This window comes from Nonomuraea zeae, from assembly GCF_005889725.1.
In the GTDB taxonomy this organism is placed as follows: domain Bacteria; phylum Actinomycetota; class Actinomycetes; order Streptosporangiales; family Streptosporangiaceae; genus Nonomuraea; species Nonomuraea zeae.
Window position 1 is genome coordinate 56713 of sequence record NZ_VCKX01000007.1, and the last position, 54873, is coordinate 111585.

48 protein-coding genes (1 of these 48 only partly in view) are annotated in these 54873 nt (G+C 70.3%); 16 read left to right on the plus strand and 32 right to left on the minus strand.

The window, feature by feature from the left end; genetic code table 11:
- From atpD to rpmE, 17 genes are all read right to left on the minus strand, one after another.
- Nucleotides 1–599 carry the start of a F0F1 ATP synthase subunit beta gene (atpD, locus tag ETD85_RS03880; RefSeq protein ID WP_138688189.1) on the minus strand. It extends 850 nt beyond the left edge of the window, so 599 of the gene's 1449 nt are visible here — the first part of the coding sequence; it begins with the start codon at nt 597–599; the stop codon falls past the left edge of the window.
- A gap of 1 nt (nt 600) precedes the next feature.
- Nucleotides 601–1503 (minus strand): F0F1 ATP synthase subunit gamma, encoded by a 903-nt coding sequence (locus tag ETD85_RS03885; protein WP_138688190.1) that lies wholly within the window; start codon nt 1501–1503, stop codon nt 601–603.
- 3 nt (nt 1504–1506) lie between these two features.
- Nucleotides 1507–3156 (minus strand): F0F1 ATP synthase subunit alpha, encoded by a 1650-nt coding sequence (gene atpA / locus ETD85_RS03890; RefSeq protein WP_138688191.1) that lies wholly within the window; start codon nt 3154–3156, stop codon nt 1507–1509.
- 23 nt (nt 3157–3179) lie between these two features.
- Nucleotides 3180–3989 carry a F0F1 ATP synthase subunit delta gene (locus ETD85_RS03895; protein ID WP_138688192.1) on the minus strand — a complete coding sequence of 270 codons (810 nt, stop codon included), beginning with the start codon at nt 3987–3989 and terminating at the stop codon, nt 3180–3182.
- Nucleotides 3989–4540, minus strand: coding sequence for a F0F1 ATP synthase subunit B (locus ETD85_RS03900; protein WP_138688193.1), 552 nt, complete (start codon nt 4538–4540; stop codon nt 3989–3991). The genes ETD85_RS03895 and ETD85_RS03900 overlap by 1 nt, the downstream gene beginning before the upstream one ends.
- Nucleotides 4541–4574: 34 nt before the next feature.
- Nucleotides 4575–4805: an ATP synthase F0 subunit C gene (gene atpE, locus ETD85_RS03905; RefSeq protein ID WP_138688194.1), complete on the minus strand. Its 231-nt coding sequence runs from the start codon at nt 4803–4805 to the stop codon at nt 4575–4577.
- 71 nt (nt 4806–4876) lie between these two features.
- Complete coding sequence (gene atpB / locus ETD85_RS03910) at nt 4877–5674, minus strand: F0F1 ATP synthase subunit A (protein WP_138688195.1); 798 nt, start codon at nt 5672–5674, stop codon at nt 4877–4879.
- 69 nt (nt 5675–5743) lie between these two features.
- The gene (locus ETD85_RS03915; protein WP_240778930.1) at nt 5744–5959 is read right to left on the minus strand and encodes an AtpZ/AtpI family protein; all 216 of its coding nucleotides are present in this window, start codon (nt 5957–5959) and stop codon (nt 5744–5746) included.
- A gap of 65 nt (nt 5960–6024) precedes the next feature.
- Nucleotides 6025–6447 (minus strand): Cg1360 family ATP-synthase-associated protein, encoded by a 423-nt coding sequence (locus ETD85_RS03920; protein ID WP_138688196.1) that lies wholly within the window; start codon nt 6445–6447, stop codon nt 6025–6027.
- A 130-nt stretch (nt 6448–6577) separates the two neighbouring features.
- Entirely contained in the window at nt 6578–7864 is a 1287-nt protein-coding gene (locus ETD85_RS03925; RefSeq protein WP_138688197.1) for a glycosyltransferase family 4 protein, read from the minus strand.
- A 57-nt stretch (nt 7865–7921) separates the two neighbouring features.
- Nucleotides 7922–9187: a serine hydroxymethyltransferase gene (locus ETD85_RS03930; protein ID WP_138688198.1), complete on the minus strand. Its 1266-nt coding sequence runs from the start codon at nt 9185–9187 to the stop codon at nt 7922–7924.
- 211 nt (nt 9188–9398) lie between these two features.
- Nucleotides 9399–9770 carry a hypothetical protein gene (locus tag ETD85_RS03935; protein WP_138688199.1) on the minus strand — a complete coding sequence of 124 codons (372 nt, stop codon included), beginning with the start codon at nt 9768–9770 and terminating at the stop codon, nt 9399–9401.
- Nucleotides 9770–11989, minus strand: coding sequence for a hypothetical protein (locus tag ETD85_RS03940; RefSeq protein ID WP_138688200.1), 2220 nt, complete (start codon nt 11987–11989; stop codon nt 9770–9772). The genes ETD85_RS03935 and ETD85_RS03940 overlap by 1 nt, the downstream gene beginning before the upstream one ends.
- A gap of 88 nt (nt 11990–12077) precedes the next feature.
- Nucleotides 12078–12725, minus strand: coding sequence for an L-threonylcarbamoyladenylate synthase (locus ETD85_RS03945; RefSeq protein ID WP_138688201.1), 648 nt, complete (start codon nt 12723–12725; stop codon nt 12078–12080).
- A gap of 121 nt (nt 12726–12846) precedes the next feature.
- Complete coding sequence (gene prmC, locus ETD85_RS03950; RefSeq protein WP_138688202.1) at nt 12847–13701, minus strand: peptide chain release factor N(5)-glutamine methyltransferase; 855 nt, start codon at nt 13699–13701, stop codon at nt 12847–12849.
- Nucleotides 13698–14750 carry a peptide chain release factor 1 gene (gene prfA / locus ETD85_RS03955; protein WP_138688203.1) on the minus strand — a complete coding sequence of 351 codons (1053 nt, stop codon included), beginning with the start codon at nt 14748–14750 and terminating at the stop codon, nt 13698–13700. Before prfA ends, prmC begins: the two co-directional genes overlap by 4 nt.
- An 85-nt stretch (nt 14751–14835) precedes the next feature.
- Complete coding sequence (gene rpmE / locus ETD85_RS03960; protein WP_043616312.1) at nt 14836–15054, minus strand: 50S ribosomal protein L31; 219 nt, start codon at nt 15052–15054, stop codon at nt 14836–14838.
- A 204-nt stretch (nt 15055–15258) separates the two neighbouring features.
- On the opposite strand from rpmE, the gene ETD85_RS03965 reads away from it, so the two are divergent.
- On the plus strand, nt 15259–16305 hold the full coding sequence (locus ETD85_RS03965) for a hypothetical protein (protein WP_138688204.1): 1047 nt from the start codon (nt 15259–15261) through the stop codon (nt 16303–16305).
- A gap of 36 nt (nt 16306–16341) precedes the next feature.
- Here the strand turns inward: ETD85_RS03965 and ETD85_RS03970 are convergent, their stop codons facing one another.
- From ETD85_RS03970 to thrC, 5 genes are all read right to left on the minus strand, one after another.
- A complete protein-coding gene (locus tag ETD85_RS03970) occupies nt 16342–16977 on the minus strand; it encodes a response regulator (protein ID WP_138688205.1) in 636 nt (211 codons plus the stop codon).
- A 10-nt stretch (nt 16978–16987) separates the two neighbouring features.
- On the minus strand, nt 16988–18253 hold the full coding sequence (locus ETD85_RS03975; RefSeq protein WP_138688206.1) for a sensor histidine kinase: 1266 nt from the start codon (nt 18251–18253) through the stop codon (nt 16988–16990).
- A gap of 172 nt (nt 18254–18425) precedes the next feature.
- Nucleotides 18426–20537: a transcription termination factor Rho gene (rho, locus tag ETD85_RS03980; RefSeq protein ID WP_138688207.1), complete on the minus strand. Its 2112-nt coding sequence runs from the start codon at nt 20535–20537 to the stop codon at nt 18426–18428.
- 457 nt (nt 20538–20994) lie between these two features.
- Nucleotides 20995–21900, minus strand: coding sequence for a homoserine kinase (gene thrB, locus ETD85_RS03985; protein ID WP_138688208.1), 906 nt, complete (start codon nt 21898–21900; stop codon nt 20995–20997).
- Nucleotides 21901–21979: 79 nt separating this feature from the next.
- Nucleotides 21980–23038, minus strand: a complete 1059-nt coding sequence (gene thrC / locus ETD85_RS03990) for a threonine synthase (protein WP_138688209.1) — start codon at nt 23036–23038, stop codon at nt 21980–21982.
- Between the two features lie 262 nt (nt 23039–23300).
- On the opposite strand from thrC, the gene ETD85_RS66670 reads away from it, so the two are divergent.
- A complete protein-coding gene (locus ETD85_RS66670) occupies nt 23301–24689 on the plus strand; it encodes a glycosyltransferase family 2 protein (protein ID WP_276617162.1) in 1389 nt (462 codons plus the stop codon).
- A gap of 117 nt (nt 24690–24806) precedes the next feature.
- Here ETD85_RS66670 and ETD85_RS04000 read toward each other — a convergent pair whose 3' ends face one another.
- Nucleotides 24807–26471, minus strand: a complete 1665-nt coding sequence (locus tag ETD85_RS04000) for a glycosyltransferase family 2 protein (protein ID WP_138688211.1) — start codon at nt 26469–26471, stop codon at nt 24807–24809.
- Nucleotides 26468–27541, minus strand: a complete 1074-nt coding sequence (locus tag ETD85_RS04005; RefSeq protein WP_138688212.1) for a glycosyltransferase family 2 protein — start codon at nt 27539–27541, stop codon at nt 26468–26470. The genes ETD85_RS04000 and ETD85_RS04005 overlap by 4 nt, the downstream gene beginning before the upstream one ends.
- A gap of 303 nt (nt 27542–27844) precedes the next feature.
- Between ETD85_RS04005 and ETD85_RS62860 the strand changes: the two genes are divergently transcribed.
- Genes ETD85_RS62860 through ETD85_RS04020 form a run of 4 tightly spaced genes read left to right on the plus strand, consistent with a single transcriptional unit; the run spans nt 27845 to nt 33463 of the window.
- Nucleotides 27845–28222, plus strand: a complete 378-nt coding sequence (locus tag ETD85_RS62860; protein ID WP_170246487.1) for a hypothetical protein — start codon at nt 27845–27847, stop codon at nt 28220–28222.
- The gene (locus ETD85_RS04010) at nt 28219–29736 is read left to right on the plus strand and encodes a glycosyltransferase family 2 protein (protein ID WP_170246488.1); all 1518 of its coding nucleotides are present in this window, start codon (nt 28219–28221) and stop codon (nt 29734–29736) included. Before ETD85_RS62860 ends, ETD85_RS04010 begins: the two co-directional genes overlap by 4 nt.
- Nucleotides 29733–31763 carry a glycosyltransferase gene (locus ETD85_RS04015; protein ID WP_138688214.1) on the plus strand — a complete coding sequence of 677 codons (2031 nt, stop codon included), beginning with the start codon at nt 29733–29735 and terminating at the stop codon, nt 31761–31763. Before ETD85_RS04010 ends, ETD85_RS04015 begins: the two co-directional genes overlap by 4 nt.
- The gene (locus tag ETD85_RS04020) at nt 31760–33463 is read left to right on the plus strand and encodes a glycosyltransferase family 2 protein (RefSeq protein ID WP_138688215.1); all 1704 of its coding nucleotides are present in this window, start codon (nt 31760–31762) and stop codon (nt 33461–33463) included. The genes ETD85_RS04015 and ETD85_RS04020 overlap by 4 nt, the downstream gene beginning before the upstream one ends.
- Before the next feature lie 152 nt (nt 33464–33615).
- Here ETD85_RS04020 and ETD85_RS04025 read toward each other — a convergent pair whose 3' ends face one another.
- The 4 genes from ETD85_RS04025 to ETD85_RS04040 all read right to left on the minus strand — a co-directional run bounded on the left by ETD85_RS04025 (nt 33616) and on the right by ETD85_RS04040 (nt 38902).
- A complete protein-coding gene (locus ETD85_RS04025; RefSeq protein ID WP_138688216.1) occupies nt 33616–34905 on the minus strand; it encodes a homoserine dehydrogenase in 1290 nt (429 codons plus the stop codon).
- Nucleotides 34902–36284, minus strand: a complete 1383-nt coding sequence (gene lysA, locus ETD85_RS04030; RefSeq protein WP_138688217.1) for a diaminopimelate decarboxylase — start codon at nt 36282–36284, stop codon at nt 34902–34904. Before lysA ends, ETD85_RS04025 begins: the two co-directional genes overlap by 4 nt.
- Before the next feature lie 124 nt (nt 36285–36408).
- Nucleotides 36409–37032, minus strand: coding sequence for a DALR anticodon-binding domain-containing protein (locus ETD85_RS04035; protein ID WP_138688218.1), 624 nt, complete (start codon nt 37030–37032; stop codon nt 36409–36411).
- 25 nt (nt 37033–37057) lie between these two features.
- A complete protein-coding gene (locus ETD85_RS04040) occupies nt 37058–38902 on the minus strand; it encodes a hypothetical protein (protein ID WP_240778941.1) in 1845 nt (614 codons plus the stop codon).
- Nucleotides 38903–38974: 72 nt separating this feature from the next.
- Here ETD85_RS04040 and ETD85_RS04045 point away from each other — a divergent pair, with 72 nt between their 5' ends.
- Both ETD85_RS04045 and treS read left to right on the plus strand, forming a co-directional pair.
- Nucleotides 38975–40609 (plus strand): asparagine synthetase B family protein, encoded by a 1635-nt coding sequence (locus ETD85_RS04045; RefSeq protein WP_138688219.1) that lies wholly within the window; start codon nt 38975–38977, stop codon nt 40607–40609.
- A gap of 263 nt (nt 40610–40872) precedes the next feature.
- The gene (gene treS / locus ETD85_RS04050; protein WP_138688220.1) at nt 40873–42621 is read left to right on the plus strand and encodes a maltose alpha-D-glucosyltransferase; all 1749 of its coding nucleotides are present in this window, start codon (nt 40873–40875) and stop codon (nt 42619–42621) included.
- On the opposite strand, the gene ETD85_RS04055 is transcribed toward treS, so the two are convergent.
- Genes ETD85_RS04055 through ETD85_RS04065 form a run of 3 tightly spaced genes read right to left on the minus strand, consistent with a single transcriptional unit; the run spans nt 42608 to nt 46103 of the window.
- Complete coding sequence (locus tag ETD85_RS04055) at nt 42608–44875, minus strand: ABC transporter permease (RefSeq protein WP_138688221.1); 2268 nt, start codon at nt 44873–44875, stop codon at nt 42608–42610. The two genes, treS and ETD85_RS04055, sit on opposite strands and share 14 nt — an antisense overlap.
- Nucleotides 44872–45600 carry an ABC transporter ATP-binding protein gene (locus ETD85_RS04060; protein ID WP_138688222.1) on the minus strand — a complete coding sequence of 243 codons (729 nt, stop codon included), beginning with the start codon at nt 45598–45600 and terminating at the stop codon, nt 44872–44874. The genes ETD85_RS04055 and ETD85_RS04060 overlap by 4 nt, the downstream gene beginning before the upstream one ends.
- Nucleotides 45597–46103, minus strand: a complete 507-nt coding sequence (locus ETD85_RS04065; protein ID WP_138688223.1) for a PadR family transcriptional regulator — start codon at nt 46101–46103, stop codon at nt 45597–45599. The genes ETD85_RS04060 and ETD85_RS04065 overlap by 4 nt, the downstream gene beginning before the upstream one ends.
- Before the next feature lie 129 nt (nt 46104–46232).
- On the opposite strand from ETD85_RS04065, the gene ETD85_RS04070 reads away from it, so the two are divergent.
- The 8 genes from ETD85_RS04070 (at nt 46233) to ETD85_RS04105 (ending at nt 54052) form a co-directional block, all read left to right on the plus strand.
- Nucleotides 46233–47483, plus strand: coding sequence for an ABC transporter substrate-binding protein (locus ETD85_RS04070; protein WP_138688224.1), 1251 nt, complete (start codon nt 46233–46235; stop codon nt 47481–47483).
- 7 nt (nt 47484–47490) lie between these two features.
- Nucleotides 47491–48816: an ABC transporter substrate-binding protein gene (locus tag ETD85_RS04075; protein ID WP_138688225.1), complete on the plus strand. Its 1326-nt coding sequence runs from the start codon at nt 47491–47493 to the stop codon at nt 48814–48816.
- Nucleotides 48817–48827: 11 nt separating this feature from the next.
- Nucleotides 48828–50204 carry an ABC transporter permease gene (locus ETD85_RS04080; protein WP_138688226.1) on the plus strand — a complete coding sequence of 459 codons (1377 nt, stop codon included), beginning with the start codon at nt 48828–48830 and terminating at the stop codon, nt 50202–50204.
- Nucleotides 50201–51100: a carbohydrate ABC transporter permease gene (locus ETD85_RS04085; protein ID WP_138688227.1), complete on the plus strand. Its 900-nt coding sequence runs from the start codon at nt 50201–50203 to the stop codon at nt 51098–51100. Before ETD85_RS04080 ends, ETD85_RS04085 begins: the two co-directional genes overlap by 4 nt.
- Before the next feature lie 96 nt (nt 51101–51196).
- On the plus strand, nt 51197–52570 hold the full coding sequence (locus tag ETD85_RS04090) for a M1 family metallopeptidase (RefSeq protein ID WP_138688228.1): 1374 nt from the start codon (nt 51197–51199) through the stop codon (nt 52568–52570).
- A gap of 69 nt (nt 52571–52639) precedes the next feature.
- Nucleotides 52640–53317: a uracil-DNA glycosylase gene (locus tag ETD85_RS04095; protein ID WP_138688229.1), complete on the plus strand. Its 678-nt coding sequence runs from the start codon at nt 52640–52642 to the stop codon at nt 53315–53317.
- 10 nt (nt 53318–53327) lie between these two features.
- Nucleotides 53328–53651, plus strand: coding sequence for a hypothetical protein (locus ETD85_RS04100; protein ID WP_138688230.1), 324 nt, complete (start codon nt 53328–53330; stop codon nt 53649–53651).
- Nucleotides 53652–53761: 110 nt separating this feature from the next.
- Nucleotides 53762–54052 carry an MTH1187 family thiamine-binding protein gene (locus ETD85_RS04105; RefSeq protein WP_138688231.1) on the plus strand — a complete coding sequence of 97 codons (291 nt, stop codon included), beginning with the start codon at nt 53762–53764 and terminating at the stop codon, nt 54050–54052.
- Nucleotides 54053–54056: 4 nt separating this feature from the next.
- Here the strand turns inward: ETD85_RS04105 and ETD85_RS04110 are convergent, their stop codons facing one another.
- A complete protein-coding gene (locus ETD85_RS04110) occupies nt 54057–54494 on the minus strand; it encodes a GNAT family N-acetyltransferase (RefSeq protein WP_138688232.1) in 438 nt (145 codons plus the stop codon).
- Nucleotides 54495–54873: the final 379 nt, after the last annotated feature.

Here is a 54873-nt window from a genome sequence, read left to right on the forward strand (position 1 = left end):
TCGCCGACGCCGGCGAACACCGAGGTGCCACCGAAGTTGCGGGCGACCCGGCGGATCATCTCCTGGATGAGGACCGTCTTGCCCACGCCGGCGCCGCCGAACAGGCCGATCTTCCCACCCTGCACGTACGGGGTGAGCAGGTCGATGACCTTGATGCCCGTGACGAGCATCTCGGTACGGGACTCGAGCTGGTCGAACGGCGGGGACGGCCGGTGGATGCCCCACTTCTCAGTGATCTTGAGAGAAGCGGTCGGCACGTCCAGCGCCTGGCCCAGCGTGTTCCACACGTGGCCCTTGACGACGTCGCCGACCGGCACCGAGATCGGCGCCCCCGTGTCGGTGACCGCCGCACCGCGGACCAGGCCGTCGGTGGGCTGCATGGAGATGGCCCTGACCAGGTTGTCACCCAGGTGCTGGGCGACCTCGGCGGTCAGGATCTTGGTCTCGTCGCCGAGGGTGACCTCGACGGTGAGCGCGTTGTAGATGTCGGGCATCGCCTCGACGGGGAACTCCACGTCGACGACGGGCCCTGTGACGCGAGCCACGCGGCCGGTGCCGGCCGACGGGGTCTCAACAGTCTCAACAGCCTCTGCAGTCATTTCACTCTTTCCCCGCTGCGGCGTCAGCGAGCGCGTTGGCGCCACCGACGATCTCGCTGATTTCCTGGGTGATCTCGGCCTGGCGAGCCTGGTTCATCTGCATGGTGAACACGCGGATCAGCTCGTTGGCGTTGTCCGTAGCGGACTTCATGGCGCGGCGCCTGGCCGCCTCCTCCGAGGCGGCCGACTGCAGCAGCGCCGTGAAGATGCGGGACTCCACGTAGCGCGGCAGCAGCGACTCGAGCACATCGCCCGCGGTCGGCTCGAACTCGAAGTAGGGAGGAATCGCGGTGGACTCCGTCGCCTCGGTCTCCTCGACCTCCAGCGGCAGGACGCGCTTGACCACGACGTTCTGGGTCAGCATCGAGACGAACTCGGTCGAGACGATGTGGATCTCGTCGATCCCGTCCTCTTCCTTGAACGAGTCGATCAGCGTCTGCGCGATCTCCTTGGCGTCGGCGTAGGCCGGCTTCCTGGAGAACCCGACCCACTGGCCGCCCATCGACCGCTGGCGGAAGGTGTGCCAGGTGACACCCTTGCGCCCGGTGACGAACGGCAGCACGGTCAGGCCACGGCTCTCCAGCAGCCCGCGCAGGGCCTCGGCCTCACGCAGCACGTTGGCGTTGAAGCCGCCGCAGAACCCGCTGTCGCTGGTGACGATGAGGACGCCCGCCTTGGTGGGGTTCTCCTTCTCCACCGTCAGCGGGTGGTCGACGCTGGCCGCGTTGCTGACGACGCCCGTGACGGCCCGAGTGATCTCGCGCTCGTACGGCAACGCCGCCTGCATCCGCTGCTGCGCCCGCACGATGCGCGAGGAAGCGATGAGCTCCTGGGCGCGCGTGATCTTGGCGGTCGACTTGACCGACCTGATCCGCCGCCGCAGCAGCCTTAGCTGGGCACCCATCGGCTACTTCTTCTCCGCCGGCCGGACGACCTTCTTGATCTTCTCCTGGCCGACCTCGTCGGCCTCCAGCGGAGCGACCGGCTCGTCCTTCACCAGGAGCTCGCCCGAGGACGTGGTGAAGCCCTTCTTGAACTCCGTGATGGCGTCCTTGAGCGTGGTGACCGTGTCGTCGGACATGTCATTCGTCTCACGGATGCTGTCGAGGACGCCCTTGTGCCCGCTCTGCAGGAAGTCGAGGAACTCCTGCTCGAAGCGGCGGATGTCCTCCACCGGGACCTCGTCGAGCTCGCCCGTGGTGCCGGCCCAGACCGACACGACCTGCCGCTCCACCGAGAACGGCGCGTACTGCGGCTGGATGAGCAGCTCGGTCAGGCGCTGACCGCGGTCGAGCTGGGCGCGGGAGGCCGCGTCCAGGTCGGAGGCGAAGGCCGCGAAGGCCTCCAGGTCGCGGTACTGCGACAGCGACAGACGCAGCGTGCCGGCGACCTTGCGCATGGCCTTGACCTGCGCGGAGCCACCGACTCGGGAGACCGAGATACCGACGTTGATCGCCGGGCGGATGCCGGCGTTGAAGTAGTCGGTCTCCAGGAAGCACTGGCCGTCGGTGATGGAGATGACGTTGGTCGGGATGAACGCCGACACGTCGTTGCCCTTGGTCTCGATGATCGGCAGGCCGGTCATCGAGCCGCCGCCCATGTCGTTGGAGAGCTTGGCGCAGCGCTCCAGGAGGCGGGAGTGCAAGTAGAAGACGTCACCGGGGAACGCCTCGCGGCCCGGCGGGCGGCGAAGCAGCAGCGAGACGGCGCGGTAGGCGTCGGCCTGCTTGGTGAGGTCGTCGAAGATGATCAGGACGTGCTTGCCCTGGTACATCCAGTGCTGGCCGATGGCCGAACCGGTGTAGGGGGCGATGTACTTGTAACCGGCGGGGTCGGACGCCGGAGCGGCGACGATCGTGGTGTACTCCAGGGCGCCGGCCTCCTCGAGGCGGGAACGCACCTGCGCGATCGTCGAGCCCTTCTGGCCGACCGCGACGTAGACGCAGCGCACCTGCTTCTCGGGGTCACCCGAGGCCCAGTTCTCGCGCTGGTTGAGGATGGTGTCCACGGCGATCGCGGTCTTGCCGGTGCCACGGTCACCGATGATCAGCTGGCGCTGGCCACGGCCGATCGGCGTCATGGCGTCGATCGCCTTGATGCCGGTCTGCAGCGGCTGCTTCACCGGCTGCCTCTGGACGACCGAGGGGGCCTGGAGCTCAAGGGCGCGCAGGCCCTCGGACTCGATGGCGCCCTTGCCGTCGAGCGGGTTACCCAGGGGGTCGACCACGCGGCCGAGGAAGTTGTCGCCGACGGGCACGGACAGGACCTCGCCCGTCCTGCGGACCGTCTGGCCCTCCTCGATACCGCTGAAGTCGCCCAGGACCACGACACCGATCTCGCGGGTGTCGAGGTTAAGTGCCAGGCCGCGCGTGCCGTTCTCGAACTCGAGCAGCTCGTTCGCCATCGCCGAGGGAAGGCCGGAGACATGGGCAATGCCGTCGCCGGCGTCGACGACGGTCCCGATCTCCTCGCGCGCGGCGCCTTCCGGTTCGTACGCCTGGACGAAGCGCTCAAGCGCGTCCCGGATCTCGTCCGGCCGGATCGTAAGCTCCGCCATCTCTACTCTGTCTCCCTATTCGCCTAGCCGGCCAACCGGCGGCGGACTTCTTCGATTCGTCCCACAATGGTGGTGTCGATGATCTCGTCGCCGATGCGGACCGAGAACCCACCGAGCACTCGCTTGTCCACCTCGACGTTCAGGTGCACGTCACGGCCGTAGGAGGAGCGCAGCCACGCCGTCAGGCGCTGCCGCTGCGCTTCGGTCAGCTCGACCGCACTGCGCACCACCGCCACGAGGCGCTGGCGCTGCTGGGCCACGAGCTGGCCGACCTCTTCCAGGCCCTTCTCCAGGCTACGCCCGCGCGGGTGAACCACCAGCTGCGTGATCAGGCGCAGGCTCGTCGGAGCCACCTTGCCGCCGAGCAGGTCGCTCAGCAGCTGCCGCTTACCCGCCTCGGGAGCGCCCGGGTCGACCAGGGCGCGACGCAGCTCGGCGTTGCCGGCCACGATGCGGCCGAAGCGGAAGAGCTCGTCCTCCACCTCGTCGAGCCTGGACTGGCTCTCCGCCTCCGCGGAAGCGGAGACGACGCCGAGCCGTTCGAGCACGTCGGCCAGGTCACCGGCGCGCGACCACTTGGCCGCCACCGCTGCCTCGGAGGTGGCGATCGCCGCCTCGCTGACCTTGCCGTCGAGCAGGGAGCGCGCGGTGCGCGCCTTCTGCTCACCGGACCTGGCCGGGTCGGACAGGGCACGGCGCAGGCCGTGCTCGCGGTCGAGCAGATCCGCGACCGCGAACAACTCGTCGGAGAGCGTGCCGAGGTCGGCAGTGGCGGCGACCGCGTTGAACCGCTCTTCGACCCCGGCCAGCGACGTCCTGCTCAGACCGCGCATCAGCGCACCGCCTGCGCGTTCGAGCCCTCAAGCTCGTCGAGGAAGCGGTCCACGATGCGGCTCTGCCTGGCCTCGTCCTCAAGGGACTCGCCGACGATGCGGCCGGCCAGGTCGGTCGACAGGCGACCGATCTCCGTGCGGAGCTGGGCGAAGGCCGCCTGGCGGTCGGCCTCGATCTGGGCGTGCGCCGCCTCGACGAGACGGCGGGCCTCGGCCTGCGCCTCCTCGCGGAGCTCGGCCTTGATCTGCGCGGCCTGCTCGCGAGCCTCCTCGCGCAGCCTGGCGGCGTCGCGACGGGCCTCTTCGAGCTGCTCGGAGTAGCGCCGCTGCAGAGCCTGCGCCTCGGCCTGGGCCTCCTCGGCCCTCTTGATGCCGCCTTCGATCGCGTCGGTCCGCTCAGCCAGAGTCTTCTGGATGCGCGGTACGAGAATCCTGCCGACGACGACGAGGACGACGAGGAACGAGAAGATACCGACGACGAGCTCGAAAGTGTGCGGAAGGAGCGGGTTCGCACCCTCCTCCGCCGCGAGGAGCGTAGCTGCCTTGATCATGGTTGCAGCCTTTCGTCAGGGAAGTCTTCTGGTCTTAGAGGGCCTGGAAGATGAACGGCGCGACCAGACCGAGCAGGGCAAGGGCCTCGGTGAGAACGAAGCCGAGGAGCATGTTCTGGCGGATCAGGGGGTAAGCCTCCGGCTGACGCGCGATGGCCTGCACGCCCTGGCCGAAGATGATGCCGACGCCGATGCCGGGGCCGATGGCGGCGAGACCGTAACCGATGGCGGTGACGTTGCCGGAGACCTCAGCGAGAACGCTCATTGCTGTATTCCTTTACTGGACGGCCGGTGAAGCGGAGTCTCACCGGTCATGGATATTCCGGTATGTGGTTCTCAGTGTTCTGCGTGCAGGGCACCGTCGATGTACATCGCCGCCAGCATGGCGAAGAGGAAGGCCTGCAAGAACTGGATGAACATCTCAAAGGCGGTGAAGATGATCGTCATCACCACGCCGATGACGCCTACGCCCGCGCCGAGCGGCGTCAGCTTCTCGAACAGGAACCAGAAGCCGACCATGCTGAAGAAGGCGAGCAGCATGTGGCCCGCGAACATGTTGGCGAACAGTCGCACCGCGTGCGTGAACGGCGCGATGATCAGGTTCGAGAGGAACTCGATCGGCGACAGCAGCAGGTAGATCGGCTTGGGCAGCCCGGGCGGGAACATCATGTTCTTGAAGTAGCCCACGGGGCCCTGGTGCTTGATGCCCAGGTAGACCTTCAGCACGTAGATCGAGCCGGCCAGCACGATGGGGAAGGCGATGTGCGAGGCGACCGGGAACTGCAGCACCGGGATGACGCCCATGAGGTTCCAGACCAGGACCAGGAAGAACAGCGTCAGCAGCAGGCCCATCCACCGGTCGGCGTCCTTGCCCAGGAAGGGCCGGGCGACCTGGTCGCGGACGAACATGTAGCCGTACTCGACGACGTTCTGCACTCCCCTGGGGACGATCTTCGGGTTGGCGAAGGCCGCCCAGCAGACACCGATCACCAGGACCGCGCTGAGGAGGGCGAGGAGAACCGGCTTGGTGAACCAGTCGACCCCGGGAATGATCGGGGTAAAGGAGTTGAACAGCTCGTCAGGCGATGGGGCCCGGAACTGGTCTTCAGGAGCGAGGACCGTCAGCGCAGTCACGCGGCGTTCCCTTCAACGTCGTAGTGTGGATCACAAGGGTTTCCTCGGCGGAGTGTTCGCCGCGTAGGGCTAGCGGCCGTACTTCCGGTAGGCCAGATAGCCGGCGAGCACCAGCCCCAGGACGATGCCTATGGGGAAGAACGCGGACATGTCCAGCCACCGGTCCAGCAACCACCCGAGTCCGCCATAGAAGGCCATCCCGGCGAGCAAGTAGCTGGGGACGGACCACATGGCATCGGCGAAGTCGCGACCGTCTTCTTCCGGTCGGCGTTCCTGTGCGCTCATCGCGGCCCTGACGATAGCAGGCGAGTGGAGGACTAGTCATATCGGGCCCCGCCCGGAAACCGGCTTCATGAGTCGCCTCTACCGGGAACCTTGGCGTCGGGGTCGACGTAAAGCATCTTGGTCTTGATGAAGGCGCGCACCTCGAAGCCGGTCCAGACCAGCGTGCAGACCACGACGGCCCAGGCGAACGCCTGGGTGTTCCAGGCCGTGGTGTCTCGGAACGAGGCCAGCACCAACATGATGACAATGACCTTGACGAGGTAGCTGCCCATCGCCGCGATCGCCATCATCTGAGGGGATACCCGTGCGGCATAGGAGACCGCTACCACGCTGATGCTGAAGAAAACCCCTACGAGCAAAGTGCCGAGAGCCGCGCCCAGCGCGCCCTTGCCACCTGCCAGCAGCAGCGCCACGACAACGGCGACCACCCCAACCGCGAAGGTCGGAATCGCTGCGCTCTTGAGTACGCGCACGTCGTTGGCCTGCATCGGTGCTCCATCAGCGTGTTATCAAGCGAGCGTTTGCTACCTCCAGAAGCTGTGCATCTGGAGTCCCTGCTCGTGAAAGATATCACAAGCTCATGGAAGGCCGCTTTTACCTGCCGTTTCTAGTTCGCGATCAAGAACTGCGCGGAAAGACCGGAATGACCGGATTTCCCTCGGCCGTCGCGCGGCCTTGGGCAGGACCGTCCGCCGGCGGCATCCGCCGCCTGACCTCGGTCTCCGGCAGGATCGGCGGCATCGGCCCCGTGGGCGGCCCGTCGTCATCGGGCTCCTTGCCGCGCGACGCCGCGTGCGCCCCGCCCCTGCCCCGCCAGCGCGGCAGGGCCATCAGCACGAGAACGGCCAGCGCGAGCACGATGACCACGGGGAACAGCAGGACCGGCACGCCGATCGTGGACATCCCCACGAGGCCGAAGGCGAACAGGAACGCCCACGCGTACATGATCAGCACGGACCTGCGGTGCGAGTGGCCGATGTCCATCAGCCGGTGGTGCAGGTGGCCGCGGTCGGGGGCGAACGGCGACAGGCCCTGCGAGGTGCGCCGCACCACGGCGGTGATCAGGTCGACCAGCGGCAGCACCAGCACCGCGGCGGGCAGGAGCAGCGGCAGCAGCACCGGCACCTTGTTCATGCCCTCGATGATCGCCGGGTCGAGCGGCGTCACGGTGACGATGGAGGAGGCCAGCACGAGCCCGATCAGCATCGCGCCGGTGTCGCCCATGAAGATCTTCGCCGGGTGGAAGTTGTGCGGCAGGAAGCCCAGGCAGGTGCCGATGAGGATGGCGGCGATGGCGGCCGTGGTGGTGATGCGCCCGCCGCTGATGTTGTCGGCCAGGAAGATCGAGTAGGCCCAGGTGGCCATGCCCGCGATGCAGACGATCCCGGCCGCGAGCCCGTCGAGCCCGTCGACGAAGTTGACCGCGTTGATGGTCACGACCACGACGAGGATGGTGATGACCGTGCTGAGGGTGTAGTCGAGGCTGGTGGACCCGCCCCAGTCCTGGGGCAGCGGGATGTAGAGCAGCCGCAGATCGAAGAAGACCAGCACCCCCGCCGCCGCGATCTGGCCGCCCAGCTTGATGAAGGCGTCCATGCCCCACCAGTCGTCCAGGAACCCGGTCAGCGTGATGAGCCCGCCGGCGACGATCAGCGCCGTCACCGCGTTGCCCTCTGACTCGGCCAGCGCCGCGCCCGTGTGCGTGAGCTGGCTGGCGACCAGCAGCCCGACGACCAGCCCGCCGTACATCGCCAGGCCGCCCAGTCTGGGCGTCGGCGTGGTGTGCACGTCTCTCTCGCGGACCTCGGGCATGGCGCCGATGCGGATGGCGAAGCGCCGCACCAGCGGAACCAGCAGATACGTCACCGCTGCCGAGATGAGCGCCATGAAGAGGTATTCGCGCACGAACCTAGTTTCCCGGATGCTCCGGCCACCTGTGACCGGAAAACGACTCAGACCAGCTTAATATTCGCTGAGATATGGGCGATGGATGGCAAGAAGCGCCGAAACTCTTTCCCGAACCTCCGCCGCGCTGCCCGGATGCCGCACCGCCAGCGTCAGCAGGGTCCCCACCTCCTTCAGCTCCTGAGGCCCCATTCCCTGGGTGGTGACGCACGGCGTCCCGACCCGGATCCCCGAGGTCACGGCCGCCGGCTCGGGGTCGTACGGGATCACGTTGCGGTTGAGCGTGATGCCCGCCTCCGCGCACCGGCGCTCCGCCTCGGCCCCGGACACTCCCACGTCGCGCAGGTCGATCAGCGCCAGATGGGTGTCCGTGCCGCCGGAGACGGGCCGCATCCCCTCGGCGGCCAGCGCGTCGGTCAGGGTCTGCGCGTTCGCGACGACCCGCCTGGTGTAGCCGGCGAACTCCGGCCGCAGCGCCTCCGCGAACGCCACCGCCTTGGCCGCCACCACGTGCATCAGCGGCCCGCCCTGGATGAACGGGAACACCGCCCGGTCGATCTTCCTGGCCAGCTCCCCCGTGCACAGGATCGCCCCGCCGCGCGGCCCACGCAGCGCCTTGTGGGTGGTGAAGGTCACGACGTCCGCGTACGGCACCGCCGACGGGATCGCGCCGCCCGCCATCAGCCCGATCGGGTGCGCCACGTCGGCCAGCAGCCACGCCCCCACCTCGTCCGCGATGCCACGGAACGCGCCGTAGTCGATCAGCCTCGGGTACGCCGTCGCGCCGCACACGATGAGCTTCGGCTGGTGCCGCAGCGCGAGATCCCTGACCTCGTCGTAGTCGATGAGCTCGCTGTCGCGCCGCACTCCGTACGAGACGACGTCGAACCATCTTCCCGAGAAGTTCACCTTGGAGCCATGGGTGAGGTGGCCGCCGTGCGGCAGCGCCATGGCCAGCATGGTGTCGCCCGGCTGGAGCAGCGCGGCGTAGGCGGCCAAATTCGCGGTGGCGCCCGAGTGGGGCTGGACGTTGGCGTGCTCGGCGCCGAACAGCCGCCGGGCCCGCTCGATCGCCAGCTGCTCGGCCCGGTCCACGACCTCGCAGCCGCCGTAGTAGCGCCGGCCGGGGTAGCCCTCGGCGTACTTGTTGGTGAGGGTCGAACCCAGCGCGGCGAGTACGGCGGGCGAGGTGAAGTTCTCGCTCGCGATCAGCTGGAGCCCGTCCCGCTCCCGGTCCAGCTCGTCGAGCAGGACCTGTGCGATCTCGGGATCCTGGCTCTGCAGCAGGCCGAAATCCGGACCGTAGTAGGGTTGCGCACCCATTTCCCCACTGTACGGCCTAGTGTCCGTTTCTCCCAGATGCGGGGCCGGCCGGAGATCGGACGCGGCGACCGGCGGGGACTTGGACGCGGCGACGGCCGGCGATCGGACGCCGTGATTGCCGGGGACTCGGACGCCGTGATTGCCGGGGACCTGGACGCGGCGACGGCCGGGGACCTGGACGCGGTGACGGCCGGAGATCGCCCTTCGCCGCTCAGAACGCGTGCGGCACCCCGGCCGTCGTCTTCACCCAGCGCGGCGTGTCGGCGGCCTCGTCGCTGATGGCGGTCAGCACGGAGTGGCGGTAGACGCCGAGCCTGGTCCGCCATTCGCGCAGGTCCTTGACGTACCGCTCGCCGACGGCCGCGTCCCACGTCTGGGGGCTCCTGGCCAGGCTGTCGGCCTTGTCGAGGGCCGTTCTGAGCGTCTCCAGCTGCGGCATGACCGTCTGCCATGCGACGACGAGGCGTTCGTAGTCCTCGTTGAACACCCACTCCGTCGGCGGGGTCCCCAGCGCGTCCGTGGCGCTGATCGGCGGGGTCTCGCCCTTCACGAAGGGTTTGGGGGCCGGGGGGTCTGTGATCATCACGCGCTCCTTTCCGGCGAACCCGGATCTATCGCCCCTGCAGGGCCGTCCGGGCGGATGTCGCGCTCGGCCCACTCACCCTTGCCGTACTCGCCGGGCGGCACCTCGACGGAGGGCATGTCCAACGGCTGGATCTCCCGGTGGTCGGTTATGACGGTTTTGAGGGCGTCGAGGGTGGGCGGGGTGACGTCCACTGACACGACGTCACTGCCGTCACTCGCCCACGCCCCGACCCCCGAGCCCGCTGTCGTCGCCGTCGTCGCCGTGCTCGACTCCCTCGCCTCGTAACCGGGATCCGGCTCCGACCTGTAGTCGATCTGCGTCACTGGCGTCGGCTCCGGCCCGTAGGCGATCTGCACCTCCAGCGTGGGCTTCGTGCCATACCGGCCGTCCGCCTCCGGGGTGTCGCCCGCGCCTTGCGTGTTGCCTGTGTCTTTCGCCCCGTCTGCCCCATACGCACCGTCGGCACCTTGCGCGCCGCCCGTGTCGGACACCTCCGTGGCGGGGTTGGTCGGTGGGATCGTGACCGGCTTGCCCTGCTCTCCCGCCCCTCGGTCGCCGGTGCTCTGGTCACCGGTTCCCCGGCTGCTGTCGTCCGTGCCCTGGTCCGGGCGTTCTCCTGTTGACCCGTCCGGTGTGGCGTCCTTGCCGTCCGGCGTCGGGTAGGTGTCGCCCGGCGTCGGATCCTTGATATCGGGTGTCTGGTCCTTGGCGCCGGGCGTCGTGTCCGTGTCACCGGTGCCTGGCTTGGGGTCTTTGCCGTCCGGGGTCCGGTCCGAGTCGGAGGGGCAGGCGTCGTCGGTGTTCGTGGTCGAGGAGCCGTCGTCGACGGGGGTGGCGCTGGTCGTGGTGTCGGACACGTCCGTCGTGTTCGCCGGGGTGGTGGTGCCGTCCGTAGTGGTGGGACCGCCGTAGGTGGTGGTGCCGTCCGTAGTCGTGGAGCCGCCGTAGGTGGCAGTGGCGGCGTCCGTCGTGGTGGGGCCGCCGTATGAGGTGGTGGCGGTGCCGTCCGAAGGGTTGGTGGGGGCGTCGCCGCTGCCGGTGCCGGGCGTGCCGGGGTCGATCGAGCCTTGGGGGCCGTCCGGGCGGATGTCACGCTCGGCCCACTCCCCCTTGCCGTACTCGCCCGCCGGGACCTCGACGGAGGGCATGTCGAGCGGCTGGATGTCCCGGTGGTCCTCCACCACGGTCTTCAGCGCGTCGAGGCTCGGTGGGGTCGTGTCTGCGGAGACCACGTCGCTGCCGTCGTTGGCCCAGGCGTTGACGTTCGCGGCGGCGGTGGGGTCGGCGGACAGCTTCGGCATCTCCGCCGGTTGGACGCTGGCGGTGTCCTTCAGCAGGGCTTCCAGTTGCTCGGCCGTCGGCGGGTCGATGGGCACCTGCAGGACCTTGACGCCATCGACCTCCACGACTTTCGGCTTGGTCGCGTCGGTCGCGGCCGGCTGGTCTTCCGCCGGGGTGCCGGTTCCGCCCGCGTCCACCTCGGCGCCGCGATCGCGCCTGCTGTCCAGGTCGCCGTCCTTGGGATCGTCGACAGGCTGACCATCGGTCGACCCGTCCGCCCCGGTGTCGGTCCCCGTGTCGGTGTCCTTACCGGTGCCGGTGTCCTTACCGGTGTCGGTCCCTGTGTCGGTCCCTGTGTCCTTGCCGGTCCCGGTGTCCTTGGCGTCGTCGCACTTCTGGTCGTCGGAGCCCGTAGCGGCCTCGTCGCCGGTCTTCGCGCCGTCGCCGGTCTTCCCGCCGTCGTCCGTCTTCGCGCCGTCACCCGTCTTCGCGCCATCCCCGGTCTTGGCGTCGTCACCGGTCTTGGCGCCGTCGCCCGTCTTGGCGTCCTCGCCGGTCTTGGGTGTCTCAGCGGCCCCGGCGTCGTCGTCCTTCGGGAGGTACGGCTGGGCTTCGTCATCGAGGCGCGGATTGTCGTACCTGTCCTGATCCCCGCGTACCCCCCGGAAATCGGGACCGCCCGTCGCCCCCGCATCGGCCCGCGGCTGGTCGACGCGCTTCTCCAGCACCCCGAGCCGGACGTCGACGTCCTTGACCATCGCGTCGGCCGCCTCCGCCACCTGGACGGGACGGTGGGTGGTCTGGGTCGCCAGCCCCGCCCGGCCCATGGCAAGCCTGACCCGAACCTCGACCGCCCGCATCTGCCCTGCCGCGTTCTTCACCTCGGCCAGCAGGTCTCGGACCAGCTTCGGATCCATGCCGTCGAACTTGCCCATCGGCCACTCCCGGACGTATCTCCGCTCCGGGCCTCACCGTAATCACGGCCGCAGCGCGCCCGCAGCCGGAATAAGCAGCCGGTATACGTCAGTCCTCGGTGGCGACGTAGCCGATGATCCCGCGCAGCTTCTCCACCGGGATCGCCCCGCGCCGCAGCAGCCGGGGCACGGCCGTGGTGATGTCGAGGATGGTGGAGGGCGTGTTGTCGGTGGTCCTGCCGCCGTCGAGATAGACCGCGATCGACTCGCCGAGCTGCTCCTCCGCCTCCGCGGCCGTGGTGGCCGCCGGGGCGCCCGAGCGGTTGGCGCTGGAGACGGCCATGGGCCCGGTCTCCTTGAGTAGGTCGAGCGCCACCGGGTGGAGCGGCATGCGCACGGCCACCGTCCCCTTGGTGTCCCCCAGGTCCCAGGAAAGGGCCCTGTTGGCCTTGCAGACGAGCGTGAGCGGCCCGGGCCAGAAGGCGTCAATCAAGTCCTGCCCGTACGGCCCCATGTCGTCTACGAGCGCTGTGGCGGCTCTGACGGTGCCCACGAGCACGGGCGGCGGCATCTCGCGCCCGCGCCCCTTGGCGTCGAGCAGCGCGGTGACCGCCGCCGGCGTGAAGGCGTCGGCGCCGATGCCGTAGACGGTGTCGGTCGGCAGCACCACGAGCTCGCCGCGGCGTACGGCGGCGGCGGCCTCGGTCAGTCCCTCGGTCCGCTGCTCGAGGTCGGAGCAGTCAAAGCGCTTTCCCACGGTCGTGTCGCCTCGCTCCCGCTCGACGGCGAGCGGCGCTCTCGAGGCCTCCTCCGTTCTCCTCGTTCGGTGGCTTCGCGGCCCGTCTCGTCAGGAGAAGGCCGCGCCGCCCGCGTGCATCCTAGTCCTGGCCCAGCCTGGCGGTGACGAAGCGGTCTCTTCTGGTGAGGTCCTGGCGAAGGCGTACGTCCCGCCAGCCGTTGTCCTCGGGGAAGGTCAGGTAGACCGCCCTGCCCTGCTCGTCGGCGTGCTCGACGGCGACCCAGCCGCCGGGGCGCAGCAGCCGCCTGGCCGTGCGCTCGACCGCGCGCACCTCGCCGAGCCCGTCGCCGCCCGAGCCGTAGAGAGCCCTGGAGGGGTCGTAGTCGCGCACCTCCGGGTCGCGCGGGATCGCGCCGGGCGGGATGTAGGGCGGGTTGGAGATGACGAGGTCCACCTTGCCGTTGAGCTCGGGCAGCGCCTCGGCGAGGTCCTCGGGATGCAGGTGGGTGCGGCCCTGGCCGTGCTCGGAGATGTTGCGCTTGGCCCAGGTGTACGCCGCGGGATCGACCTCGACGGCGTGCACCTCGGCCAGCGCCACCTCCTGGGCGATCGACAGCGCGATCGCGCCGGAGCCGGTGCCGAGATCGACCACGAGCGGGGCGTTCACGTCCATCTCGCGCAGCGTCTCGATGGCCCATCCGGCCATCACCTCGGTCTCCGGCCTGGGCACGAACACGCCGGGCCCGACCACGAGCTCCAGATAGCGGAAGTAGGCGTGGCCGGTGATGTGCTGCAGGGGCTCACGGGCCTCACGCCTGGCGATGCCCTCCCAGAACAGCGCGTCGAAGTCGGCGTCCTTGACCGTGTGGAGCTCGCTTCTGCGCACGCCGTGGACGAACGCCGCGATCTCCTCCGCGTCCGTGCGCGGCGAGGGCACACCTGCCTCGGCCAGCCGAGCGGTGGCGAGGGCGATCTCGTCCAGCAGAAATGTCATGAGTGTTGTGCGAGCTTCTCCGCCATTTCGGCGTCGATGAGGGCCTGGGTGACGGCGTTGAGCTCACCGTCGAGAACCTGGTCGAGGTTATACGCCTTGAACCCGACGCGGTGGTCGGAGATCCGGTTTTCCGGGAAGTTGTAGGTGCGGATGCGCTCGGAGCGGTCGACCGTACGCACCTGCGACTTGCGCTCGGCCTGCGCGGCGGCGTCGGCCTGTTCCTGCGCCACGGCCAGCAGCCGGGCGCGCAGGATGCGCATGGCCGACTCCTTGTTCTGGAGCTGGCTCTTCTCGTTCTGGCACGAGACCACGACGCCGGTGGGCAGGTGGGTGATGCGGACCGCGGAGTCGGTGGTGTTGACGCTCTGCCCGCCGGGGCCGCTGGAGCGGTAGACGTCGATGCGCAGGTCGTTGGCGTCGATCTGGACGTCGACCTCCTCCGCCTCCGGGTAGATGAGCACGCCGGCGGCGCTGGTGTGGATGCGGCCCTGCGACTCGGTGACGGGCACCCGCTGCACGCGGTGCACCCCGCCCTCGAACTTGAGCCTGGACCACACGCCCTCGTCGCCCTTGGCCCGGATGCCGACCGTGACGTCTTTGTAGCCGCCCAGGTCGGAGGGCTGGCTGTCGATGACCTCGGTCTTCCAGCCGAGCCGCTCGGCGTATCTCAGATACATCCGCAGCAGGTCGCCCGCGAACAGCGCGGACTCCTCGCCGCCCTCGCCCGCCTTGATCTCCATGATGATGTCCTTGTCATCGTTGGGATCGCGCGGGATGAGCAGATGTCTGAGCTTCTCCTCCAGCTGCGGGATGCGCTCCTCGATCTCGACGGCCTCGGCAGCGAACGCCTCGTCCTCGCCGGCCAGCTCCTTCGCGGCGGTCAGGTCTTCCCTGGCCGACTCGAGCTCGCGGTAGGTGCCGACGACGGGGGTGAGCTGCCGGTAGCGCTTGCCGAGCGTGCGGGCCTTGTTCTGGTCTGCGTGCACGGCGGGATCTGCGAGCTGCAGCTCCAGCTCGGAATACTCCTTGAGCAACTCGTCGAGATTCACCGTGCGTTCCTTCGTTTGGGTGTGGCCGTTCCACCAACAACGCCGACCCGGCGCACGAGGTGCGTCCGGGTCGGCGTCGGTGAAGCTACTTGCCCGTGGCCTTCTTGCCGAAGCGCTTCTCGAAGCGAGCAACCCGGCCGCCCGTGTCGAGGATCTTCTGCTTGCCCGTGTAGAACGGGTGGCAGGCGGAGCACACGTCGGCGTGGATCACGCCGTTCTTCGCGGTGCTACGGGTGGTGAACGTGTTACCGCAGGAGCAGGACACCTGCGTCACGTGGTAATCGGGGTGGATGTCGCGCTTCATCGCTGTCCTTTCGGGCTGCGGCCGCCGGGTCGCCGTCATTCGTGGCGTGAACCGGAACCGCAAAATGGTCAGCTACCAGTGTGCCAGATCGTGCAACCATCCCAGGCCATCGGGCATTCCCCCGATCTTTATGACGCGGTCACTGACGTCACACTAGGCTCCCATCGCACAAACCGTACATTTCGCCCCAGTCAAAGGAACGCGATGAAGAGAAAGGTGCGGTTGCTCTTGGCGACCGCCACGGGGGCCGCCGTTCTCCTCGGAGGCACGGGCCTCTCCGCCACCAGCGCGTACGCCGCACAGCACGCGTCGGCCCTGGCGGACGACTTCACCGGAGACGCCTCGGCCAGCGCCTCCATCCCCGTCGGGAACGACGTCAGCGGGACCGTGACGCTCAAGCTCAAGGACCCGTCGAACGTGACCGGCATCACCGGCAGCATCGAACCGCCCGGCCAGGCGGCGAAGACCGTGACGTTCGACTTCAAGACCGGCAGCACGGCCGCCGAGGAGACCGTCACCGGCTCCTGGCCGATCACCAAGGACGACCCGGCCGGCAACTGGAAGCTGAGCGTCGTCGTGACCCGCGACACCGGCACGAACACCACCCCGTTCGTGGTCCAGGTCTCCGGCAAGCAGGGCATCGGCGCCGCGAGCGTCAAGCCCGACCCCGTGCAGCTCGTCAAGGGCAAGGACGTCAAGGTCACGGTCGAGACGTCGGTGAAGGACGCGACCACCGTGTCGGCCAAGCTCGTCAGCGACACGACCAGCGAGTACTACGACCTCGGCGACCTGGCCAAGGAGTCGGACGGCTACTACCGCGGCGTCACCTACTTCAGCGACGACACCGGCGCGGGCGCCTGGACCCTGGAGGTCTACGCGCACAAGGGCGGCCAGACGCTCAAGGGCGAGGCGGCGTTCTCGGTCGTGGCGGCCTCGGGGGGCGCCTCCAAGAAGGTCAAGTCCAGGATCACGATCGCCGCGCCGAACAAGGTGCGCAAGGGCAAGTCGTTCAAGGTGTACGGCAAGGTGTACCGGGGCTCCAAGGCGTACAAGGGCAAGACCATCGAGGTGTACTTCAAGGCGAAGGGCACCAAGACCTACAAGCTCCTCGGTTTCGCCAAGTCCACCTCCACCGGCAAGTACACCAAGACGTACAAGGCCAAGAGGGACGGCTACTTCCAGATCAAGGTGCCGGGCACGAGCAAGACGCGCAGCTCGCTGTCGCCGCAGGAGTTCGTGGACGTCAGGTGACGTCAGCGGCCGAAAACGTCAGCGGCCCGAGAACTGTCAGCGGCCCAGATAAGTGAGCACGGCGAGCACCCGCCGATGGTCCTCGGGCGCCGGCCCGAGGGCCAGCTTGGCGAAGATGCTGGAGATGTGCTTCTCCACCGCGCCCTCCGAGACCACCAGCCTGGAGGCGATCGCGGTGTTGGAGCGGCCCTCGGCCATCAGGGCCAGGACCTCGCGCTCCCGGGGGGAGAGCGAGTCGAGCGGGGCGCCGCGGCGCTGGCGGCTGAGCAGCTGCACGACGACCTCGGGGTCGATGACCGTGCCGCCGGCCGCCACCTGCCGCACCGTCTCCAGGAACTCGGCCACGTCGGCCACCCGCTCCTTCAGCAGGTAGCCGACGGCCTTGCCGATGAGGTCGCCCGCGTAGCGCTCCTCCACGTATTGGGACAGCACCAGGATCGGGAAGTCGGGCCTGGCCGCGCGCACCCGCAGCGCCGCCCGCACGCCCTCGTCCGTGTGGCTCGGCGGCATCCGCACGTCGACGATCGCCAGGTCGGGATCGTGCTCCAGCACCGCCTCGACCAGCGCGGGCCCGTCGGAGACGGCGGCCACGGTGACGATGCCCCCGTCGGCCAGGAGTCGCGCCAGCCCTTCGCGCAGCAGTACGGAATCCTCTGCGATGACCACGCGCATGTGCACATGACTACCACTCGCAGGGCAGCTCCGCACGCACAAGTGTGGGGCCGCCGAGGGGGCTGTGCAGGACCAGCACGCCGTCGATGGTGGCCGCCCGGTCCGCCAGGCCCGACAGGCCCCCGCCCGGGCTGACCAGCGCGCCGCCGATCCCGTTGTCCCACACGTCCACGACCACGCCGCGGTGGTCCCTGACGACCGTGACGGCCGCCTCGGTCGCCGCCGAGTGCTTGGCCATGTTGGTCAGCGTCTCGGCCACGATGAAGTACGCGATGCTCTCGACCGCCGCGGGCGGGCGTTCGATCAGGTCCACGGAGACGTCCACCCGGATGGGCGCCCGCGCGGCCAGCCCCGACAGCGCGGCGTCGAGCCCGCGGTCGCTCAGGATGGCCGGGTGGATGCCCCTGGCCAGGTTGCGCAGCTCGGCGATGGCCGACTTCGTGCCCGCGTGCGCCTGCGCGATGAGCATCCTGGCCTCCTCGGGCTCGTTGTCGAACTTGGCCTGCGCCCGCCCCAGATCCACCGCGACCGACAGCAGCCGCTGCTGCGCGCCGTCGTGCAGATCGCGCTCGATCCGGCGCCGCTCCGCCTCCGCGGCGTCGATCCCCCTGGCCCTGCTGGCCCGCAGCCGCTCCTCCTCGCTGCCGCCCAGCAGCACCACGGCGAGCGTCCCGTGCAGCCAGGCCATCCCCCGCACCAGGTACGCGGTCAGCACGAGCGCCCCCGCGCCGAAGACCGAGGCGACGCACGCGCCCAGCACGTCGTCGATGACGATGTCGCTCTGCATCCCGCCCCATTCGTGCAGCGCGAGCCACACGGGCGCGAACAGCAGCACCGTCGTCACCCCCCACATGAAGAGCGAAACCGCGGCCTCGACCAGCCCGAGCGGGACGAGCATCAGCAGATAGCCCAGGTCCTTCCAGGTGGCGGGATCCGACAGCAGCCATCGGATGTGCGCGCCCAGCCCGCGCTCGGGACGGCCGCGGTACGGGTCGGCGATCGTGATCCCGAACGCCACCCGCTGCAGCCGCCGCTCCAGCATCGCGCCGCCGCGCCACACGAGCACGGTCGCCATCGCCAGCGGCACGCCCACCCAGATGACCGACAGCGCCAGCGAGGTCGGCACCGCGAAGGACAGCACCAGGAACCAGCCGAACCCGAACGCCACGCTGACCAGCAAGTACGGCGCCGCCCGCCAGGTCAGCGGATCGGCCAGAACCCCCAGAGGGCCGTTGGGCCCTAACGGCACGCGCTCTTTCAACGGCACTGATCGCATGCACCAAGCGTGCCCGGCGGGCGCGCGGGAGTGAATCCGGCAGCCTTCCGTCGTAAGGGTGGGGCTAGCCCCACCCCCGGCGAGCCACCGCGGAGAACCGGCGAACTGCCGCGGAGAAGAGACATGCGAAAGGGGCGGCGGGGAACACCCCACCGCCCCTCAGGCGAAGCCGCTAGTCGCGGTCGTTGCTCACCGTGGTCTTCTGGACCTGCAGGAGGAACTCCGCGTTCGACTTGGTCTCCTTCATCTTCTCAAGGAGCAGCTCGAGCGCCTGCTGCATGTCCAGCGCGTGGAGCACGCGGCGCAGCTTCCAGACGATCTGGAGCTCGTCCTTGGCCATGAGGATCTCTTCCTTACGCGTGCCGGACGCGTCCACGTCCACCGCGGGGAAGATCCGCTTGTCGGCCAGGGAGCGGTTGAGCTTGAGCTCCATGTTGCCGGTGCCCTTGAACTCCTCGAAGATGACCTCGTCCATCTTGGACCCGGTCTCGACCAGGGCCGTGGCGAGGATCGTCAGCGAGCCGCCGTTCTCGATGTTGCGGGCGGCGCCGAAGAAGCGCTTGGGCGGGTAGAGCGCCGTGGAGTCGACACCACCCGACAGGATGCGACCGGATGCCGGGGCCGCCAGGTTGTAGGCGCGGCCGAGGCGGGTGATCGAGTCGAGCAGGACGACCACGTCGTGGCCCAGCTCCACCAGGCGCTTGGCCCGCTCGATGGCGAGCTCGGCGACCGTGGTGTGGTCTTCGGCGGGACGGTCGAAGGTCGAGTGGATGACCTCGCCCTTGACCGACCGCTGCATGTCGGTGACCTCTTCAGGCCGCTCGTCCACGAGCACGACCATCAGGTGGCACTCGGGGTTGTTGTGGGTGATCGCGTTCGCGATCGCCTGCAGCACCATCGTCTTACCGGCCTTGGGCGGCGAGACGATGAGACCGCGCTGGCCCTTGCCGATCGGCGACACGAGGTCGATGATCCGCGTGGTCAGGATGTTGTGCTCGGTCTCGAGGCGCAGGCGCTCCTGCGGGTAGAGCGGCGTCAGCTTGTTGAAGTCGGGCCTGTTGCGGGCCTGCTCCGGGTCCATGCCGTTGACGGTGTCGAGGCGGACCAGGGCGTTGAACTTCTCGCGCCGCTCGCCGTCACGCGGCTGCCTGACGGCACCGGTGATGACGTCGCCCTTGCGCAGGCCGTTGCGGCGGATCTGGGCCAGCGAGACGTAGACGTCGTTGCTGCCCGGCAGGTAGCCGCTGGTCCTGACGAACGCGTAGTTGTCGAGGATGTCGAGGATGCCGGCGATCGGGATGAGCACGTCGTCGTCGCCGATGACCGGCTCGCTGCTGTCGAAGCGGTCACGGCCACGGCCGCGGTTGCGCTCCCTGAAGCGGCCCCTGCGGCCACGGCCGCTGCGGTCGTCGTCCTCGCCACCACGCGGGTCGTTGCGCGGGTCGTTGCGCTGGTCACCGCGCTGGTCTCCACGCTGGTCACTGCGGCCGGAGTCGGCGGCGCGCTCACGCGTGTCGCCTCGGCCACCGTCCCGGCTGTCACGGCCGTCCCGGCCGTCACGCCCGTCGCGGCCGCCGTCGCGACCGCCCTCACCGCGGTCGCTTCCGCCCCTGTCACTGACCCTGTCACGGTCGCTGACCCGGTCGCGGTCGCCCGCACGGTCACTGCGGTCACTGCGGTCACTGCTGCGGTCACTGCTGGTGCGGTCGCCGCGCTCGCGACGCTCGCCACGGCTGCGGCGCTCGCGACGGCTCTCGCCGCGCTCGGCGCGCACGTCGCCCTGCCCGTTGTCCACGGGCTGGGCGGCCACGGCGGGCTGCTCGGCGATCGGCTCGGGAGCCGGCGCGGCAACAGGGGCGGGCGCGGGGGCCGACGCGGCAACGGGCTCAGGCGCCGCGGCCACGGGCTCGGCGGCCTGCGCGGCCGGCTCTTCAACGGTCTTGGTGCGGGAACGTTCCCTGCGCGTCCGCGTGGGCCGCTCAGCCGCGGGTGCCGCCTCGGTCGTCGCAGGCGCCTCCGCCGCGGGTGCGGCTACGGGTGCGCCTTCTCCGGAACCGCCACCCTGCTTCTCCTGGATGGCCGCGATGAGCTGGCTCTTCCGCATGCGCCCGGTCCCGCTGATGCCCAGCTCCGCTGCCATCTTCTGCAGCTCGGGCAGCACCTTGGCGGACAGGCCGGTGCCGGAGCGACGCGCACGCGGCTTGGCCGGGGCGCGGGTGGGGGTGTCGCCGGACGCCGGCTCAGCGCCTGATGCGTCGGAGAGGAGTTCGGTGGTGTCGCTCAACTAAAAGGTCCTTCCCAGGGGTCGGGCGCCGGTTTTGTTCTGCCGGGCGTCCCGGAGGTGCTTGCGATCCGGCGGGACAGACCGGGTCGGGGTGCACTTTGCGATCTTCGGCTGTCGCTGGAGACGGCCGCCACTCTTGGGGAGGGGCTCGTCCAAGCCGCCACAGGACCGTGGCGCGTGGCTGACACCCCCCAGATTGCTGTCGCCAACCAGATGTCGAGATGCTTCGAACGCGCAGGTCCCCGTCGTCGCCGCCTCACGTTGAGCCAACCGGGTGTGGGCCAACCGGAGGCAACGGATTCCGGGGAGACAGCCGCGCTGCTCACGCCTCGCGACGTGAAGCATGATGCAGCGATGTATGGCTGACAAGCACGCACCCACCAAGGGGGCATCTGGTGCGGCTATCAGCCTAACATCACCAGCGCACACGGCTATTCCCTGAAGGTCTAAAGAGGCATCAGCGTGTCTCGGGGAACTGAACGTTCGCACCAACCGGGTCGACGTCCATTTGCTGGATGTGCCAGTCATTACCCACTTCTGGCGCGATCAAATCCTGCGTATCCGAGGTCGAAAACGCAAGAACCGTGGGACCCGCTCCCGAAACGACCGCGGGCACGCCCACTGCACGGAGACGTTCTACCAGATTCGCGCTCTCCCGCATCGCAGGCGCGCGGTAGTGCTGGTGGAGTCGGTCTTCGGTGGCGGCGAGCAGCAGCTCTCGCTCCGGCCGCTGGGTCAGCGCGGCTATCAGCAACGCGGCCCTGCCGGCGTTGAAGGAGGCGTCCTTGTGGGGCACGTCCTTCGGCAGCAGCCCCCGTGCGGTCTCCGTGGCCAGTCGCGTCGAAGGGATGACGACGACCGGGCGGATGCGCACGTCGGGAGCCAGTTTCACCATATGGGGTGACCCAGCGTGGTCGGACCAGGCCACGGTCAGCCCGCCGGCCAGGCAGGGCGCCACGTTGTCCGGATGGCCCTCCATCTCGGTGGCCAGCGCGAGCACCTCGTCGTCCGAGATTTCGCCATCGGCCAAAGCGCGGGCCGCGAGAATGCCCGCGCAGACCGCCGCCGAGGACGATCCGAGACCCCGGGCGTGCGGGATGCTGTTGCGGCAGTGCAGGCGGATCCCCGCCGGCTGCGGCACCCCCATGCGGGCGAACGTCTGGCGCATCGCCCTGACGACCAGGTGCCCCTCGCCGGTGTCGACCTCGCCCGCGCCCTCGCCCTCCACGGTGACGCGCACCCCGCGCCCGTCGGTGAGCTCGGCCTCGACCTCGTCGTGCAGGCTCAGGGCCAGGCCCAGCGCGTCGAACCCCGGTCCGAGATTCGCCGACGTGGCAGGCACCCGGATTTGGACGGTTGTCATACGCTCACGTTTCTCTCACTACTTCTCACTCCCCGTGCACGTGCTCCCGCCCGCGCCCGCCCGTGCGCGCGTACGCGCGTCAGGCGAGGTTGAGCGCCGCCGCGGCGGCGTGGACGTCGATGGGGATGACGACCGGCGCCGGCGCGCCCGAGATGGCCCAGTCGGGGTCCTTCAGGCCGTTGCCGGTGACCGTGCAGACGATGCGCTGCCCCGGCTCGACCAGACCCTGCGCGTGGGCCTGCAGCAGGCCCGCGACGCTGGCCGCCGAGGCGAGCTCCACGAACACGCCCTCTTCCTGCGCCAGCAGTTTGTACGCGGCCGCGATCTGCCTGTCGGTCACCGCCTGGATGGTCCCGCCCGACTCGTCGCGAGCCGCGGTGGCCAGCTCCCACGACGCCGGGTTGCCGATGCGGATGGCGGTGGCGATCGTGTGCGGATGGACGACGGGCGCCCCCTCCACGATGGGCGCCGAGCCGCTGGCCTGGAAGCCGAACATGCGCGGCCGCTTCGACGACACGCCGTCGGCCGCGTATTCCTGGTAGCCCATCCAGTAGGCCGAGATGTTGCCCGCGTTGCCGACCGGGATGCAGTGGATGTCCGGCGCGTCGCCGAGCGTGTCGACGATCTCGAACGCGGCCGTCTTCTGTCCCTGCAGCCGGAACGGGTTGACCGAGTTGACCAGCGCGATCGGGTAGCTGGACGACAGCTTGCGGGTCATCTCCAGGCAGTCGTCGAACGACCCCTCGACCTGCAGCAGCGTGGCCCCGTGAACGAGCGCCTGGGCCAGCTTGCCCATGGCGATCTTCCCCTTGGGCACCAGCACGGCGCAGGTCAGCCCCGCGCGGACGGCGTAGGCCGCGGCCGAGGCGGAGGTGTTGCCGGTGGAGGCGCAGATGACCGCCTTGGCGCCCTCTTCGACCGCCTTGCTGATGGCCATCGTCATGCCGCGGTCCTTGAAGCTCCCCGTCGGGTTTGCCCCCTCGACCTTCAGGTAGACGTCGCACCCCGTGAGGGCCGAGACGCGGTACGCGGGCACCAGCGGCGTGCCGCCCTCGAGCAGCGTGATGACAGGCGTCTTCTCGGTCACAGGAAGACGTTCGCGGTATTCCTCGATGAGGCCACGCCACGACCTGCTCATGATGACTCCCTACCTGCGGTGTTGGGCACAGAGTGTACGGGGTGCGGGCGACCGTCGCGGAGCCGCGTCCACAGGTCGGACGCGCGGTCCCCCATCGACGGGACGGGTCATTGGACAGGGCCACTATTCAGGAAATTCTCAGCATCTCCCGATAAGGTCTCGGCAGGGGGTCACCACGATGAACGCGCGTCCTGCTTTGAGGCAGAACGACTATTCACCAATCGCGCCACCGCAGCTCGGCGCCTGGTCACCCGCCCTTTCCGTGAGCGTGGTGATACCCGCTCACGGCGGGCAGGACAAGCTCGGCCTGACGCTGGCGGCGCTGGCCGCGCAGACCTACCCGGACCACCTCATGGAGGTCCTGGTCGTGGACGACGGCAGCGAGCCGCCGCTGCGGCTGCCCGAGATCCGGCCGGTCAACACCCGCGTCGTACGGGTGCGCGAGGGCTGGGGCATCTCCAACGCCGTCAACACCGGCGCCAAGGCGGCCGACGGCGAGATCATCCAGCGGCTCGACTCCGACATGGTGGCCTGCCGCGAGCACATCGAGGCGCTCGCGCGCTGGCACCACGTCACCGACTTCCTGGTCACGATCGGGATGAAGAAGTTCGTGGACGCGCCGCCCGTGAGCCCGCGGCAGGTGTTCCAGGCCGGGTCCCTGGGCGAGGTATTCGACCTGGCCGAGGCCGTGTCGAGCTCGACCGAGGCGACGATCGCCAAGACCGACGGGCTGCGCAAGAGCCGCAATCCGTACCACGTGTGCACCGGGCCCACCTTCGCGCTGCCCAGGGAGATCTTCCACGCCGTGGGCGGGCTCGACCCGACCGTGGCCAGAGGCGAGGACACCGAGTTCTCCTACCGGCTGGCCATGCACGGCGTGGTGTTCGTGCCCGACATGGACGCGCAGGCCGTGCACCTGGGGCTGCCCGCGCAGCATCGTGACAGGGAGCGGGCCGTGCGCGCGGTCGAGCCGTACCTGGCGCATCGGATCCCGCTGCGCAGGGACCTGCGCAAGGAGCGGGGGCGGCGGTGGCTGGTGCCGTACGTGGAGATCGTCCTCGACGTCACGGACACCTCCGAGTCAGTGGTGCGGCAGGCGGTGTCGGCGGCGCTGGACGGCAAGTTGCAGGACGTCGTGGTGACGCTGGTCGGGCCGTGGTCGCGGCTGGACGACTCGCGGCGTTTCGCCCTGTCCGACCCGTGCTTCGAGCTGCGGCTGCTGCGTGACCTGTTCGCGCACGACGAACGCGTCCGCCTGATCGACGAGGCCGCGCCGACGCCCGCGCCCGTCCCCTTCCGCTACCGGGGGCCGGTGGACGTGCCGCTGCACCGGGCGACGCTGGAGCGCATGATCGAGTCGGTGCAGAAGGACCTGGCGGGGGTGCTGGTCGTGGACCTGCCCGACGGGCGCACGGCGCGCCTGGAGCGCACCTCGGCGCTCGGCCGCGCCGTCCTGCTCGCCGACGCCGGCGCGGACCTGGACGACCTCATCGACACCACCCACGGCGTACGCCACGAGCCGCCGGACCGGTTCTGGCCCGCGCCCGCGCAGCCCGAGCCGGTCACCATCCCCGCGCCGGTGCAGGTGGCCGTCGAATCGCCCGAGAAGACGCTGCTCAGACGCCTGAAGTCCGCCCTGCGCCCGAACTGACCCACCGCCCGGGGCGCTCCGGGGCCCGGCCGGCCGCGCGGGCGTTCCCTAGTCAGCCGCGGGGGCGTCCCCGTTCGACCGCGCGGGCGTTCCCGACAGCCGCGCGGACGTTCTCGGTCAGCCGCGCAGGCGTTTGCGCAGGGCGCGTTTCATCGTGGAGGACACCAGGGCGCGCAGGCTCTGCTGGGCGCGGTTGGCGGCGGCGAGCTGGCGGCGCAGTGCGCCCACCTCGCGGCGCAGCTCCACGGCCGTCTTGCGCCAGCGCCCCGCCTCCTCCTTCCACTTGGCCACCTGGGCGCGCAGCCGCTCGGCCTCCTTGGCCTGCCTGGCCGCCTCGGCCTGCGCCTCCACGCGGGCCCGGTACGCCCCCCGGCGGCCGAGCGGAGGCGCGGGGTCGGTGGTGAACCCGTACGTTTCGGCCTCGACCCAGGAGACGCCCGACACCGCGTCGACCGCGTCGTCCAGGTCCTCGCCGTCGTCGGCCACGATCCGGGCCCTGGCCAGCGCGGACGCCCGCTCCAGCCGGGCCGCGACCACGCCCTGTGACGACTCCTGGAGCAGCACGTTCACCAGCCCGAGTCCCTCGTCGCGAGCCAGGTCCAGCAGCCGGGCGAGGCTGTCCTCGCCCGGGATCCAGCCGGCCGGCAGGCGCAGCACGAACGGCACGGCCGGGTCGATGTCCTCGGCGGCGGCCAGCCGTACCCTGCCCTCGTGCCGGTAGTGGCCCTGGACCAGCACCAGGTCGAGATCGGGGTCCTGCAGCGGCGCGCGGCGCTCGCGCCCGACGGTGTCCCACGGGCCGAGCAGGAGCACGGAGATGTCCGGCACGGTGCCGGCCAGCAGGCCGTCCACCGTGGCCCGCACGCTGTCGTAGCCGGCCGTGCCGTCCACCACGACGGTGACGTACGGGACCTTCCACTGCCGCCCCGGATGCCCGCGGAGCCAGCGGTAGGCCGGGATGCGGTCGGCCACGAAGGCGTGGCTCACCCGGTCGATGGGCTGCTTGTCGCGCATCCGCATGGTGGGGCCGAGGTGGTACGCGCAGGCCGCCGGCTCGGGCACGAAGACCGCGCCCGCCTGGCTCAGCCGGTAGCCCATCTCGGTGTCCTGGCCGAGTATCAGCTCGTCGTCCATCGGCCCGGCCGCCTCGATCAGCCGGGCGTTGACCGAGGTCGCGCCCCCGACGTGCAGGCTGAACGGGCGCTGGGGATTGTCGGTGAGGCCGTCGGTGCGCTCGACGAGGTCCACGATCCAGGCGTGCGGCTCGGCCGGCTCGAAGTGCCGCTCCAGGTCGTCGGGCAGCTCGGCGGGCACCTCGGCGGCGGTGAACCTGATGTAGCCGGTCACGACCAGGTAGGGCGCGGCGTGGTGCCAGCGCATGTGGGCCTCGATCGCGCCCGGGGTGAGCACCACGTCGGAGTCGAGCCAGTGGATCACGTCGCCGGTGGCCGCGGCCAGGCCGGCGTTGCGGGCGTTGGCCCGGCCCGGCGTCGGGCACTCGATCAGGCGCGTCCCGGGCGGGCGCGTGGCAGGCAGGCGCAGCGGGGGCGTGCTGCCGTTGTCGACCACGATGACCTCGGTCAGCCCGGCCGGGTAGGTCTGCCTGGCCAGGCCCGCCAGCACCAGGTCCAGCTTGTCCTGGCCGCCGTAGGCCGGGATGACGACGCTGACCGTCAGCTCGGGGGTGAACCGCGCGGCCGGCCGCAGCACGCGATAGTCGTTGCCGCGCACCCTCGAAGCGCTCGCCGAGCCGTTCGCGACAGGTCCGTCACTCACCCTCATGCCGCTTCCATCAGCAGGCTCGGGCGGAAGCCGCGCCACTGGTTCGCCGCCACCTTGACGAAGTGGGCCAGCGGCAGCTGCCACGTGTGCTCGTCGCCGAGCCCTCTGCGCAGGACGTAGCCCAGCCCGTGGGTGCGGTAGACGCGGGCGCCGGCCTGCTGCGCCGCTTTCAGGAATTCAAGATCTACCGCCCGCGGCAACCCGGGAAATCCGCCTATTTCATGGAATTTCGCGCGAGGAAGCAAGATCGTGCCGCCTGCAACGTGATCGGCCCACACCTCGCTCGGATAACTCGCCCCGCTCGCGAACGTCGTGCGCCTGATCGTCGCCTTCAACGGCTCCAGGTAGAAGAACTCGGCCGTCGTGCCCACCACGTCGGCCTCCGCGTACGACAGGGCCATGAACAGGTCGGCCAGGTGGCGCGGGCCGTACCAGTCGTCGTCGTCCCACTTCGCCACGTAGTCGCCGCTCGCCAGGCCGGCGACCCGGTTGAGCACCTCGCCGAACGGCACGGACGCCTCCGCCTCGATCCACCGGACCGGCAGCGGGCAGGACTCCGCCGCCTCGCGCACCTGCTCGTACGCCACGCCGTGCAGCCCGAGCAGCACCTCGACCTCCACGTCGCGCTGGCGGCACATCTGGGCCAGCGCCGCGCCGGCCAGCCCTGGCCGCTTGGTCGACATGACGATGCTGATCTTCGGCTTGGGCGGGCGGTGGGCCAGGCGGCGCAGTCGTATGCTGTGCTCCTCGCGCCGCAGGTCGGCCAGGCAGCGCGCGGTGCCGTCGGCGGTGTGGCCGAGCCAGGCGTGGTCGGTGAGCAGCGCGGCGAGGTCGCCGGGCACCCAGGGCGCGGCCCGTTCCGCGGTCAGCGGAATTCCGGCGGCGGCCAGGCTCAGCAGGCCGTCCAGCGGCACCTCGGCCGCAGGCCACTCGATCTCCAGGCCACGCAGCGGGCGCAGCGCCGCGGCGTCGGGCGGCTCGCCGTCGACCGCCCAGCCGGTCTCGGCCCAGTGCAGACGGGCCAGCCCCTTCTCCGGCGTACGCGCGAAGCCGCAAGGGGTGACGGACATGGGTGGGCGCTCCTCGACCGCTTGAGACTCAGTCGGCGCCTACCTTACGCCCCATTTACTAGCCGGTAGACGTGATGGTCACTTTCAGCAGGGAGCACCCGGGGATTCCCAGTTTTCCTCCAGGAACTTATGTCACGGTGGGGGCCGGAGTTTACTAGGGTGTCAATAATCCCTTGATGTCCGTGACGCCTGCGATGTCCGACAAGGTGCTGGCAAGGCGTGATCTACGAAAGGTATGCGCGGATGCTATCGCCCCGCCGACTGGCAGCGACCGCCGCACTCCTCGCCGTCCTGGTCGCATGCGTGCTGGTGCTTCTCGTACTCGCAGATCTGATCACGTTCGGCGCCGCGGCGGCCGCGGCGGCGTTCCTGGTCTGCCTGGCCGCCCTGGCGTTCCTGCTGCTGTCCGTACGCCGTCTGGACGGCAAGGCGCAGCGGATCGACCTGCGGGTCAAGAAGCACGAGAGCGAGCTGGCCAGGACCACCACGGCGCTCAAGCGCATCGAGACCCGGCTGGACCTGCTCGTGCAGGCCGTCGAGGACTCCGCGGCGCGACGGGCCGACGACCTCGGCGCGATCCTGGCCTCGCTCGGGGAGGACCGGGTGAACGCCATGGCACGGGCGCGAGAGGTGGAGGAACTGCGCGCAGAGGTGCGCGCGCTGGCCAAGGACGCGGTGTGACGCCCGCCCATGGCGGGCCGCGGGTCCGGCACAACGACTACGGGACGCTGCGCCCGCCCGCGATCGGGTCCTGGGAGCCGTCGCTGCGGGTGTCCGTGGTCATCCCGGCCTACGACTGCGCGGACGCGCTGGAGCGCACGATCCCGGCGCTCGCGCGGCAGACGTACCCCTCCGAGCTGGTCGAGATCGTGGTCGCGGACGACGGCAGCCGGCCGCCCATCGAGGTGCCGGGCGCCCGGGTCGTACGGGTGGCCGACGGGTGGGGGCGCGGCGCGGCCAGGCAGACGGGGCAGCTCGCGGCCACCGGCGACGTGATCCACTGGCTCGACTCCGACATGCTGCTGGCCGAGGACCACCTTGAGGCGCACATGCGCTGGCACCACCTGATCGACCACGCGGTGGTGATCGGCGACACCCTGTTCGTGGACGAGCCGGGCGAGGAGGGGGTCCAGTCCGAGTACACGAGGAAGACCCTCGAGTCGACCAGGCGGCTCAAGGACGCGGGGGCGAGCGCGTACCTGTCGCACACGGGCGCGTCCACCTCCGTACGCGCCGAGCTGCTGCGCGCGGCGGGCGGCGTGGACACCGGGCTGAACATGGCCGAGGACACCGAGCTCGGCTACCGGCTGGCGCAGACGGGCGCGGTGTTCATCTCCGACGCCGCGGCCAGGGCATGGCACGTCGGGCCCTCCACCGTGATGCTGCGGGAGAAGGAGGTGCACCGGCACAACTGGTCCTACCTGGGCGACCTCATCCCCGACCTGCGCTGGTTGCGCAACCATCCGCGGCGCAACTGGCTGGTGCCGTACGTGCGGGTCGAGGTGGCCGCGACGACGTACGAGCAGACGCGGGCGAGCGTGGACTCGGCGCTCGCGGGCACCCTCACCGACGCCGCCGTCACGCTCGTCGGCCCGTGGGGCAAGCTGACCGGCGAACGCCGGTCCAACCTCGACGACCCGCTGCTCGACCTGCGGCTGCTGCACCATCTCTACGCTCATGAGCCCCGGGTCGTGTTCGCGGAGAGCGTACCCGCCACCGCCGCCCCCGCGCCCTTCCGACTCAGCCTGCCCACCGGGTGGGTGCTCGGCGCCGACACGCTCGCCAAGCTGGTCCGGCACGCCGACCGGGACCTGCTCGGGCTGGTCTGCGCGGCGCTGGCGGAGGACGCCGGCGGAGTCGTGACCGCCCGCCTGGAGCGCACGGCCGCCTTCGCCCGCGCCGCCCGGTTCGACGGGGCCGCCGACGACCTGGTCGACGAGATGTTCGGGGTCGAGTGGGTCAGCGGGGGCGAGTACGGCTTCGCCACGGCGGAGGAGGCCGAGCCGCTGGCCGGGGACCCCGCCAAGTGGCGTGCGCTGGCGGCGCAGCGGCTGGAGGAGGTCAAGGAGCTGCGCGCGGAGGTCGCCCGGCTCGCGGCCGAGGTCGAACGGCTCTCCGCCGAACCGCCCGCGGATACGGACGTGCCGCCCGGGCCGATCAAGTCGCTCATCAGGCACCTGCGGAGCGCCGGATGATCCGCCAGTTGCTGGCGGAGCTGCGCGGCGCCCCGGTGTTCCTCGCCGGGATCGACGACGTCGAGCCCGTCTACGCCGATGCCGCCGGCCAGGACGGGCCGGCGCGTGTCGTCGACCTCGACCGGGACCTGCTGGAGGCGCCCGCCACGGTCGGCCGGGCACGTGAGGTGCTCGTGCTCGCCAGGACGCCCGCCGACCTGCGCAGGATCGCGACGCTGCACAAGCTGCTGCCGGAGGCCGAGCGGGTGGTGGTCGCGGTGCTCGACACGCCCGCCTCCCATCCCGCACCCGTGCCCACGCCGACGCCCGCCCACCGGTGGCGGTCGCTGACGGATCTGCGGGTCTACCAGCCCAAGAGCCGCGTGTGGGTGGTGGACGCCCGCTTCTCCGGGCCCACGCCCGCCGGGCGTACGGTCACGGCCACGGCACGGGCCTTCGCCGGGCACCGCCTGGACGTGATCGCGGCCCCCGCGGCGGCGATCGCGGGCGTCGGTGCCGCGAACTGGCGTCCAGGGGACCCCAACGCGACGCCCGCCGAAGTGACCGGGCCGGTGCCGGACCGCGTGGGGGCGCCGGGCAGCGACATGGTCCTGCGTACGACGCTCGGCCACGCCCCCTCCGACGACGCCGCCGGCACCGGGGTTCCCGAGCCCGGCGCCGTACAGAACGCCCCCGAGACCGCCACCGCCGAGGGGAACGGGACGCTCGCCTGGGACGGGGAGGCGGCCGAGTGGGCCGGTGACCAGACGCCCATCGAGCGGCCCGCCCTCGCCGCGGCGAGCTGGGAGCGGCTCGGCCGTCCCGGCATGGCGGACTCGCCGCTGGCCGACCCCGACGTGCTGGGCGAGCCGTCGATGGTGCCGCCCGTGGACGAGCGGCTGGTCAACCCCCAGGGCTTCGTCACCACCCCGTCACGCGGCATGGCGTCCCTGGCCGAGCGCGACGGTCGCTGGTCGGTGCTGCTGGACGGCAAGGTCGTGACGTCGTTCGCGGAGTCCGGCGGGGTCACCGACGCGGACGTGTCCAGGCTGCGGCAGATCCGCGGCGTCGAGGTGGACTGGCGGCACGCCCACAGCGGCCCGCTGGCCGCGGTCCGGGTGCTGGCGGGACTGGCCGCCGCCGGAGTCCCGCTGGTGGCGGACGCGGTGCCGCGATGGGCCGGAGCACTGGGTGACGACATCGTCGAGCTCATCGAGCGCTGCCCGGACCTTTCCGACGAGCTGCGGCGGGAGGAGCACAGCATCCGGCTGCGCCGCGCCGCCCTGCGCACCCATGGCGTGGCCGCCCGGTGGGAGCAGCTCGGCGCCCCCGCTCCCGCGCCGCCGCTCACCTCGGTCCTGCTCGCCACGCGCCGCACCGACATGGTGGCCTTCGCGCTCGACCAGATCGCCCGCCAGCGCGAGGTCCAGCTCGAAGTGATCCTCGCCCTGCACGGCGTCCCGCAGGGACATCCGGACGTGGCGGCCGCGATCGCCGGGTTCGAGGGGCCGCTGACCGTGTTCGAGGCCGACCACCAGGCCGTCTTCGGCGAGGTGCTGAACGAGGCCGCCGCCAGGGCCTCCGGCTCGTTCCTGCTGAAGATGGACGACGACGACTGGTACGGGCCCGACTTCCTGGCCGATCTGCTGCTCGCGCACTCGTACTCAGGGGCCCAGGTGGTCGGCACCGTGCCGGAGTTCGTCTACCTGTCCTCGATCGACGTCACCGTGCACCGCAGGCAGGTCACCGAGCAGATCACCAGCTTCGTGGCGGGTGGGACGATCCTGGTGGAGCGGTCGGCGTTCCAGGCGGTGGGCGGGTTCAGGCCGCTGCGGCGCTCGGTGGACACCCAGTTCCAGGAGGCGCTGCAGGCGGCGGGCGGGCAGATCTACCGTACGCACGGGCTCGGCTACATCCTGCGCAGAGGCCCGGCGGCCAACCACACGTGGCAGGAGCCGATCGGCACGTTCCTGCAGCGCAACAGGCAGCAGTGGCGCGGCTTCCGCCCGAACGCCCTGATGGCCATGGACGGACACCTGCACCCATGACCGGCATCCCCAGCATTCCCAGCATCCCCCGCATCCGCCGCAACGACTTCGGCGTGCTCACCCCGCCCGCCCTCGGCGAATGGGAGCCCTCGCTCGCCGTCACCGTCGTCATCCCGGCCCACGACCGCCAGGAGACGCTGGACCTGACGCTCGCGGCCCTGTCCGCGCAGAGCTACCCCGAGCACCTGCTCGACGTCGTGGTCGTGGACGACGGCAGCAGCACGCCGCTGCAGCTGCCCGAGCTCGTCCCGGCCAGGACCAAGCTGATCTCCAGCCCGCCGGGCGGCTGGGGCCGGGCCTGGGCCGTGCAGGCGGGGCTGGACACGGCGACGGGCGACGTCCTGTTCGTCCTGGACGCCGACATGGTCCCGCACCGGCACCACGTGGAGGCCCAGCTCCGCTGGCACCACCTGGCCCCGTACGTGGTGGCGCTGGGCTGGATCGACTTCACCGCGGCCGTCGAGCTGCCGGGGCAGGAGGAGGTCCGGCACGCGCTGGAGACGGGCGCGGAGGAGGCGCTCTTCCCCCTGTCGCCGCAGCGCCACGACTGGGCCGAGCAGATCATCGAGGACCACGACGGCCTCCGCACGGCTCCCAGCTCCCTGGCCACCCGCATCCACGTGGGCGCCACGGCGTCGTACCCGGTGCGGCTGCTGCGCTCGATCGGCGGCCTGGACACGTCGCTGGTGCTGGCCGAGGACACGGAGCTGGGCTACCGCCTGACCCAGGCGGGCGTGGTCTTCGTCCCCGACCCGCAGTCCAGGGCCTGGCACGTCGGCCTGCCCACGGCGATGCGCGACTTCCAGGCGCTGAAGCGCTACAACGACCCCTACGTGGCCGATCGGGTCCCCTACCGCCGGTATCTGCGTACCGAGGCGGGCCGCCAGTGGCTGGTGCCGTACGTGGACGCGGTATTGCCCGCGGGCGGGTACGAGGACGTACGGGCCACGGTGGACGCCCTCCTGGCCGGCTCGCTCCCGGACGTCCGGGTCACCGTCACCGGCGAGTGGGACTCCCTGACCGCCGATCGCCGCTCCCCTCTCGCCGACCCGCACCTCGACCTGCGCCTCACCCACGCCTGCTTCCACCACGACCCCCGCGTCAACCTGGCCGCCGCCCAGGCCGCCCCGCCGCCGGGGACGCCCCCGTTCCGCCTGTCCCTCCCGCCGGGCTGGACCCTCGCGAAGGACACGCTGGAACGGCTCGTGGCCCACATGGAGGAGCACGACCTCGGAGCCCTGTGCGTGGCGCTGGAGGAGACCGAGCGGGGCGTGACGGTGGCCCGCCTGGAGCGGACGGCGGCGCTGTCCAGAGCCGCGCTGGTGGCCGCGCCCGGCGACCGGCCGGACGACCTGATCGACGCCTTGTTCGGCCTGGAGTGGGTGGACGGGGAGACGTACGGCTTCAAGCGCCGCCCGGCCGTCTACCCGCCGCGCAGGAAGCCCGTCCCGGAGATCGACCGGCTCGCCGCCGAGCATGACAAGGAGATCGCCCTCTACCGCAAGCGCACGGCGGCGCTGCGGGCGGAGATCTCGCAGCTGCGCAGGGAGGCGGGCAAGAACGGCAGGGACGCGGCACGCTGGCGGGAGAAGGCGGAAGCCTGGCGCAAGGAGGCGGTCAGGCTCGCCCGCGCCCAGAACCGAACGGTGCTCAAGCGCGCCGTCCGCCGGGTCCGCGGCCTGGCCTTCCCCGACGACTGACGCCGTGGCTCCTAGGCGTCAGTGTCCTTGGGGTGCCGGGTGGATGCCTGAACGAGGTGGACGGTCCGCCGTTCGGCGTCGACGAGATGGCGCACCCGCCCTCCGGCGGTGACCTCGCACCGTGGCCTCATCCGGCAGGGGGAACAGCCGGCTCAGTCGTCGCCCTCCACGCGCATCACGCTCGCCACCGCGCGCACGATGTCGAGGTCCCGGAGCTCCTCCATGGTCGCCGACAGCGCGGCGTCCGTGGCCCGGTGGGTGACGATGACGAGCTGGGCGTCGTCCCCCCGCCCTTCCTGGCGTACGGTCTGGATCGACACGTCGTGCTTGGCGAACAGGTCCGCGACCCGCGCCAGCACGCCCGGCTTGTCGGCCACGTCCAGCGCCACGTGGCAGCGGGTCACGGTCTCGCCCATCGGGTGCGCCACGAGATCGGCGTACGTGGACTCCTCCGACCCGCGCGTGCCCGCCAGGCGGTTGCGGGCGACGGCCACCAGGTCCCCCAGCACGGCCGAGGCCGTGGGGGCGCCGCCGGCGCCCTTGCCGTAGAACATGAGCTGCCCCGCCGACTCCGCCTCGACGAAGACCGCGTTGTACGCCTCCCGCACCCCCGCCAGCGGGTGCGAGCGCGGGATCATCGCCGGGTGCACCCGCACCCCGAAGGAGCGGCCGTCCTCCGAGCGGGCGCAGATGGCCAGCAGCTTGATGACGTAGCCCATCGCCTTGGCCGAGGCCACATCGGTGGCGGTGATCTCGGTGATGCCCTCGCGGTGCACCTCGGCGGCCGTGACGCGGCTGTGGAAGGCGAGCCCGGCGAGGATGGCCGCCTTGGCGGCGGCGTCGAAGCCCTCGACGTCGGCCGTCGGGTCGGCCTCCGCGTAGCCGAGCGTCTGGGCCTCCTCCAGGGCGTCGGTGAAGGACGCGCCCGTGGAGTCCATCTTGTCGAGGATGTAGTTGGTGGTGCCGTTGACGATGCCGAGCACCCGCTTGACGTGGTCGCCGGCCAGCGACTCGCGCAGGGGACGCAGCAGCGGGATGGCCCCGGCCACGCTCGCCTCGAAGTAGAGGTCGCCGTTGCCGGTCCGCGCGGCCTCGTGCAGGGTGGCGCCGTCCTCGGCCAGCAGCGCCTTGTTGGCGGTGACCACCGACTTGCCCTTGGACAGGGCGGCCACGATCAGCGAGCGAGCGGGCTCGATGCCGCCGATGACCTCGATCACGATGTCCACGTCGTCGCGGGTGACCAGGGCCTCCGCGTCGGTGGTGAGCAGCGCGGGGTCCACGTCGATGTCACGTTTGCGGCCCAGCCGCCGCACCGCGACCCCGGCCAGCTCCAAGGGCGCGCCGATGCGGGCGGCCAGATCGGCGGCCTGCTCGTGCATGAGCCTGATGACCTGCGAGCCGACGACGCCGCAGCCCAGAAGAGCCACTTTCAGCGGTTTCACAGCTGCCCCCTCAAGAGATCGTCCTCGGTCTCACCCTGCACGATCACCCGGGCGACGCCGCCCGAGACGGCCACCACGGCGGGCCTGGGCAGGTAGTTGTAGTTGCTGGCCAGCGAGCGGCAGTAGGCGCCGGTCGAGGCCACGGCGATCAGGTCGCCCGGGGCGAGGTCGGCGGGCAGGTGGAAGTCGCGCACGATGATGTCGCCGCTCTCGCAGTGCTTGCCGACCAGGCGGCTGAGCATGGGCTCGGCCTGGCTCTCGCGGCTGGCCAGCACGGCGGTGTATTCGGCGCCGTAGAGCGCCGTGCGCACGTTGTCGCTCATGCCGCCGTCGATGCTCACGTAGGTGCGCAGCCCCTCGACGTCCTTGACCGTGCCGACCTGGTAGAGGGTGATCCCGCCCGGGCCGACGATGGTGCGGCCGGGCTCCACGGTCAGCCGGGGCACGGGCAGCCCCGCGTCCACGCACACCTTGGTGACGATCTCGCGCAGGCCGTCGGCCAGCTCCTTGATGTCGGGCGCCTCTTCGCCTTCGACGTAGGCGATGCCGTAGCCGCCGCCCAGGTCCAGCTCGGGCAGCACCACGCCGTGCTCGTCCTTGATCTGCACGAGCAGCGTGGCCAGCCGCCGCGCCGCGACCTCGAACCCGGCCGTGTCCACGATCTGCGAGCCGATGTGCGAGTGCAGCCCGACCAGCTCCAGCTGCGGGAGGGCGAGAATCCTGCGTACGGCCTCGGCCGCCGCCCCGGTGTTGAGCGACAGCCCGAACTTCTGGTCGTCGTGCGCCGTCGCGATGAACTCGTGCGTGTGCGCCTCGACCCCGGTGGTGACCCTGATCATCACCTTGGGCCGGAGACCGCGCTGCTCGGCGAGGTAGCCGAGCCGGGTGATCTCCTCGTAGGAGTCGACCACGATGTGCCCGACCCCGGCCTCCAGGGCCCTGGTGAGCTCGGCGACGGACTTGTTGTTGCCGTGCATCGTGATGCGCTCGGGCGGGAACCCGACGCTGAGGGCGACCGCCAGCTCCCCGCCGCTGGCCACGTCGAGCCCGAGGCCCTCGTCCTGGAGCCAGCGGACGATCTCCTTGCACAGGAACGCCTTGCCGGCGTAGTGGACGTCGGAGTCGGCGAACGCCGTCGCGTAGTCGCGCATGCGCGAGCGCACGTCGTCCTCGTCGAGGACGTAGAGGGGCGTGCCGTGGTCACGGGCCAGGTCACGCACGTCCACTCCGCCGACCGTGAGCGTGCCGTCGGTCCGGGCCGACGTTCGGGGCCAGATCGCGGGATTGATCCGGTTGAGGTCGGCGGGCGCCAGCGGCGGGCGCTCGTGGGGCAGCATCTCGGCGTGCCGGTCCCCGGCGGGATGGGCGAATCGACTCACCCGATCGAGGCTATCGGAACAGCCACTCTGCCATGACCCGGTGCCCACGTATCGAGACGCGATCAAGCCTCAGGAGGGATATTTTTACGATTTTTCGCCGTTTAGCCGGATATTTTGCAATTCATCACAGCCGGTCCGGGCCCATCAGCACTCCGCGCACGGCCCGCGCGAGCCGCACCCGCGCCGTGTGCACCGCCCCCGGCGGCTCGTCCCCGACCGGCACGGCGGGCGCGTGCTCGTGCGCGTCGTGGTAGGCCAGCGCCAGCCGCACCAGGTACGTCTCCCACCCCGGCTCCCGGCTGACCAGCCGCCCGGGCAGCTCGGCCAGCACCCGCAGCACCCCGCGGTCGTACGGATCCGACAGCAGCCCCGGGCTGAACCCCTCCTCCGGCACCCCCAGCTCGCCGGCCCACCGCAGCACGGCGCAGGCCCGCGCGTGCCCGTAACGAACCACGAACCCGGGGTTCTCCCAGGTGCGCGGAAAGTCCGGCCAGCCGGGCTCCGGGATCGCGACCGGCTCGAAGGACTCCAGCAGCTCCCCCGGCACGCTCACCACGATCCGCAGGAAGCCCCGCTCGCCGACCTCCACCCCGGCGACGCCGGCCAGCGCCCGCACCCGGTCGGCCAGCGGCTCGGCCGGGATGCGCCGCCGCAGGGCCGCCGCGGAGACGTACACGGCCTCCCGCTCCCACGTGCCCTCGGGCGCGGGCGGCTCCCCCAGGATCTCGGCCAGCTCGCCAGGCGTCATGGCGACGACCCTACGACGGGGCCCGTCAGATGAACGCGTGCGGCTCGGCGGAGCCGTACTCGACCAGCTGGGCGGCGCCCAGCAGCCAGCGGTCCTCGTCGCGTACCCGCACGTATCCGAACCGGTCCGCCGAGAACACCTTGATCCCGTCCGTGCGGCACTGCCGCATGAGCACCTCGTCCCAGCCCTCGGTGAGGTCGGCGAAGCCCAGCTCGCGCAGCGCGTTCCTGCGGGCGATGAGGGTGGCCCCGTTGATCTCCGGGAGGTAGGCGTACTCGGCGTCGGGCTGCTTGAGCAGCGTGGCCTGGGGCTTGCGCAGGTGGGCGTAGAAGGCGGCCTTGCCGACGATGTCGGCGGTGCTGAACAGGAAGGCCCGCCGCAGGTCGGACAGGTAGTGCGAGCCGTAGACGTCGCGCGGGTCCATGACCGCGACCAGGTCGGCCTCGCACAGGTCGATGCCGGCGTTGAGCATGGCGCCCTCGGTCATCGCCGGGTGCGGGCGGCGGTAGACGACGTCGACGTCCGGCAGCACGTCGCGGGCCCGCAGCTCGGCCTCGGGCGGCCCGATGACGATGAGCTGGTCCACGCCCGACTGCTTGGCGACCTGGGCGAGCCCGTGCTCCATCAGGAACGGGTCGAGGATCGGCAGCATGACGGAGGTGTTGAGGGTGGCGCGGGCGCTGGGCAGGCCGATCGCCTCCAGCAGCTCGTCCACGCGCTCGGTCATCGTGCCCATCCCGTACGCCCTGCGCAGCGCCACGTGCGCCCGCCGGGTGTCGGCCTCGGTGCCGATGGGCGTGCCGCAGGCGGCGATCTCGGCCAGCCGCCACTGCGGCGTGCCGGGCGGGCAGTCGGCCGCGGCCGGCCAGCGGTAGGAGGTCAGCACGTCGGGGTAGCGCAGGTGGCCGGGCAGGAGCTGGTCGAGCGTGAGCACCCGGTCGATGCGCCCGCCGGCCAGCGGCAGCGGGTTGTGCACTCGGGGCTGGACCCCGAACTGCAGGCGCGGCCAGGACACCGTCAGATCGGTGGTGAAGCGGTGCTCGAACAGCTCGGCCGCCGCCGCGTAGGCCGCGACGTCGCCCTGGGTGTGCCAGAAGACCGTGCGGATGCCGCGCTCGGCGCACCACGCCAGCAGCGCCTTGAGCCCCTCGCCCGGCTCGCCGGTGATCTCCTGCACCCACGGGCCCTCGGTGACGGACTCGACCACGAGCAGGTGGGGCACCTCCAGCGGGAGCACCCTGGCGAAGTCACGCGGCGTGAAGCCGGTCGTCTGCCGCCACTCGTAGCGCAGCAGCGCCTCGGCGTGCGGGTCGGCGATCACCGCGGCGGTCAGGTGGGGCCGGGTGTTGGGGCCGGTCGGCACCCGGAAGGGCCTGAGCTTGAACGAGGCGCCCCCGAGCGTCCTGGTGGTACTGGTGGCCTGGTACGCCGCTCCCGGGCGCTCATCCTTGGCCTTGTCCGCGGCCACGGGCCTGCGCTTGGGCGCGGTGGGCCGCTTGACCGGCTTGGCCGCGCCCCTGAGGCCCTTGGCCAGGCGCATCGGGTTGTTCTTGCCGCTCTTGATGGCGTCGCCGAGCCGGTTCCAGCGGGCGACCTTGATCGAGGACAGCTTCCAGTTGGCGACCTCGGCCTGGAAGCGCTGCTCGGCCAGCTCCTTGCGGAGCTTGTCGGCGGCGGCCTGCTCGGCCGCGAGCCGTTCCTCGGCCTCGCCGAGCTGCTCGGCCAGCGCTTTGACCTCCTCGGCGCTCTGCTCGGCCGCGGCCAGCTTGGCCTGGGCGGCGTCCAGCAGCCTGGCCAGCTCCGCTGCGCGCTCAGCCTGCGCGACGGCATCCCGCAACGCCCGGCGTGTGCTCTCAAGCTCGATAGACAAACTGGACCTCCGCTTCCTCAGCCCGGCAAAGGATACTCTTTTGCGGGAAGCGTCTCGAAGGGATGAGATCCGGTGCAGTTCAACGTAAGGCCCTACGTCTGTGGCGCTCTCGGCCGGATCGACACTGCCATACTCGGCAAACTGACCGCGGCGGGCCCACGGGTCCGGCCCGCGCTGCAGCAGGCCGACGCGGCGTTGTTCAGCTCCACGCCGCTGCCGCCCTACCACCGCGCCCAGGGCGCGTTCGCGTTCTCCTGGGGCGAGCGCAGACCAGCCGGGCCGGATGAGTGGATCTCGGTCGCGGAGACGTACGAGACGCCCGGCCTGATCGGCGACGGCGCGCGTGTCACGCTCCACGCGGGCGCGCTGGGGCTGGTGGACGTCTACTACGTGCGCCAGGGCGACGCGGTCTACTTCTCGTCCCTGATCCAGCCGCTGCTCAGCCTGGTGCCGGTCGCGATCGACTGGTCGGCCTGGGCATCGATCATCCAGGTCACGTTCCCGCTGGGCGAGGCGACCCCGTACAGCGAGATCAAGCGGCTGCCCGGGTCGAGCGCGCTGGTGTTCCAGCACGACCGGCTGTCCACGGAGCGGCGGCTGCCGCGCTGGCTGCGCACCGAGCCGTACGAGTCGTGGATCAGCCCGGACGAGATCGTCGAGCTGCTGCACGAGGTCTACCGGGACTACGACGGGCGCAAGCTGCTCGTCCCGGTGAGCGGCGGCTACGACTCGCGCCTGCTGGCGAGCGTGGCCAAGGCCCGCGGGATGGACGTCGAGTCCTGGACCACCAGCCCCGACGACGGCACCGACACCGACATCGCGTTCGCCAGGTCGATCACCAGGGAGCTGGGCATCCCGCACCGGGTGATCACCCAGGACGCCGCCGACTACCCGGACGACGCCGTCGAGGTGGCCCGCAGGCTCGAATACCTCACGCCGCACCACGCCTGGTACGCCCCCTTTGCCAAGGAGGTGCACGGCGCGGGCCGGATCCTGATCGACGGGCTGGCCGGCGGGCCGCTGCTGAAGAACTTCATGGTCAGCGGGGCCGCGCTGGAGGCCACCACGCAGGCCGAGCGCTCGGCCGCGCTGCTGAGCTCGATGTCGCTCGGCGCGCCCACGCAGCCGTTCCTGTCCAAGGCCGCGGCGCAGTGGGTGGACGAGACCGTGCGCGAGCAGTTCGGCACCGCCACCTCCATGCTCCACGGACACCGGGCCGAGCTGCCGCTGTCGGTCCTGCACACCAGGACCGTGCGGGGCATCGCGCGCTCGGCGGTCAACCTGGTGGGCCCGGAGTCGTCGTTCGCCGCGCCGTTCATCCATCCCGGCTTCTTCGACGCCGCGCTGTCGGTCGGCGTGGCCCGCAAGGCCAAGGGGCGCTTCTACCGCGAGGTGCTGCACGCGGCCAACCCGCGGGTCGCCGCCCTGCCCTCCACCAACGTGATCAAGCAGCCGCTCCAGCGGATCCCGCTGCGCTCCACGGCGGCCCCTGCCCGAAATTATTCGCACCGCATGCTGGAGACCGTGGTGAGCCGCGTTCCCGGGCTCCTGTCGGACGAACTGCACGAGGTGGTCGCCGGCGGGCCTGACGCGCTGACCCGCTTCAACGGCTGGAACGACCGATTCTGGGTAAGGGGTCTGGTGTTGTTCGGACTGTGGCTGAACGACCACGAGAGCGACCTCCGGGACGTCGCGCCACCTTTTTAGTGAACTCTCGGTAACAGGACGATTACATACCGATCTCACGGGTATTAACCGTCGCACAGCAGAAGCGGGTTCCGGAAAGCCAACGGGCTGGTAGTGTTCGGCCCGTAAGCGCCGCACAAACGGGCACCGGATCACAAATCCGGTCTTGTTCAGGGCATGGGGTTCGCAGGGATGACGACTCCACGCGGCGCGGTCACCAGATAACAACGCCGGGGTATAACCGGTGACTTCGTCCTGCCCACATCTCTTCCTGTGAGCGACATATGATCAACGCATCCCCATTGCCAGAGCCGATCTCCGAGGCGTTCGTCTCGGAGGATCCAGGCTGGTACAAGCGGGCGGTGTTCTACGAGGTCCTCGTCCGGGGGTTCAAGGACTCCAACGGCGACGGCACCGGCGACCTGCGCGGTCTGGTCGAGAAGCTCGGCTACCTCGAGTGGCTCGGCGTCGACTGCCTGTGGTTGCTGCCGCTGTACGAGTCGCCGTTGCGCGACGGCGGCTACGACATTTCGGACTATATGAAGATCCTTCCGGATTTTGGTGATCTGGGAGATTTCGTGCAGCTGATCGAGGCCGCCCACGAGCGTGGCCTGCGGATCGTCACCGACCTCGTGATGAACCACACCAGTGATCGGCACCCCTGGTTCCAGGCGTCCAGGCACGACCCCGAGGGGCCGTACGGCGACTTCTACGTGTGGTCCGACCACCCGGGCGGCTATCCCGACGCGCCAGTGATCTTCATCGGTGCCGAGGAGTCCAACTGGACCTACGACCCGGTGCGCAAGCAGTACTACTGGCACCGTTTCTTCCACCACCAGCCGGATCTGAACTATGACAACCCGGCGGTGCAGGAGGCCATGCTGGAGGTCCTGCGGTTCTGGCTGGACCTGGGCATCGACGGTTTCCGGCTGGACGCGGTGCCCTACCTGTTCGAGCGCGAGGGCACGGCCTGCTCCGGGCTGCCGGAGACGCACGCGTACCTGAAGAAGATCCGCTCGGAGGTGGACCGCCTCTACCCGGACCGGGTGCTGCTGGCGGAGGCCAACGGCTGGCCGGAGGACGTCGTCGAGTACTTCGGCGACCCCACCACGGGCGGCGACGAGTGCCACATGGCCTTCCACTTCCCGCTGATGCCGCGCATCTACATGGCGGTGAAGAAGGAGACCCGCGAGCCGATCTCCGAGATCATGTCGCGCACGCCCAAGCTGCCGGAGAACGCGCAGTGGGGCATCTTCCTGCGGAACCACGACGAGCTCACGCTTGAGACGGTGACCGAGGAAGAGCGCGACTACATGCACAAGGAGTACGCCAAGGACCCGCGCATGCGGGCCTACCTCGGCATCCGCCGGCGCCTGGCCCCGTTGCTGGACAACGACCGGGACCGGATCGAGCTGTTCACGGCACTCCTGCTGAGCCTGCCCGGCTCGCCGATCATGTACTACGGCGACGAGATCGGCATGGGCGACAACATCTGGCTGGAGGACCGCGACTCGGTCCGCACGCCGATGCAGTGGAGCCCCGACCGCAACGCCGGGTTCTCCTCGGCCGACCCGGGACGCCTCTACCTGCCGGCCGTCATGGACCCGATCTACGGCTACCAGGCGGTCAACGTGGAGGCCCAGCAGCGCCACGAGGGGTCATTGCTGCACTTCACCAGGCGCATGCTGGAGATCCGCCGCAACCACCCGGTGTTCGGCGTGGGCGCGTACACGGAAATGTGGTCGTCGAACCCCAGCGTGCTCACGTACGTGCGCGAGGACGGCGACGACGTGATGCTGTGCGTGAACAACCTGTCGAAGTTCCCGCAGCCGGTGGAGCTCGACCTGCGCAGGTTCGAGGGCATGATCCCGGTCGAGGCGCGTGGCGGGGTGCGGTTCCCGGCGATCGGGGAGCTCCCGTACCTGCTCACGCTGCCGGGGCACGGCTTCTACTGGTTCGCGCTGAAGCCCGCCGAGGTCCCGGCGGACGTCCCCGCGGAGCTCCCCGCGGGGACTACGGTCAGCGTGAAGTGACGGGCACCTGGGCACGGGCCGCGCGGCGGGCGGGAATGAGCGCCACCGCGAGGGCCGTGCCCACGGCGATCACCATCGCCAGGGTCAGCGTCAGGGCCGACGGCGCGCGGCCGATGCCCGCGCCCACGCCGCTCGTGTGACCCTGCAGGTCGATCAGCCACGTGACGACGGAGGCGCCCGCGGCGGCGCCGACGCCGACCCCGAGCACCACCAGGAGCCCCGTTCCCGTGACGAGCGTGGCCATGACCTGGCGCGGCGTGAGGCCCATGGCCTTCAGCACCGCCAGGTCAAAGGCATGATCACGCAGGCCGAGCGCGCTGGCGGTGAGCAGGTTGGCCAGCCCGATCAGGGCCAGCACTCCGATCATCGCCACGATCACCACTCTGATGATCGACAACCGGTCGGCCGGGTTGACCGCGGCCTGGATGTCCAGGCCCTCGGACGACTCGGCCAGCAGCCTGCCGCGCACTTCCGCGGGGTCGCTGCCCTGCTTGAGCGCGAGTGCGTAGAACTCCGGCGGCACCGAGTCCTTGGCCGCCAGGCTGTCCAGGCCCACCGAGAGCACCTCGCCGTCCGCGTCGGGCTCGACGGTCCTGCCGACGATCCTGACGATCAGCGGCGTGCCGCCCACGGTCAGCCGCACCCGGTCGCCGATCTTGAGCCCGAGCAGGTCGAGCAGGCCCTGTCCGGCGACAGCCTCACCCTGCCTGGCGTACATGCGGCCCTCGACCACGGGGAACGGGTAGGGGTCCGCCGACCCGCCGATGGCCCGCACCCTGACCGAGCGCGCCTCGCCGGGGGCCAGGGCGTTCACGTCGGTGCCCGGATAGACCGTGGCGACGTCCCTGTCCTGCTCGGCGAGCAGCTTGGCGGCGGCCGGGTCCAGCTTGCCCTGCCTGACGTACAGGCTGGCGTGCTGGCCCACCTGCTCGGGATGGCTGAGGAAGTTGTCCAGCGTGGCCCACACGCCGAGCCCGACCGTGATCATCATCATCGGCACGGCCAGCCCGAACGCCGTCAGGAACGCCGGCACCCGCCTGGTGAAGGCGTCCCTGGTGCCGAGGACGAGGGCGGGCGGGAGGCGTACGAGGAGGGCGAGCCTGGCCAGCCTGGACAGGTGCCCGCGCGGCGGCGCGGCGGGCACGTCCGGGATCGGCGGGGTGCGGCCGCCGCGCCACGCGGGCACGCCGACCGCCGCCAGCACCAGCAGGGCCGTGCCCGCGACGATGGTCAGCACGGGGATCGGGGCCACGGAGGTGGCGCCGAGCATCGCGGCCATCACGCCCCAGCCCGCGAGCGCGCCGAGCGCGACGCCGAGCAGGCCCAGCGCACCGTGCTCGACCAGCAGCAGCAGCGATAACTGGCTCCTGGTGAAGCCCAGCGACTTGAGCGTGGCCAGGTCGCGGAGCTGGCCGAGCACCCGGCCGCCGGCGGCGTTGGCCAGGGCGAGCGCGGCGGCCACGATCCCTACCACGCCGAACAGCGCCAGCAGCGTGCCGAGCAGCCGGTTGTCCAGCTCCATGGCGGCCCTGACCTCGCGCCAGTTGTAGACCCGCTGGAGCTGGTCCTCCAGCATGACGACCACGCGCTGCGAGACGACCTGCGTGGCGTCCGGGTCGGCCAGGCGCAGCCCGGTCACCCACTCGCTGCGGCCGAGCATGGGCTCGATCCGGTCCAGCATGGCCGGCAGCACGTAGGCCAGGCCGGGCGTCCACTCCGGATAGAAGCCCTGCTCGGCGGAGTCGGCGATGCCGCGTACGTAGAGGGTGTGGCGCTTGCCGTCGAGCGCGATGATCGTGAAGGGCGCCCCGATCCTGAGCCGCAGCGAGGTCGCGAAGGAGCGCTCGACCACCACGCCGTCGGGCTGCGCGGCGTCCAGCCACCGGCCCTCCACCACCACGGGGTGCGCCACCTGCGGCGGCACCTCCGGCATCGCGCGCAGCGCGGCCGGCTCCTTCTTGCCGTCCTGCGCCACGGTCACCGGCGCCGACCGGTACGGGCCCGCGGTCTGCGTCACGCCGTCGATGTCCCCCAGGGCCACCTGGGGGCTGTCGTCGGTGTAGAGCCAGACGTGGGCCCCGTCGGTCTGGGCGAACAGGCTCCGCCACGGGTTGGTGCTGTCCTCCAGCAGGGTCGCCGCGGTGATCAGCGCGGCCACGATGCCCGCCACGGCGAGCACCGTGAGCACCGCCTGACCGGCCCTGGCCCGCAGGTCCGCCTGGATCCACCGGCTTCCCGCCAGGGCTGCGCTCATCGGAGGTCGATCACTTCGCCCGCGGTACGCGTGCGCCGGCGGGCGATGCGGCCGTCGTCGACGATCTCGCCGTCGAACAGCGACACCAGCCGGTCCGCCAGGCTCGCCACGCGGGCGTCGTGGGTGACCATGACGATCGTCTGTCCCTCCTTGTGCACCTCGCCGAGCAGGCGGAGCACGTCACGGGTGTTGCGGCTGTCGAGGTTGCCCGTGGGCTCGTCGGCCAGCAGCAGGCTGGGCTGGTTGGCCAGCGCCCGCGCCAGCGCCACCCGCTGCTGCTCGCCGCCGGAGAGCTGGGCGGGCGAGGCGTCCGCCCGGTCGGTCAGGTTGAGCGCGCCGAGCAGGCTCTCCCTGCGCTCGCGCGCCACCTTGGGCGAGGCCCCGGCCAGCAGCGCGGGCAGCTCGACGTTGTCGCCGACGGTCATGTTGGAGACCAGGTTGAAGAACTGGAACACGAAGCCGATCTTCTTGCGCCGCAGCAGTGCCCAGGCGCTCTCGGAGAGGGTGTCCACGCGCTTGCCGTCGAGCCAGATCTCACCGCTGGTCCTGGCGTCGAGACCGCCCAGCATGTGGACGAGTGTGGACTTGCCCGACCCGGAAGGACCCATGATCGCGACGAACTCGCCCGGCTCGACCTGCAGGTCCACGCCGCGCACGGCAGGTACGGGGACCGCACCATCCTGGTAGATTTTGACCAGATTGACCGTTTTCACAACCGCGCTCATGCCAGATCTTCCTGGCATCGCTCCAACCAGTCAAGGTCAGCCTGGAGGTGCAGCATGGCACCCTCGATGAGCAACAGCGCCACCCGGTCCGCCGCCGGCGTGCGGGAGAGCAGGTCGTTGAGATCGCTCATGAGCGACAGGTAGTGGCGCCGCTGCCTGCTGATGAGAGCCATCCGGTCCGCGATGCCGGTGAGCGGCGCGAGCACGAGCTTCATGAAGAACTCGTCGCGCACCCTGGGGCCCTCGGTAGGCTCGTCCACCCAGGTGGTGAGCAGGTCTCGACCCTTGGCGGTCAGGTAGTAGACCTTCTTGTTCGGCCGGTTGGACTGCTCGACGTCCACCGCCCTGACCAAGCCGTCCTTCTCCAGGCGGCCGAGCGTGACGTATATCTGGCCGATGTTCGGGGAGGGGTAGGCGCTGCCGAACGTCTGCTCCAGGGCCTGTTTGAGCTCGTAGCCGTGCGCGGGTTCTTTGGCCAGGAGCGCCAGCAGGTGAAGCCGCACCGCATCACCTCCCGCTCATGTTACGTATGCGTTACGGGGCTATCCGTTGACCTACAGATTACATGTGTGCATAACATGAATGCATCTACCTAACACGTATGTAACCCCTCTGAACACGGAGGAAACAGAGTGCTTCGCTCGCTTCCGCTCGTACTGGTCGCGCTCCTGGCAGCGGCCGGATGTGCGGCGACGAGCAATGAGGGCGGCGGCGAGACCGGGACGGGCGGCACAGGGCCCATCACGTTCGCCACCGGCCGCGACACCACGGCGTACCTGCAACCCCTGCTGGATCGCTGGAACCAGGCCCACCCGGCCGAGAAGGTGACGCTGCTGGAGCTGCCCGAGGCCGCCGACGAGCAACGCGCTCAGATAGCGGCCAACCTTCAGGCCCAGAGCAGCCGCTACGACGTGCTGGGGCTCGACGTGGTGTGGACTGCCGAGTTCGCGGAGAACGGCTGGATCATCCCCCTGGAGCGCGGGTTGTTCCCGCTCGACAGGTTCCTGCCGCCGGTCGTGGAGACGGCTGTCTACAAGAACAAGCTCTGGGCCGTCCCCTACACCAGCAATGCCGGGCTGCTCTACTACCGGACCGACCTGGTCGCGAAGCCGCCGCGTACGTGGGCCGAGCTGCGCAACCAGTCACAAGAAATCAGGAAAAAGCACGATATTGGAGGGTATGCCGGGCAGTTTCTGGCGTACGAAGGGCTCACCGTCAACTTCTCCGAGGCCGTGCAGTCGGCCGGCGGGCAGATTCTCAGCCGCGACGGCACGGAGGTGACCTTCGACCCGGCCAAGGGCGAGGTCGCACTCGACTTCCTGCTCCAAGGACTGCGCGAGGGCTGGATCCCGAAGGAGTCGCTGAGCTTCAAGGAGGAGGAGACGCGTCTGGCCTTCCAGGAGGGCCGGCTGGCGTTCGCCCGCAACTGGCCGCACGGCTACGGTCCCGCCAGGGCCGAGCTGGGCGCCAAGTTCGGGGTGACCAGGCTGCCGGGCCTGAACGGTCCCGGGTCCAGCACGCTCGGCGGGATCAACCTCGCCATCAGCGCCTACTCCAAGCACCAGCGCACCGCCCAGGAGTTCATCCGCTACTTCACGAGCCTGGAGAACGAGCGACGAGTGCTCACCGAGGGCTCCTTCCCACCCGTGTGGACCGAGCTGTACGACGATCCCGCTCTGATCAAGCGCTTCCCGTACCTGCCCGCACTCAAGGAGAGCATCCTCGCCGCCAAGCCACGGCCGGTCAGCGCGAACTACAACCAGCTGAGCCTGGTGATCGCCAGTTCGGTCGCCAAGGCCCTCGGCAGCCCCTCCACCGAGTCCGCCGACGACGTCGCGGCCTCCATCAAGTCCGAACTCGAAGAAATCATCAGAACCCAGTGAGGCAGCCATGCGAAAAGCCAGTGCAGCAGCGATTCTGGCCGGGCTCGCGGTAGCCGTCGCCGCCTGCGGCAACGCGCCGACGACGACACAGCCCACCGCTTCGGACTCGGCGTCGGCCCCCGCCGCCGGCGCCAAGACGCTCGAAGGCGTGAAGCTCGAAGTAGCCGCCAAGTGGACCGGCGCCGAGCAGAAGAACTTCGAGCAGGTGCTCAAGGCTTTCTCCGACAAGACCGGTGCCGTGGTCACCTACGCCTCCACCGGCGAGGACACCGGCGCCTACCTCGGCCCGCGCATCCAGGGCAAGAACCCGCCGGACGTGGCGATCCTGCCGCAGCCGGGCCTGGTCAAGCAGTACGTCGAGCAGGACGCGCTCAAGCCGCTGACCGACCCTGTGACCCAGGAGGTCGACACCAACTACACCCCGTACTGGAAGGAGCTCGGCTCCGTCGACGGCAAGGTGTACGGCGTGCTGATCAAGGCGGCGCACAAGTCGCTGATCTGGTACCGCGGGCAGGCGTTCGACGACGCCGGCGTGCAGCCGCCGACGAACTGGGACGAGCTGGTCAAGGCCGCTCAGACCATCGCCGACTCCGGCACGCCGCCGTTCTCCCTGTGCGGCGCCTCCGGCTGGACGCTGACGGACCTCTTCGAGAACGTCTACCTGTCCAGCGCGGGCCCGGAGAACTACGACAAGCTCTCCAAGCACGAGATCCCGTGGACCGACCCCTCCGTGGCCACGGCTCTGGAGAAGATCGCGCAGATCGCGGGCAAGAAGGAGTTCCTGGTCGACGGGACCTCCGGCACCATGCAGACCGACTTCCCCACGTGCGTGAGCAAGGTCTACGGCACGAAGAAGGCGGCCATGATCATCGAGGCCGACTTCGTGGCGGTCGAGGCCGACCAGTCGGGCGCCAAGGTGGGCGAGGAGGCCAAGTACTTCCCGTTCCCCAAGGCCGGTGACACCGCTCCGGTCGTGCTCGGCGGCGACGTCGCCGTGGCGATGAAGGACTCCCCCGGCGCCATGGAGCTGGTGAAGTTCCTGGCCTCCAAGGAGGGCGGCGAGATCTGGGCCAAGCTCCCCGGCTACCTGTCGCCCAACAAGAACGTCTCCCCTGACAACTACCCTGACGAGCTGACCAAGCAGCTCGGCCAGACGATCGTCTCGGCCGGCGACGCCGTCCGCTACGACATGTCCGACCTGGCCCCGAGCGCGTTCGGCGGCACGGACGGCAAGGGCGAGTGGAAGGTGCTGCAGGACTTCCTGCGGAACCCGAGCGACATCAAGGGCGCCCAGACCAAGCTCGAAGACGAGGCCAAGAAGGCCTGGAAGTAAGAGGTAAGGCCGTGACCGAACGGTTGAACGGCCCGCAGGACCCGCCCGCGGACACCGCGGGTGGGCCCTCCACCGGACCGGCTGAAACCCCCCGTAAGACACATCGCATCGGCCCATCGCCGGCGGTCGCCATCGCCTTCCTTCTCCCGGCGGCGCTGCTGCTGGGCATCTGGGTGGTCTATCCGATCGTCTACTCCATCTTCCGCAGCCTGTTCGACTCGGCGGGCACCGGATTCGTGGGGCTGGGCAACTACGCCACGATCTTCACCGACTCGGGCATGCTGACCACGATCCGCAACAACCTCATCTGGGTGGTGGTGGCCCCGATCGTGGTCACCACCCTGGGGTTGATCTTCGCGGTGCTGACCGAGCGCATCAGATGGGCGACGGCGTTCAAGCTGATCGTGTTCATGCCCATGGCGGTCTCCCTGATGGCGGCCGGCGTGATCTTCCGCCTGGTTTACGAGGAGAACCCGGACAAGGGCCTGGCGAACGCGGTGCTCACCACCGTGCACGACACGTTCTCCTCCGCGCAGGGCTATCCCGAGGCGCGCCCCCGCGAAGGCGACCAGTCACCGGTCGCCGACCAGAACGGCGCGGTCGTCACCAAGCAGCCCGCCCAGGCGGGCCAGCCGGTGCTGATCCCGATCGTCGGCGTCAAGCCGGAGATCATGCCGGGCAACGCCGAGACCGCGAAGGCCCCGGCGGGCGGCGCGGGCCTGTCCGGGACCGTCTGGTTCGACTTCACCGCCGGCGGCGGCGGGAAGAACGGCGTCGTGGACGGCACGGAGAAGGGCCTGCCCGGCATGACCGTGGAGGCGGTGCAGAACGGCCAGGTCGCCGGGACCGCCACGACGGCCGCCGACGGCTCGTTCCGCTTCGACGGCCTGCCGGCCGGGTCCTACGTCGTACGGCTCCCGCAGTCGAACTTCGAGTCCTCGTACGGCGGCCTGAGCTGGCTCGGCCCCACGCTCATCACCCCCGCCATCATCGGCGCGTTCGTCTGGGTGTGGGCCGGGTTCGCCATGGTGCTGATCGCGGCGGGCCTGGCTGCCATCCCGCGGGACGCGCTGGAGGCGGCCCGCATCGACGGCGCCTCGGAGTGGCAGGTGTTCCGCAAGATCACCGTGCCGCTGCTGTCGCCGGTGCTGCTCGTCGTCTTCGTGACGATGATCATCAATACGCTGAAGGTGTTCGACCTGGTCTTCATCATCGCGCCGGCCTCGGTACAGCCGCAGGCGAACGTGGTCGCGCTGGAGATGTGGCGCGTGTCGTTCGGCGGCGGGAACAACCAGGGGCTGGGCAGCGCGCTGGCCATCTTCCTGCTCATTCTGGTCCTCCCCTTCATGATCATGAACATCCGCCGGTTCAGAAGGGAGAACGCATGAGCACCGCGACGGCCACGGCACCGGCCGGGCTGGAGTCGGGAGCGCCGCGCAGGGGCGTGGCGGGCCGGATCGTCGATCGCCTCGGCGGCGGCACGGTCCAGGTGGTGATGGTGCTGCTGGGCCTGTTCTGGCTGGTGCCGACGCTGGGCCTGCTCGTCGTCTCGATGCGGACGACGAAGGTCAACAACGCCGAGGGCTGGTGGACGGTCTTCACCAAGCCGGCCGAGCTGACCATCCAGAACTACACGAACCTGCTGGCCAGCGGATTCACCGCGTCCTTCTGGAACACCGTGGCGATCACGGTGCCGACCACGATCCTGGTGATCGGCATCGCGGCGATGGCGGCGTACGCGTTCGCGTGGATGGAGTTCCGCGGGCGGGACACCGGGTTCCTGGTCGTGGTCGGGCTGCTGATCGTGCCCATCCAGATCGCGCTGATCCCCGTCGCCTCGTTCTACGGCAGCGTCGGGATCTTCGGCTCGATCCCGGGCGTGGTGCTGTTCCACACGGCGTTCGGCCTGCCGTTCGCGATCTTCCTGCTGCGCAACTTCTTCGTCGGCATCCCGGCCTCGCTGCTGGAGGCGGCGCGGATGGACGGTGCCCCGGAGTGGAAGATCTTCGTGTCGGTGGTGTTCCCGCTGGGCAAGCCCGCCATCGCCTCGCTGGGCATCTTCCAGTTCCTGTGGGTGTGGAACGACATGCTCATCGCGCTGGTCTTCGCCAACACCGAGAACCAGCCGATGACCAAGGCCCTGCAGTCGCAGATGCGGCAGTTCGGGTCGAACGTCGACATCCTCTCCTCCGGTGCATTCCTGTCGCTGATCATCCCGCTGGTGCTGTTCTTCGCCTTCCAGCGGTACTTCGTTCAGGGCATGATGGCCGGATCCGTCAAGTGACGTGACGGGCGCCCGCCTTCCCGAGGGGGAAGGCAGGCGCCCGCCCTCTTGCGGGCGGCGGCGTAACGCCTGGTCACGTGGGCTCGATGAGTTTTCATGAAGCGTCTTCTCGCTCTCACCGCAGCAGCCTTCATCTCTCTCCCCCTCGCTCCCGCCACCGCGCAGGACGGCACGCCCGGTGCCCCTGACGCGGGAGACCCCTACTTCCCCGGTCAGGGCAACGGCGGCTACGACGCCGGCCACTACGACCTCGGCCTGGACTACGACCCCGGCTCCGGTCTCCTGTCCGGGGTCGCGCGCATCTCCGCCCGGGCCACCCAGTCGCTGAGCCGTTTCAACCTGGACCTCGTCAGCACCCTGTTCGTGCGGTCCGTCACCGTGGACGGCAGGCCCGCCAGGTTCACGCGGAGCGGCTCCGAGCTGGTGGTCACGCCGCCCTACCGGCTGCGCGACGGGCGCGGCTTCTCGGTCGTGGTCCGGTACGACGGCCGGCCCGTCCACGTCATCGACCCGGACGGCTCGATGGACGGATGGATCCGGACGAGCGACGGCGTCTACAACGCCAACGAGCCCCAGGGCGCGATGACCTGGTACCCCGGCAACCACCACATGACGGACAAAGCCACCTACCGCTTCACGGTCACCGTGCCCAGCACCCGGGTGGCGGTGGCCAACGGGGACCTGGTGGCGACGGTGCGGAAGAGCGGGCGCACGACGTACGTGTGGAACTCCACGGAGCCGATGGCCGGCTACCTGGCCACGGTCTCGATCGGGAAGTTCCAGCTCTCCGACGCCCGGATCGGCGGCTACCGCGTGATCACCGCCGTCGATCCGCAGCTCGCCGCCGACGCGAAGGGCCTGCCCGAACGGCATCCGCCGGTGCTCGACTACTTCAGCTCGCTCTTCGGGCCGTACCCGTTCTCATCGACCGGCGCGATCGTCGACCACGCACCCGAGGTCGGCTACGCCCTGGAGACCCAGACCCGGCCCCTGTACCCGCGGGCGCCGAGCGAGTCGCTGCTCGCGCACGAGCTGGCGCACCAGTGGTTCGGCGACTCGGTGACGCCGACGCTGTGGCGCGACATCTGGCTCAACGAGGGCTTCGCCACCTACGCCGAGTGGCTCTGGGCGGACAAGCTCGGCACCCGGACGGTGCAGGCGTCGTTCGACGAGGCGTACGCGAGGGCGGCCGACGACGAGTTCTGGCAGACGCCGACCGCCGACCCCGGCGGTCCCGCCAACCTCTTCCACGACCCCGTCTACGACCGGGGCGCGATGACCCTGCACGCCCTGCGCCGCGACGTCGGCGAGGACGCGTTCTTCGCGATCCTGCGCGCGTGGGCGGCCGAGCACAAATACGGCAACGCCGACACCGCCGCCTTCATCGCCCTGTCCGAGCGGGTGTCCGGCAAGCAGCTCGACGCCCTCTTCGACGCCTGGCTCTTCCAGCCCGGCAAGCCGTCCTTGTGATCATTCTGGTACGGCTGGAACCGGCGTTCAGGCCGCAAGCCGTACCAGACCTGGCTAAGCTCAACAGCCATGGCAGGTCGTCCACTGAACGAAGTCGTCGAAGCCGGATGGGCCGACGCGCTTGAGCCCGTCGCAGAGCAGATCTCCCAGATGGGCGAGTTCCTGCGCAAGGAGATCGCCGAGGGGAGGCAATACCTGCCCGCGGGCACGAACGTGCTGCGTGCGTTCAGCCAGCCCTTTGACGACGTCAAGGTGCTGATCATGGGCCAGGACCCCTACCCCACGCCCGGCCACCCCGTCGGGCTGTCGTTCTCGGTGGCCCCCGACGTGCGGCCGCTGCCGGGCAGCCTGGTCAACATCTACAAGGAGATGGAGACCGACCTCGGCCTCCCCCGCCCCGCCAACGGCGACCTGACGCCGTGGGCCGACCAGGGCGTGCTCCTGCTCAACAGGGTGCTCACCGTGATGCCCGGCAAGCCCGCCTCGCACCGGGGCAAGGGCTGGGAGCAGGTCACCGAGCAGGCCATCCGCGCCCTCGTGGCCCGCGGCAAGCCGATGGTCGCCATCCTGTGGGGCCGCGACGCGCGCAACCTGGCGCCGATGCTCGGCGACGTGCCGCGCGTCGAGTCCGCCCACCCGTCCCCGCTGTCGGCCCGCAGCGGCTTCTTCGGCTCGCGGCCGTTCAGCCGGGCCAATGAACTGCTGGCTCAGCAAGGCGCCGCGCCTGTCGAGTGGAAGCTGCCCTAGCATCGTCGCCATGAGTGATGAACCGAAGTTCCTGCGCCTCACGGTTGAGCTGACCGTGGAAGTGCTCGACGTGGACGCGCTGCAGGCTGCGGCGCTGGCTGAGATCAGGCACCCTGACGCCGACCTCACCGAAGAGGAGCGTACGGAGCAGGCCGAGCTGGTCGGCTCCGACGAGAGCGGCGCCTCGGCGCTGCAGTGGCTGATCGAGCCCGACCACGTGCTGCAGCTCGTCGAGCACATCACCGAGATCGAGCCGCGTGAGGCCGTGCTCGGGGTGGAGCCGTCCGACGGGCCGAGCGAGGAAGAGGACGAAGAGGAGCACGACCACGCGTGACGCGGGGATGACCTGACGTACGGCGGGCGGCCACGACGCTCAGAGCGTCGTGGCTTTTCGCATGGTCTCGCTAAGATCGATGTTCCTAGTGAGCCGCAAGGGGGCCCGCCGTGATCGTCGCATTCTCCATCACCCCGCTGGGCGTCGGCGAGGGAGTCGCCGAGCCCGTCGCCCGCGCCGTGAAGGTGGTCCGCGACAGCGGCCTGCCCAACCGGACCGACGCCATGTTCACCACGATCGAGGGTGAGTGGGACGAGGTCATGGACGTCGTCAAGCGGGCGGTCGAGGCGGTGGCGGAGGTCGCGCCCCGGGTGAGCCTGGTGCTCAAGGCGGACGTTCGCGAGGGGGTCACGGACGGCATGACGAGCAAGGTGGAGTCCTTGGAGCGCCACCTTTCCTGACTTTTCACGACAAGCGGGTCTTGATGTAGCAAAGCGTGAGCGGCTCGTCCAGGTACTTGCCGTAGGGGGCGGTCCGTACGTACCCGGAGCTCTCGTAGAGGGCGATGGCCTCGGGCTGGCGGACGCCGGTCGCCAGGCGCAGCCGGTCGTAGCCCAGCTCCACGGCGCGTTCCTCCAGGGCCTTCAGCAGGGACCTGGCGATGCCGCGTCCCCGGTGCGCGGGGGCGACGTACATGCGCTTGAGCTCGCCCGTCGTCCCCTCCACCGGCTGCACCGCGCCGCACCCGACGGCGAGCCGGCCGTCCACGGCCACCAGGTACGTCGCGTCGGCGCGCACGGTCGAGCGGCCCTCGGAGCCGTATTTGGCGACCAGTTCGGCGAAGGCCGCGTCGAGCAGGGCGGCTAGGTCGGTGTCGGTGGGGTCGCGCTGCACAATCAGCATGCGAGCCAGCCTAGGAAACCACCGCACCGCCGCGACCGGCTCCCCATCGGGAAGAGACATCCGCGCAGGTCCAGCTCACGCATCCCCGCAGACCTCAGCTCACGCACCCCCACAGACCTCAGCTCACGGATCCTTGCCGTCCCCTCCCGCATCCCCACAGGCCCGGCTCTCATATCCCCACGGGACCGGCTCGCGCCCTCAGCCTCCTGTGAGCTGCCGCCCGACCTTCGTGGGGGGGCGCGGGCGAGCATTCCCGAGCCCGCCAGCCGTTTCCACCACCCCGGAAAGCGATCCACGGTCACCGAACCCGTCCGACCCGCCCCGAGCGAGCCGTGGACCACCACAGACCTGACCACCGGACACCCGGCCTGCCCCCTCG

What these genes read in the sequence shown, in the direction of transcription:
- thrC (WP_138688209.1), bottom strand. Translation starts at nt 23,038, where the DNA reads ATGAGCAGGTCGTGGCGTGGCCTCATCGAGGAATACCGCGAACGTCTT.
- atpE (WP_138688194.1), bottom strand. Translation starts at nt 4,805, where the DNA reads ATGAGCGTTCTCGCTGAGGTCTCCGGCAACGTCACCGCCATCGGTTAC.
- thrB (WP_138688208.1), bottom strand. Translation starts at nt 21,900, where the DNA reads ATGACAACCGTCCAAATCCGGGTGCCTGCCACGTCGGCGAATCTCGGA.
- ETD85_RS03885 (WP_138688190.1), bottom strand. Translation starts at nt 1,503, where the DNA reads ATGGGTGCCCAGCTAAGGCTGCTGCGGCGGCGGATCAGGTCGGTCAAG.
- treS (WP_138688220.1), top strand. Translation starts at nt 40,873, where the DNA reads ATGATCAACGCATCCCCATTGCCAGAGCCGATCTCCGAGGCGTTCGTC.
- ETD85_RS04075 (WP_138688225.1), top strand. Translation starts at nt 47,491, where the DNA reads ATGCGAAAAGCCAGTGCAGCAGCGATTCTGGCCGGGCTCGCGGTAGCC.
- ETD85_RS04095 (WP_138688229.1), top strand. Translation starts at nt 52,640, where the DNA reads ATGGCAGGTCGTCCACTGAACGAAGTCGTCGAAGCCGGATGGGCCGAC.
- ETD85_RS04110 (WP_138688232.1), bottom strand. Translation starts at nt 54,494, where the DNA reads ATGCTGATTGTGCAGCGCGACCCCACCGACACCGACCTAGCCGCCCTG.
- ETD85_RS04060 (WP_138688222.1), bottom strand. Translation starts at nt 45,600, where the DNA reads ATGAGCGCGGTTGTGAAAACGGTCAATCTGGTCAAAATCTACCAGGAT.
- ETD85_RS04100 (WP_138688230.1), top strand. Translation starts at nt 53,328, where the DNA reads ATGAGTGATGAACCGAAGTTCCTGCGCCTCACGGTTGAGCTGACCGTG.
- ETD85_RS03915 (WP_240778930.1), bottom strand. Translation starts at nt 5,959, where the DNA reads ATGAGCGCACAGGAACGCCGACCGGAAGAAGACGGTCGCGACTTCGCC.
- ETD85_RS03935 (WP_138688199.1), bottom strand. Translation starts at nt 9,770, where the DNA reads ATGATCACAGACCCCCCGGCCCCCAAACCCTTCGTGAAGGGCGAGACC.
- ETD85_RS04015 (WP_138688214.1), top strand. Translation starts at nt 29,733, where the DNA reads ATGATCCGCCAGTTGCTGGCGGAGCTGCGCGGCGCCCCGGTGTTCCTC.
- ETD85_RS04020 (WP_138688215.1), top strand. Translation starts at nt 31,760, where the DNA reads ATGACCGGCATCCCCAGCATTCCCAGCATCCCCCGCATCCGCCGCAAC.
- ETD85_RS03940 (WP_138688200.1), bottom strand. Translation starts at nt 11,989, where the DNA reads ATGGGCAAGTTCGACGGCATGGATCCGAAGCTGGTCCGAGACCTGCTG.
- ETD85_RS04090 (WP_138688228.1), top strand. Translation starts at nt 51,197, where the DNA reads ATGAAGCGTCTTCTCGCTCTCACCGCAGCAGCCTTCATCTCTCTCCCC.
- ETD85_RS04085 (WP_138688227.1), top strand. Translation starts at nt 50,201, where the DNA reads ATGAGCACCGCGACGGCCACGGCACCGGCCGGGCTGGAGTCGGGAGCG.
- ETD85_RS03895 (WP_138688192.1), bottom strand. Translation starts at nt 3,989, where the DNA reads ATGCGCGGTCTGAGCAGGACGTCGCTGGCCGGGGTCGAAGAGCGGTTC.
- ETD85_RS04055 (WP_138688221.1), bottom strand. Translation starts at nt 44,875, where the DNA reads ATGAGCGCAGCCCTGGCGGGAAGCCGGTGGATCCAGGCGGACCTGCGG.
- ETD85_RS04005 (WP_138688212.1), bottom strand. Translation starts at nt 27,541, where the DNA reads ATGTCCGTCACCCCTTGCGGCTTCGCGCGTACGCCGGAGAAGGGGCTG.
- ETD85_RS03975 (WP_138688206.1), bottom strand. Translation starts at nt 18,253, where the DNA reads ATGCGATCAGTGCCGTTGAAAGAGCGCGTGCCGTTAGGGCCCAACGGC.
- ETD85_RS03920 (WP_138688196.1), bottom strand. Translation starts at nt 6,447, where the DNA reads ATGCAGGCCAACGACGTGCGCGTACTCAAGAGCGCAGCGATTCCGACC.
- ETD85_RS03900 (WP_138688193.1), bottom strand. Translation starts at nt 4,540, where the DNA reads ATGATCAAGGCAGCTACGCTCCTCGCGGCGGAGGAGGGTGCGAACCCG.
- ETD85_RS04000 (WP_138688211.1), bottom strand. Translation starts at nt 26,471, where the DNA reads ATGAGGGTGAGTGACGGACCTGTCGCGAACGGCTCGGCGAGCGCTTCG.
- ETD85_RS03970 (WP_138688205.1), bottom strand. Translation starts at nt 16,977, where the DNA reads ATGCGCGTGGTCATCGCAGAGGATTCCGTACTGCTGCGCGAAGGGCTG.
- ETD85_RS03965 (WP_138688204.1), top strand. Translation starts at nt 15,259, where the DNA reads ATGAAGAGAAAGGTGCGGTTGCTCTTGGCGACCGCCACGGGGGCCGCC.
- atpA (WP_138688191.1), bottom strand. Translation starts at nt 3,156, where the DNA reads ATGGCGGAGCTTACGATCCGGCCGGACGAGATCCGGGACGCGCTTGAG.
- ETD85_RS03930 (WP_138688198.1), bottom strand. Translation starts at nt 9,187, where the DNA reads ATGGGTGCGCAACCCTACTACGGTCCGGATTTCGGCCTGCTGCAGAGC.
- ETD85_RS04035 (WP_138688218.1), bottom strand. Translation starts at nt 37,032, where the DNA reads ATGACGCCTGGCGAGCTGGCCGAGATCCTGGGGGAGCCGCCCGCGCCC.
- rpmE (WP_043616312.1), bottom strand. Translation starts at nt 15,054, where the DNA reads ATGAAGCGCGACATCCACCCCGATTACCACGTGACGCAGGTGTCCTGC.
- prmC (WP_138688202.1), bottom strand. Translation starts at nt 13,701, where the DNA reads ATGACATTTCTGCTGGACGAGATCGCCCTCGCCACCGCTCGGCTGGCC.